This is a genomic window from Blautia sp. Marseille-P3087 (assembly GCF_900120195.1).
Lineage (GTDB): Bacteria > Bacillota > Clostridia > Lachnospirales > Lachnospiraceae > Blautia_A.
In genome coordinates, this window is the sequence record NZ_LT635539.1 from 2,967,097 (window position 1) to 3,024,767 (window position 57,671).

The window sequence follows — 57,671 nt, forward strand, 5'->3', positions numbered from 1 at the left end:
AGGGTATCAGAAGCAAATGGTCAAGCAGAAAGGGCACAGGGCGGATGCCTTGGCACTAAGGGCCGAAGAAAGACGTGATAAGCTGCGATAAGCTTCGGGGAGGAGCAAATATCCATTGATCCGGAGATCTCTGAATGGGGAAACCCACATGAGCAAACCTCATGTATCCATACGCCAATCCATAACGTATGGAGGGGAACCCGGGGAACTGAAACATCTAAGTACCCGGAGGAAAAGAAAGAAAACTCGATTCCGTAAGTAGCGGCGAGCGAACGCGGAAGAGCCTAAACCAGGTCGCGTGCGATCTGGGGTTACGGACTGCATTTAAGATTCTGTAATGTTAGTAGAACGGTTTTGGGAAAGCCGGCCAGAGAGGGTGAAAGCCCCGTACACGAAAACAGAGCAGACTGAGCAGGATCCAGAGTACCGCGGGACACGAGAAACCCTGCGGGAAGTAAGGGGGACCACCCCCTAAGGCTAAATACCACTTAGTGACCGATAGCGCATAGTACTGTGAAGGAAAGGTGAAAAGGACCCCGGGAGGGGAGTGAAAGAGAACCTGAAACCCTGTGTCTACAAGCTGTGGGAGTGCCATATGAGCACAACCGCGTACTTTTTGTAGAACGGTCCGGCGAGTTGCGCACACTGGCAAGGTTAAGGACTCAAGGTCCGGAGCCGTAGGGAAACCAAGTCTTAATAGGGCCAGAGTCAGTGTGGGCAGACCCGAAACCGGGTGATCTATCCATGTCCAGGTNTAGAGATACAAGGAAGTTCGGTTCACTAAATTCGATGACATCAAAGATGTCCTCTCATTAAGTTCCTCCGAACAAAGTTCGTACTAAATTCGTACGGCGGTAAACCTTGTACTCATTAAGTACTCTACTTTTCTGGTGGCGATGCGCTTGTGGGAAACACCCGTTCCCATCCCGAACACGACGGTTAAGACGCAAGCGGCCGATGGTACTGCACTGGAGACGGTGTGGGAGAGCAGGTGGCCGCCAGATTAAGAAAAAAACAACAGACAGGTGTCTGATGAATATAGAAGCTGGTTTTACCAGTGATATAAGAAGAAAAAGATTTTTCCTCTTATATGACTGATAAAAATTCAGTCAACATCGTACCTTGAAAACTGCATACATGTAAATTTGATTAACTAATCAAATATCCTTGATATACAAACGTAAGATAGGAAGACATCGATAAATTTATTTATCAAAAGCAACGAGAATCAAAGACCGCTGATACCTACGCTAGGGTATCAGAAGCAAATGGTCAAGCAGAAAGGGCACAGGGCGGATGCCTTGGCACTAAGGGCCGAAGAAAGACGTGATAAGCTGCGATAAGCTTCGGGGAGGAGCAAATATCCATTGATCCGGAGATCTCTGAATGGGGAAACCCACATGAGCAAACCTCATGTATCCATACGCCAATCCATAACGTATGGAGGGGAACCCGGGGAACTGAAACATCTAAGTACCCGGAGGAAAAGAAAGAAAACTCGATTCCGTAAGTAGCGGCGAGCGAACGCGGAAGAGCCTAAACCAGGTCGCGTGCGATCTGGGGNAAGCAACTGTTTAGCAAAAACACAGGTCTATGCGAAACCGTAAGGTGAGGTATATGGGCTGACGCCTGCCCGGTGCTGGAAGGTTAAGAGGAGAGGTTAGCGCAAGCGAAGCTTTGAATTTAAGCCCCAGTAAACGGCGGCCGTAACTATAACGGTCCTAAGGTAGCGAAATTCCTTGTCGGGTAAGTTCCGACCCGCACGAAAGGCGTAATGATTTGAGCGCTGTCTCGACAATGCATCCGGTGAAATTGAAGTACCAGTGAAGATGCTGGTTACCTGCGCCAGGACGGAAAGACCCCATGGAGCTTTACTCCAGTTTGGTACTGGGATCCGGTACTGCATGTACAGGATAGGTGGGAGGCTATGAAATGGTAACGCCAGTTGCCATGGAGCCGCTGTTGGGATACCACCCTTGCAGTATTGGGTTTCTAACCAGCCGCCGTGACCCGGCGGTGGGACAATGCCAGACGGGGAGTTTGACTGGGGCGGTCGCCTCCGAAAGGGTATCGGAGGCGCCCAAAGGTTCCCTCAGGATGGACGGAAACCATCCAAAGAGTGCAAAGGCAGAAGGGAGCTTGACTGCGACACCGACGGGTGGAGCAGGTACGAAAGTAGGGCTTAGTGATCCGGTGGTATTAAGTGGGAATGCCATCGCTCAACGGATAAAAGCTACCCTGGGGATAACAGGCTTATCACTCCCAAGAGTTCACATCGACGGAGTGGTTTGGCACCTCGATGTCGGCTCATCGCATCCTGGGGCTGTAGTAGGTCCCAAGGGTTGGGCTGTTCGCCCATTAAAGCGGTACGCGAGCTGGGTTCAGAACGTCGTGAGACAGTTCGGTCCCTATCCGGCGTGGGCGTAGGATATCTGAGAGGAGCTGTCCTTAGTACGAGAGGACCGGGATGGACGGGCCGCTGGTGCACCGGTTAGACTGCCAAGTCTATAGCCGGGTAGCCAAGCCCGGAAGGGATAAACGCTGAAGGCATCTAAGCGTGAAGCCCCCCTCAAGATGAGATATCCCATCCGAAAGGAGTAAACCCCCTTGAAGACGACGAGGTTGATAGGGCAGGGGTGGAAGTGTGGTAACACATGGAGCTGACTGCTACTAATAGGGTGAGGGCTTGACCAAAGTAAGCATGGTTAAGATAATCGATTGCTTAGTCGACATGTATGTGGTTTTGAAGATATGATATATCTTCTAAGTAATATAATCCTCCTTAGCTCAGTCGGTAGAGCATGCGGCTGTTAACCGCAGTGTCGTTGGTTCGAGTCCAACAGGGGGAGCTTTTTATATCTGGCTCCATGGTCAAGCGGTTAAGACACCGCCCTTTCACGGCGGTAACAGGGGTTCAAATCCCCTTGGAGTCATTTCCTTAAATGGAATAATTAAATATGGTGCCATAGCCAAGTGGTAAGGCAAAGGTCTGCAACACCTCTATCCCCGGTTCAAATCCGGGTGGCACCTCTACAAAATCCAGAATTCAGTATTCTGGATTTTTTTTTGCATTAAGGAAATCCAAAGGGGATCAAGGACTGGGATGATTTGATCAAAGAAGATGTCGGAGTTATCACACTGAATCCGAAAACGTCCGGCGGAGCAAGATGGAATTATCTGGCGGCATGGGCGTATGCGGATAAAAAGTTTGATGGCGACGAAGACAAGATCAAAGACTTTATCAAGAAACTTTATGCAAACGTACTTGTACTGGATTCCGGTGCAAGAGGCGCAACGACTTCTTTTGTAGAAAACGGACAGGGTGATGTTCTGATTGCATGGGAAAACGAAGCTTACCTTTCTGTAAAAGATTATCCGGATGATTACGAAATTGTGACACCGAGTATCAGTATTCTGGCACAGCCATCCGTAGCAATTGTAGATTCTGTAGTAGATAAAAAGGGAACTCGAGAGACGGCAACAGAATATCTGAATTATCTTTATTCCAATGAAGCTCAGAGAATCGCAGGAGATAACTATTATCGTCCGTCTAATGAAGATATTTTGAAAGAGTATGCAGACACATTTGATCTGAATGTAAATCTTGTGACGATTGACGATTTTGGAGGATGGACAAAAGCGCAGGAAACACATTTTGCGGATGGTGGTGTGTTTGACCAGATTTATGAAGAATAAGAAATAAAAATAAGAGCCCTCCCCGGCAGGACTATAAGATTACTGCGCTGGAGAGGGCTCTTTGCATTGCATATCGAGGAGGCGCTGATTTGTAAAGTTATACACACACTTTATCCGCGATAAATAATTTTTCCACCACAGATCGTGTAGTGGATCTTTCCGTAAAGCTCAGATCCCTTAAACGGGCTGTTGGAAGCCTTGGAAGCAAAATCAGTGACAGTCCATTTTTCGTTTGGATCAAAGATTACAAAATCAGCCGGAGCATTTAACTGGATAATTCCGCCTGGCAGACGATAGAGCATTGCAGGATTACAGGTCATTTTTTCCAGAAGTTCCATCAGGGTTAGATGCCCTTCTTTTACAAGGGAAGTAATACCGAGGCCGAGGGAGGTTTCAAGTCCTGTGATACCGCTCGGAGCTTCTGTAAGCGGTTTTGCTTTTTCTTCCATACTGTGAGGAGCATGATCAGTAGCAATCAGGTCAATCGTGCCATCTTTCAGTCCTTCAATGATCGCCAGACGATCTTTTTCTGCACGAAGCGGTGGATTCATTTTTGCAAGGGTGCCATGTTTTAGAAGTGCCTCTTCTGTTAAAGTAAAATGATGAGGCGTTGCTTCTGCGTGGATGTCAGCACCGAGTTTTTTTGCTGTACGGACAAGTTCAACGGAGTTTGCGGAGCTGATATGTTGAATCACGACAGCAGCGCCGCTTCGAAGCGCAAGCATACAATCACGTGCTACCATAACTTCTTCAGCAATGGCAGGAGAACCGATGACATCAAGTTTTTCAGCGGTTTTTCCGGCATTGATGCCGTTATTGGTGATAAAGGCTTTGTCCTCTTCGTGAAGGCTGATTGGCATATGAAGTGCAGCAGCCTTTTGCATTGCCTGATAACAGAATACCGCGTCGAGAAGCGGAATACCATCATCGGTGAATCCACAGGCGCCTGCATTGGCAAGTGCATCGAAATCAGTCATTTTTTCACCATTCAGACTGTAGGAGACAGAAGCAGTCTGATAGATATGTATATCTTCTTTCTGTGCGCGCTCCAGAATATCTTTCAGAGTATCAACAGAGTCTACGGTAGGCTTTGTATTTGCCATACAGATGACAGAGGTAAATCCACCCTTTGCAGCTGCAAGCGACCCGGTATGGATATCTTCTTTGTAAGTGAGTCCCGGATCACGAAAATGCACATGTGTATCGACTAATCCCGGAGCTACAGTCAGTCCTGAAAGGTCAAGAATTTCTTCTTCATTCTGCGGAGCAAGGTCTGGGGCAAGTTCAGTGATAATACCGTTTGTAATACGGATGTCCAGAGGTGCGGCGGTTCGAGTAGCAGGATCAATAAGATGACCATTTTTAAGAAGCATAGTTTTCTCCCTTCTGACAGTGCAAGAGGATATTTCCAGTTCTTTTGCTTACTGTCACTAAATTAAATTCAGTATAGAAGAAACCGGAGAACTTTGTCAAGCTGACAAAATCCTCCGGTTGTATATTCGCAGTAAAATAAGTAGTTTAATAGACAGAATATGAATTTATAAATCTACGCTGATATTCTGTTCTTTAATATTGTGTCTCTTGGCGTATCCGGTGAGGATAAGGGTGAGAGCACCATCTCCGGTAACGTTACATGCTGTACCAAAGCTGTCCTGAAGGGCAAAGATCGTCAGCATAAGAGCAGTACCTGTTTCGTTGAAACCGAGAACACCGGTAATAAGTCCGAGGGATGCCATAACAGTTCCTCCCGGAACACCAGGTGCTCCGAGTGCGAAGATTCCGAGCAGCAGGCAGAAAAGAATCATGGTGCCAGGTGCCGGGATAGAGCCATACAGGATCTTTGAAATAGTCATAACAAAAAATACTTCAGTAAGAACAGATCCGCAGAGATGGATGTTGGCAAAAAGAGGAATACCAAACTGTACCATATCTTTACGAAGTGGTTTTGCTTTGCCTGCACACTGAAGAGCGACTGCAAGAGTAGCAGCAGAGGACATGGTTCCTACTGCAGTCAGATAAGCCGGTCCATAGTGGCGAACAACTTCCATCGGGTTTTCATGTGAATATACGCCAGCAAGGAAATAGAGCAGTGCCATCCAGATAAAGTGACCAATCAGTACGATTACGATAACCTGAAGGAATACAGGAAGCTGTTTGGTAATAGATCCTTCGTAAGCAAGTCCGCAGAAAGTAAGTGCGATAAAGAACGGAAGAATCGGAATAATGATCTTGGATACGATGGAAAGCACGATTTTCTGGAATTCATCCAGTACACCGGTGATCAGCTTTGTCTGATTCCATGTAGCAGCCAGACCTACCATGATAGAAAATACCAGAGCACTCATAACGGACATGATCTGTGGAATGGAAAGTTCGAATACGACTTCCGGAAGTGTCTTAAGCCCTTCTACATCAGTAACAATGGAGAGATGTGGGATAAGTATATATCCTGCACCTGTGGAAAAAAGAGCTGCACCGATAGAAGATGCATAAGCAAGCACAAGAGCAACACCCAGCATACGGGAGGCGTTGTTGCCGAGCTTTGTGATAGATGGTGCAATAAATCCGATGATGATTAGTGGTACACAGAAGTTGATCAGCTGACCGAGAACATATTTCACTGTAACAACGATATTCAGAATTGCAACAGTCAGCGAAGCACCGTCTGTTTTGTTTAAAATGATACCTGCAATGATGCCGATGATAACACCGACTAACAGTTTAAAAGGTAGGCTTGTAAAGAAATTATTTTTTTTCATTTAAGTAGTCCCCCTGTAAAAAGATATAAATATAAGATCAACAGTCCTGATTGATATCAGCCTGGTCGATCATGACATTGAGAATTTCCGTATCGGTGAGGCGCATGCCGACGCGTCCGATATATCCCATACTTTTGATGGTTTCTTCGATATCGTCTTTGATGATTCCCTCGCCCGGAAGAAAGCTCTTGTTCTGAATGCTGAGCTGGAAAGCCATCAGAGCGGCATCGACAGAAGAGGCGATCTTTGCGGCGCAGGATGGTTTGGCACCGTCACATACAATTCCACCGACGTTTCCGAGGGTGTTTATGATCGTCAGGGATACCTGCTGGTAAGTACCGCCATACATATAGGTGATTCCTGCACCGGCACCGCACGCTGCACTGACGGCACCACAGTAAGCAGAAAGACTTCCTATATAATATTTCTGATGGATGGCGATCAGATTGCTGACAACGAGAGAACGACAGAGTTTCTCATGGGAAACTTCCCATTCTTCAGCAAAAACAATAACAGGGAGAGATACGGTCATTCCCTGATTTCCACTTCCGGAGTTGATTACAACCGGCATGGAACAGCCGCCCATACGGGCATCACTTCCGGCAGCAGCCCTTGCACATGCTCTGGTCGTTACACTTTTGCCCCAGACATGCATGAGCGTTTTTCCGATCTGCGCGCCATAGTTATTGTCCAGTCCCTCCTGAGAGATGGCGGAGTTCAGTTTGATCTGACGATCCAGAATCGGCTGTACATCTTCTATTTTTACCTGATCGGCAAAATCAAGGATGTCTTTGACTGCCAGTTTGGATTTATCCACAGTAGTAATATTGTCAGATCTGTATGGATTATCCAGAATTACTTCACCGTTTTTTTCGATATGGGTGACGTTGGTGTGTTGATGCTCGATTGTGACAGAAGCGTAATGTCCGCCTTTGATCACTTTGGCTGTGATGTAGAGGTTGTCTACATTCTGAACCAGAGAGCAGGAACAGACGTTCTTTGCAATCAGTTCTTTCGTGAGGGCAATGTCTTTGGGCGTTACTTCACTGAGTACTTCCAGAGCTTTGTCAGCATTTCCACCGACGATGCCGAGAATAGCTGCAACGTCAATTCCTTTAAGTCCGCCGGAATTCGGAACAGTAACACCTTTAACATTCTTAATGATGTTTCCACTCAGAAGCATTTCTACCGTATCAGGAAATTCTCCGAGAATCTGGCGAGCTTTTGCCGCTGCATAAGCAATGGCAATCGGTTCTGTACATCCGAGTGCAGGTACCAGCTCCTGTTTCAGGATGTTCAGATAGTTTTCATATAATGCAGAGTCCATTAGTGGGTCTCCTTTCCCTTTAATACGCAATTAGCGTTTGTGCAATCAGTATATCCTGTTTTGAAAAATATTACAATGTATTATGCAAAATAACAAAAAATAAATATGATTTAACAAGTATGTATTCAGGGAAAAGGACTATTTTCATAAAAAGTGAAATGTTCGACAAAAAGCACTTTACATTTGCAAATTCATATGTTAGAATAACCAACTGTGTGATATATTTTCATATCCTTGCTCTCTGTACAGGCAGAGGGCCATAAAGACCACAAGGAGGTAAGAAAGCATGAACAAGTACGAATTAGCATTAGTTGTGAGCGCAAAAGTTGAAGACGAAGTTCGTGATGCAGTAGTAGAGAAAGCAAAAGGCTACATCGCTCGTTACAACGGAAACGTCACAGAAGTAGAAGAATGGGGTAAGAAGAAATTAGCTTACGAAATTCAGAAAATGCATGAAGGCTTCTACTATTTCATTCAGTTTGAAGCAGACGCACAGTGTCCGGCCGAAGTAGAAAGACATGTACGTATCATGGACAACGTATTAAGATACTTAGTCGTTCGTAAAGACGCATAATCTTTTTACAGATGGATTTTAGAAAGCACCATTAAGAAACCCGTTCACTCACTAAGAAGAAAGAGGTATAACAATGAACAAAGTAATTTTAATGGGACGCTTAACAAGAGATCCTGAGGTAAGATATTCCGCAGGAGAAAATGCACTGGCAATTGCAAGATACACATTGGCAGTCGACAGAAGATTTCGCCGTGACGGAGAAGCTACTGCTGATTTTATCAGTTGTGTTGTTTTCGGACGTGGCGCGGAATTTGCAGAGAAATATTTCCATCAGGGAATCCGTATTGTAGTCAGCGGTCGTATTCAGACAGGTAGCTACACAAACAGAGAAGGTCAGAAAGTCTATACGACAGAAGTTGTCGTTGAGGAACAGGAATTTGCAGAAAGCAAAGCATCCAGTGACAGCTATGCAGCATCACATCCTCAGCAGAGTGCAGCACCGGCTCCGTCAATGCCGAGCCCGGGAGCAGCAAGCGCAGATGGCTTTATGAACATTCCGGATGGAATCGACGAGGAGCTTCCATTTAACTAAGCTCTTAATTTAAACTGAAAGAAAATATGAACAGGAGGAAACCATCATGGCTTACAATAGAGGCGAAAGACCGGACTCTCCAATGAAGAGAAGAGGCGGACGCAGAAGAAAAAAAGTTTGTGTATTCTGCGGTAAAGAAAACAATGAAATCGATTACAAGGATGTAGCAAAACTCAGAAAATATGTTTCTGAAAGAGGTAAAATCCTTCCGAGAAGAATTACAGGAAACTGTGCAAAACATCAGAGAGCTCTGACCGTTGCTGTTAAGAGAGCACGTCATCTGTCCATGATGCCATACGTTCAGGACTAATCTGATCGATATAGCGTATATGAGTTGCTGTCACCCAAAAGACGGAAATCTGTCTGGAGGGTGGCAGCGTTTTTTTTCTGAAAAAAGACACCGAAGCTGTTTTCTTTACAATTTTATGGTAAAGTCTCTGTGAATCTGCTATAATAGAAGGCAGCATCGTTGTAAAGAATAAGAAAAAGAATGGTAAAGAGTGTTATGAGTGGAAAATTAAAATTAAAAGGTCACCTGAAGCATTTAGCCCGCTGGCCATTGTATTTATCCGTTCTGCTGATTGCATTGAATATTCTGGTATACGTGATCAACATAAAAGCTGGTGTAGTTGTCACTATGGGCAATATCCTCTATCTTGTGGCAGCAGTTGCACTTTTGCTTTATCACAGACCACTGTTATTCAATGATCTGATTGCTTTTGCCAGCCAGTATGAGTTTCTTGAGAAACGTGTTCTTGAGGAACTGGCGCTTCCATATGCAGTGATGGATATACAGGGAAGGATGATCTGGTCTAACAGAATGTTTGCCCAGCTGACGGGGAAAGATTCCTTCTATCGTAAAAATGTCTGTACGATTTTTCCTGATATTACAGCAGACAAGCTTCCGGGAAAGGACGGTCAAGACATCACAGAGCTCAGTACACAGTTTGGAGACCGAATTTACCGGATCTCCATGCAGAAAGTGAAGCTCGGTGAATCCGTTGTTCCATCAAAACTTTTGATGGACATTCCGGATACAGCCAGTCTTATCGCGATGTATCTCTACGATGAGACAGAGTTGAAAGAGTATATTCAGGCAAATGAGGACAATAAGCTGGTAGTTGCGCTGGCTTACCTCGATAATTACGAAGAAGCACTGGAAAGTGTTGAAGATGTAAGGCGCTCTCTTTTGATCGCACTGATCGACCGTAAGATCACGAAATATTTTTCTAATTATGACGGACTTGTCCGCAAACTGGAAAAAGATAAATATTTCCTGATAATGAGACAGAGTTCGCTTGAAGCTCTGAAAGAACAGAAGTTCCATATCCTTGAAGAGGTAAAGACAGTGAATATCGGTAATGAAATGACGGTGACGTTAAGTATCGGTATCGGACTGAATGCCCCGACTTATCTTCAGGATTATGAGTATTCACGTATTGCGATCGAGATGGCACTTGGACGCGGTGGCGACCAGGTTGTTATCAAGAATGGTGAGAAGATTACTTATTACGGCGGTAAAGCACAGCAGATGGAAAAGACTACCAGAGTCAAAGCCAGAGTAAAGGCACAGGCACTCAAGGAATTTATGAGTACCAAAGAGCGTGTTGTGGTCATGGGGCACAAGATTACGGATGTTGATGCGCTCGGAGCTGCTATTGGTATTTACCGTGCTGGAAAGACACTTGGTAAACCGGTACACATAGTTGTCAATGATCCGTCTACTTCGATTCGTCCGTTGATGGCAGGATATATGAACAATCCGGACTATGAACCGTCCATGTTTATTGATCGTAATCAGGCAATTGATCTGGTCGATGACAATACGGTTGTTGTCGTTGTTGATACGAACAAACCGAGTTATACAGAGTGTGAAGATTTACTGTATCTGACAAAGACAATCGTTGTGCTGGATCATCATCGCAGGGGAAATGAAGTCATTCAGAATGCCGTACTTTCCTATGTGGAGCCGTATGCATCTTCTACGTGTGAGATGGTTGCTGAGATTCTGCAGTATTTTTCAGATGATCTCCGTCTGAGAAATATTGAAGCAGACTGTCTGTATGCGGGAATTATGATTGACACAAATAACTTTATCACAAGAGCAGGTGTGCGGACTTTTGAGGCGGCTGCTTTCCTGAGACGCTCCGGTGCGGATATGACACGTGTCCGTAAAATGCTACGTGATAATATTGATTCCTATAAAGCAAGAGCGGAGGCAGTACGTACTGCAGAAATCTACCGTGGATGTTTTGCTATCGCACAGTGCCCGAGCAAAGGTCTGGAAAGTCCTACGGTTGTCGGTGCACAGGCTGCCAATGAACTGCTGAATATTGCAGGAGTGAAGGCATCTTTTGTTCTGACCCCTTATAACAAAGAAGTCTACGTCAGTGCCCGTGCGATCGATGAAGTCAATGTGCAGGTTATGATGGAAAAGCTTGGCGGCGGCGGACATATCAATATTGCCGGTGCGCAGGTCAGACGCCCGATGGATGAAGTCGAAGATATGATCAAAGAAATTATAGATGAGATGTATCAGGAGGAAGAAACAAAGAAATGAAAGTAATTTTATTAGAAGACGTAAAAGCCCTGGGAAAAAAAGGACAGATTGTGAATGTCAGTGACGGATATGCAAGAAACATGATCTTACCGAAAAAACTTGGTGTGGAGGCTACTCCGAAGAACCTCAACGATCTGAAACTTCAGAAAGCCAATGCAGAAAAAGTTGCACAGGAAAACCTCGAAGCAGCTCAGGCATTTGCAAAAGACCTCGAAACAAAAGAAATCATTCTGACACTGAAAGTAGGAGAAGGTGGAAGAACCTTTGGTTCTGTTTCCTCCAAAGAAATCTCCGAAGCAGCCAAAACACAGCTTGGTCTCGATATCGACAAGAAGAAGCTGCAGCTTCCGAATCCGATCAGAAATCTTGGTGTGACACAGGTTCCGGTAAAACTTCATCCTAAGGTAACCGGAAGCCTTAAAGTCTGGATCAAAGAAGCATAAGAAATAAGGAGTGGGCACGATGGAAGAAGCACTGATAAAAAGAATACCACCTCACAGTCTGGAGGCCGAACAATCAGTAATTGGTGCCATGCTTCTTGACAGGGATGCCATTCTGGTTGCATCCGAAATTCTGACAAGTGATGATTTTTATCAGAATCAGTACGGAATTATTTTTGACGCGATGGTGGAGCTCTGTAATGAGGGAAAGCCGGTCGATCTGGTTACCCTGCAGAACCGCCTGAAAGAAAAAGATCTGCCACCGGATATCAGCAGTATGGAATATGTCCGTGAGCTGATCGAGGCAGTTCCGACTTCGGCAAACGTAAAATACTATGCCAATATCGTAAGCGAAAAAGCGCTTCTCCGTCGCCTGATCCGGGCAACAGAGGATGTGGCAAATACCTGCTATCTTGAGAAAGAGAGCACAGAGATGATTCTTGAAGAATCTGAGAAAAAGCTTTTCAATATTCTTCAGAGAAGTATCGGCGGAGACTACGTGCCGATTCAGCAGGTCGTCCTGAATGCGATCAATAACATTGAAAAAGCATCAAAATTAAAAGGAAGTGTAACCGGTATTCCAACTGGATTTATTGATCTGGATTACAAGACATCGGGAATGCATCCGTCGGATCTGGTACTGATAGCAGCACGTCCCTCTATGGGAAAGACGGCATTTGTTTTGAATATTGCACAGTATATGGCATTTCGTAAGAATGTCACGGTAGCAATCTTCAGTCTGGAAATGTCAAAGGAACAGCTGGTGAATCGTCTTCTGGCGATGGAATCCCATGTAGACTCTCAGAATATGCGTACCGGTAATCTGAAAGATGAGGACTGGACAAAGCTTGTAGAGGGTGCGGATATCATCGGACGTTCCAATCTGATCATAGATGACACACCGGGAATCAGTATCGCAGAGATGCGTTCGAAGTGTCGAAAATACAAGTTGGAACACAATCTCGGAATTATCATGATCGACTACCTTCAGCTGATGAGCGGAAGCGGAAAGAGTGATTCCCGTCAGCAGGAAATTTCTGATATTTCCCGTTCGCTTAAGGCACTTGCGAGAGAACTGAGCGTGCCGGTCATTGCGCTTTCGCAGCTGAGCCGTGCTGTAGAGCAGAGACCAGATCACCGTCCAATGCTTTCGGATCTCCGTGAGTCCGGAGCAATTGAGCAGGATGCCGACGTGGTAATGTTTCTGTATCGTGATGACTATTATCATAAAGATACCGAGAAGAAAGATATTGCGGAAGTGATTATCGCAAAGCAGAGAAATGGTCCGATTGGTACGATCGAACTGGTATGGCTGCCGCGGTATACGCAGTTTGTAAATATGAAAAAATAGATAATATGTGTTGAATACAGCTATATACCGTGGAATTATACAGTTCCGATGGTGTATGGCTGTTTTTTTGTCGGACTGTTTTCATTGAATTTGAGAAAAATCCTGTCTATAATAAATTGTAGCGAATTTCATAAGGAGGTGTGAAATGGAGACACGTTATACAGTCAGACAGACAGTTGAGATGACTGGCGTTAAGTCCTATGTTCTGCGGTACTGGGAGGAAGAACTGGAGCTTCAGATCCATAGAAATGAACTGGGACACCGTTATTACACTGGATATGATATTCAGCTTTTCCTGAATATAAAAGAACTGAAGAGGCGGGGGCTGCAGCTTCGTGCAATCAAAAAACTGATTCCTCAGATCACGGCATCCATGAGCGGGTTCGCAGAAAGTGGGGCAGTGTTGCTGGAAGGTATTACAGAGGATATATCGGAAGAGGGACAGAGCAGTGCAAAGGAAGGTGCAGATACAAAACAGAGTACAGATACCGCCAAAGCGGAAATATGCAATAATGAAAAAATACTGGAATTTCAAACGATTCTTGAGCGGTTGATCGCACAGGAATTACGTTCTCAGAACGAGGATGAGGAGCGGTGCCGTTCACTTGATTTTGCGATACGGAGGCAGCAGATGGCAAGGCGTGAAGCAGCGGCTGCATCCGAAAAAAAAGGAAAAAGCAAACATTGGGATGGCGTGGGGAGAAAATAAAAATGAACAGAAAAAAGCTACGGCAGATGCCGCAGCTTTTTCGTTACCATGAATGAAATTATTCAGCTGGATGGATTGCTTCTGTTGGACAGGCGTCAGCACAAGTTCCACAGTCAAGGCATGCATCAGCATCGATTTCGAAATGCTCTGCACCTTCAGAGATAGCTTCAGCTGGACATTCAGCTGCACAAGTTCCACAGCTTACACATTCGTCAGAAATTACATATGCCATTATTAATATCCTCCTTTTTTCTCGTTAGTACCTTTACAGGTTCTATATCGTTATTCTAATATATATCTATCGGGATTACAAGTATAAATTTGTGAACAAAATTCGATATTTAAGGTTGATTCCTACTAACTTTTATATTATAATGAGAAATATCGGAAAATTTAAGAAATATTTTTTCCGTAAGAAAAGGAGGAAATTATAATGGCAAAAGTTACAAAAGATATGCTGATTGGCCAGTTGATTACTTTAGATCCAAATATCGCACCGATTCTTATGAGAGCAGGTATGCACTGTCTCGGATGTCCGTCTTCACAGATGGAATCACTGGAAGAAGCTGCTATGGTTCATGGAATGGACGCCGATGTACTGGTTCAGCAGATCAATGACTTTCTTGGAGAATAATATTCAACCGATTTTCTAAATGAAAAAAGACTGGCGATTGCCAGTCTTTTTGTTGCATTGCATATCGAGGAGGCGCCGGTGGCGCGTCCTCCGCTTTGTCTTGTCTTGGTATTGCATCAATCAGAGCTGTGTAAGCTGCTGTAATGCATTTTCAGAAATCAGTTCTCCGTGTTCTTTAAGATGCGCTTCACCGGCAATCGAAAATGGCCTGCTCTTACCGTACTCGGAAAGAATGTTGCAGATTTTGTTGAACTCCTCAGGGGAGTGATCAGACTGATGGATAACAAGCTGATAACGAGCTTCCCTGCCTTCTTTGTACAGTGTGTTGAGACCGGTAAAGAAATTGTTAAGGCCATGAGCAGCAGCAATGACATCATCAAGCTGGTTAAAGCAGAAAAGACGTGTCAGATTGACATCCGGAGTATCAGAAGAAGCATCCGGAGATTCCTGGCTGTCTTTCTGTGTAGTGGGCTGCTTACGGGAAGAGCCGCCTTTCATTTTTGCTTCGCATATTTTCTGGAAAATATCGATGATGTTATCAGCACCGTCAAGCTGAAGCGGTTCAGCCGGTGAATTTTCTTTATATGGTGAAAACTTGGAAAAACGTGTATCCAGTTCATCAGGATCTTCGACTTTGGTTATGATGAGGATGATGCTGTCAAGATTGACCGGGATCGCCTCGATCATCAGCGGAATATTGTCAGCTTCAAAGCCAAACTGCATCTGTGCCTGCTGCATCATATCACGGAAAAGCTTCTTGGCCTTCTCGGAGCCGTAGGCAAGTTCTTTGAGATTGACCTGATGTGTTTCCAGATCCTCACGGGTTAAAGTACAACGGATTTGGTTTTCATTGATTTTTTCTATTTTCATTTTATCACATCCTATTCTTGTTCCCCTGTCTCTGCAATATTATATACCACAACCCTACAGAATGTAAAGAAATACAATTTGCCTGTTTATAAAATATTTAGAAAAAAAGTGGGAATTTTTTGATAAAATGACAAAAACGCTTGCATATATCAAAAATACAGGTATAATAAGCCGTAAGAAAAAATATTTGTGTAGAGGATAGTTGAAAAACATTTTTACAGCAAACCAACACTTACACAATAACACAATTCTTTTTTTACATAAAGTCATTGCCAGATACATGTCCTGCAGCATTCACGCTGTGGCAGCAAGCAATTTCCCTAAGATTAAGTTCAATTATCGTTCCGGTATTTTTTCTTAAACCTATCAGGTGTTTTCTAAAATCAAAATCACAAGGAAAGGAGGAAAGGACTAAGAAAATATGTCACATGACAAGAAACACAATGATCCCGTAAAGCCTCTGAAGTCAGAGCTGAAGCTTTACCGCAGACAAGGTGTGGAACTTTACCTGGACGGCAGTCCAAGTAAGCCGAAGACGATAGCGAGAGCCTGTATGATCGCAGAAGACGGATGTTATATGCGGGATTATACAGAAGATGAGAACGGACGGATCGCAAGAGTAGATTTTGACCGGATAAAAAACACCTAGGGCATATAGGAAGAGGGGATTTTCTGATTTGCCTGTAAGCAGCTTTCCCTACAATACTTAACCATACATCAGAAAATCCCTTCCTGAAATAGATTTACAGTTTTGCAGAAGTGTGAAATTTTAAATAAACGACACAAGCCATAAAAAACATGATATAATAAAAAAGTATATGTCAATTTTCAGAAGAAACTGTAGAAAACTCAGAGATTCTCTGAGTCAAAAGGGAGAAACAGATGAAACATGAGACAGAGAAACAAATGAAGAAACAGCAGAAGCCGATAGTGATTGTGTGTATATTGATTTTAGTACTGGCAGCTGTTGGGGTGGGAATGCACTTTATCAAAAAGTATATTCCTACGAAAGAACGAATGGACCTGACGGAATATTATGGACAGACGGGCGAGGATGAAATGACCGTTATTCTTGGTACAGATATTATGGAGACTAAGGCGGTAAAATCCGGAGACAGAGTTTATCTCCCTCTGGATATGGTAAATACATATCTGAATCAGAGATATTACTGGGATAGTGCGAATCAGCAGATTCTTTATGCTACACCTTCAGAACTTCAGTATTATCCGGCTTCAGAGAGTGGAGACAGTGAGGTCTGGTTAAAGGCCGGCTCTGTTTATTTGAATCTTGATTTTGTAAAGAAATTTACGGATCTGGATGCATATGTGTATGACAATCCTTCAAGAATTGCGATCCAGCATCAGTTTACATCAGTAAATACTGCAACAGTAAAGAAAGATACCAGTATTCGCTACCGTGGAGGAATCAAATCACCGATTCTGACAGACGTCAGTGAAGGTACGACGCTGATCTATATGGAAGCGTTGGAAGACTGGGTACAGGTAGCGACAACGGATGGTTATATCGGGTATATTCAGAAGGATAAGCTCTCCGATATGGAAAAAAAAGATTTTGAACGTGATTTCCAGAAAGAAGAATACACTTACCTTACTATGGAGGATAAAGTGAATTTAAGCTGGCACCAGGTGACGACACAGGAGGCAAATGCTTATCTTGCTGACAGTATTGCAAATATCAGTGGAGTCAATGTGATCTCTCCTACCTGGTTCTATATTCAGGACACAGCGGGAAATATCGGAAATATCGCGTCAGCGGATTATGTGTCACTGGCACATGAGAAAGGTCTGAAAGTCTGGGGACTGATTGACAACTTTACTGCAGATGTGAGCACGACAGACACACTTTCACAGCTGGCATCCAGACAGAATATCATTCAGCAGCTTGTACAGACAGCTTTATCGGTAGGTCTTGATGGAATTAATGTCGATTTTGAGTCGCTCAGTGAGGATGCAGGACCGCATTTCCTTGAATTTTTGAGAGAACTTTCTATTGAATGTCACAAAAATAATCTGGTGGTTTCCGTGGATAACCCGGTTCCGGAGGATTTTACCAGTCATTATGACAGAAAAGAACAGGGACTTGTAGTGGATTATGTCATCATTATGGGCTATGATGAGCATTATGTTGGCTCTGATGCGGGCTCCGTTGCATCTCTTCCGTGGGTTGAACAGGGTGTACAGGATACAATCGCTGAGGTTACACCGGAGAGAACTATCCTTGCTATTCCGTTTTATACGAGACTCTGGAAAACTACCGGAGGAGCTGTGACCAGTGAAGCAATCGGAATGGATGAGGCGCAGAATGTACTCAGTACAAATGGAGTAGAGGCTGTCTGGGATGGAAGTGTCGGACAGAATTATGCGACTTTCGAGCAGGATAATTCAACGTATCAAATCTGGCTGGAAGATGCACAGTCAATTGCCGAGAAGGTAAAACTGATCCAGAAATATAACCTGGCAGGTGTGGCACAGTGGAAACTCGGATTTGAGAACAGCAGTATCTGGCAGACGATCAGCGACAATCTTCAGGCAGCATCCTGAGAACATCCTGACAGATAAGAAATTTTACAGAAGATAACATACAGAAAAGCACTTTACTTAAAGAAAAAATCCTCAGCATAGATGGCTGGGAAATACTTGAGTAAAGTGCTTTTTGTTTTATAAAAAAATATTCATAAAATCTTTTCTTACACAGGACTGATAAAAAAGTCCCATAAATGGAAGGAGGCCGGTACTTTCGTACCGGCGCGTATGAAAAAGAAAAATATTTTATAGAAAGCTTTCGCTCTCTACAGTGACTACTATACTAGATAAGTGTGAAAAAAATGTGATGCGATTTTGAATAAATTGTGAAGAAATCAATTTTTTACATCAGAATTTTTTCCAGGTCCCTTTAAAGAAGAGAAGCAACAGTGGGAAAATCTCCAGTCGTCCGGCAAGCATGTCGAAAACCAGAACACATTTGGAGAAATAAGAGAAAGAACTGAAATTTCCCATAGGTCCGACAATCTCAAGTCCGGGACCGATGTTGTTAAGTGTTGCGGTGACTGCGGTAAAGTTGGTAGTCATATCAAAGTTATCCAGTGATATAAGCAGTATGGAAACTGCAAAGATCAGAAGATAAAGGGTCAGATAGATATTTGTGGATCTCAAAATATCATGAGTGATCGTTTTCTGATCCATTTTAATCTTTTTGACAGCATTTGGATGCAGATATAACTGGAACTCTTTTTTTGCAGCTTTACAGAGAATCAGAATACGTGAAACCTTGATTCCACCGCCGGTACTGCCGGCACATGCACCAACAAACATCAGTAGCACAAGAATTGTTTTTGACAGGGCGGGCCATTGATTAAAGTCAGCACTGGAAAAACCGGTTGTGGTGATAATGGATCCGACCTGAAATGCTGCCTGCTGTATGGAAACACCAAGATTCTGGAACAGGTGCATAGTATTAAGTCCGATCACAAGAATTGCAGCAGCAATGATTCCGAAGTAGTAACGGACTTCTTCAAATTTAAGTGCCTGTCGGATCTTTTTTGTAAGGATCAGATAATATGCGGAAAAGTTTACTCCGAATAAAATCATAAATATTGTTGTGACAATCTGACAATAGGTGCTGTAACTTCCCATACTGTCATTTCTGATACCGAATCCACCGGTACCTGCAGTGCCGAATGCAATACATAATGTATCGAATAAAGGAATATTTCCAATCAGAAGCAGAACGATCTGAAGGAGCGTCATTCCGATATAGATAGAATACAGAATTTTGGCTGTCTGCTGTACTTTGGGCACCAGTTTACTTACAGAAGGTCCCGGGCTCTCTGCCTTCATCAGATTCATATGATAACCGCCTGCAAGTGGCAGCAGGGAGAGCAGAAATACCAGAACGCCCATACCACCGATCCAGTGTGTGAAACTACGCCACATAAGAATACAGTGAGGAAGAACTTCTACATCCGTGAGGATACTGGAACCGGTCGTAGTAAAACCGGAAACAGTTTCAAAAAAAGCATCGATCGGATGCGGAATGGAGTTACTCAGTACAAATGGAACGGATCCAAAGATGCAGAGTGCCAGCCAGCTTAATGCAACAGCAACGCATCCGTCTTTTGTGTAAAATACTTTGTTTTTTGGTTTACGGGCTGTCAGAGGAATACCGACAATGAGGCAGAGTATCATGGAAATCAGGAAAGCAAAGAATTCATGCTCCTGATAAACAAGGGCTGTGATACAGGGAAGCACCATGAAGATTGCCTGAAAGTTACACACCCATCCTACAATATATGCAATTATACGAAAATTCATCGATACACCTCATTTTACGCAAGGATATCGCGAATATCGCGAAGTCCCTTGTGTGTAGTTACAATAATGACATTATCACCAATCTGGATAGAGTCCTGACCTCGTGGAATCCGGACAGTTCCTTCACGGGTAAGGCAGCATACGAGGAGATTTGGCTTGAGATTTAAGTCTGCAAGCGGTATGCCGACAACCGGGGATTCATCACGGATAATAAACTCCAATGCCTCTGCCTGATTATCAAGGACATGATAAAGTGTTTCCACATTACTGCCGATTGTATTCTGCATGGCGCGTACATAACGAAGAATAGAATCAGAGGTGATGTATTTAGGATAAATAACACTTCCGATATCAAGATCATCAATGACATCTTTATATGGAAGACGGTTGACTTTTGCGATCAGCTTTGCCTGTGTCAGGTTCTTGGCCGACAGGGAAAGGAAGATGTTTTCTTCATCCATATTGGTCAGTGTGACGAAAGATTCTACAGTGGAGAGTCCCTCTTCAAGAAGCAGGGAACGGTCAGTGCCATCTCCGCAGATAATCGTTGCATCCGGAAGCATTTCACTGAGTTCTTCACAGCGTTCTTTATTTTTGTCGATAATTTTGACGCTGATCTTCAGGTCGGACAAAGTCTTTGCAAGATAGTAGGAAATTGTACCGCCACCAATGATCAGAGTATTTTTGACCTGATGCGTTTTCAGGCCGATTTTTTTGAAAAACTGGGCAGTGTTTTTCGGAGTTGCGATGATAGAAACAAAATCACCATTATGAACCAGATGATCACCACCCGGAATACTTAAGGTCGTTTTGCTTTCGATTGCACAAAAAAGAATATCGCAGCGATACTTGTCTGTAATTTGAGAGATGGACATTCCATCCAGACCAAATTCCGGAAGAACCTTAAACTTCAGAAGCTCTACACGGCCTCTGGAAAATGGATCGATTTTGATTGCGGCCGGGAAACGGAGCAATCGTGAAATTTCTCTGGCAGTTGCCAGTTCAGGATTGATGATCATGGACAGTCCGAGACGCTCTTTGATGAAACTGATCTCTTTGCTGTAGATCGGATTACGTACACGGGCGATGGTCTGACAGTGACCGGTCTTCTGTGCAATAAGGCAGCAGAGCAGGTTCAGCTCATCAGAAGCAGTTACTGCAATCATGATATCGGCGGTCTTTACACCAGCCTCCATCAGTGTATTGATACTGGCACCGTTGCCGACGATTCCCATTGCATCGATATCCTCAGTAAGATCATTGATAACATCAGGATCAGTGTCGATCAGCGTCAGATCTGTATCTTCTTCCTGCAATTGATCCGCAAGGGTGCGTCCAACTTTTCCACACCCAACAATTATAATATGCATGGTTTCCTCCATAAAATAAAGTATATATCTATTATAAGCGTTTTCATTATATCACTCTATATGAGGATTTTAAACATATAAAATAGTTTTTGTGTAAAATTTGTGTTATATTAAAACTACAGTTTTGCAAACAAAAAGAGTATGCTGGTTGTATGCAAAAATAACGAAGGGAGCTTTTTATGAGCACAGTTGATGAAACAGTCAGTAAAGTTGATCAGGGACTGCAGGAAATGGGAATTGGCAGTGTAAAAGAAAGCATTAAAGATATTCTGGATTTTAAACAGTATCTGCAGGATCAGATTCCGGCGGTGACCGGATTTTGCATAAAAGTTGTATTATCGATCATTGTATTTTTTGTAGGAAGAAAAATTATCCACTGGCTTCTGAAAATCATGCGGCGTTCGCTGGAACGGGCAAATGTAGATGCAGGTGTTGTGCAGTTTGCATCTTCTGCGGGCAAAGCGATTCTGTATATCCTTCTAATCATCAACATTGCAGTGAGCCTTGGGGTAAAAGAGTCATCAGTAGCGGCTTTACTGGGAACTGCCGGTGTAACAGTTGGTCTGGCACTGCAGGGAGGGCTTGCAAACCTGGCAGGCGGTGTTCTCCTGCTTTTGTTTAAGCCGTTTGTAGTGGGAGATTATATTATTCAGGATCAGTCGAATGGCTGTGAAGGTACGGTTGCAAAGATTGAGATCTGTTATACGACACTTCTCAGTATTGATAACAAGAAAGTTGTAGTTCCGAATGGTACATTGTCCAATAGTACGATCATTAATGTGACGGCGAAAGAGAATCGTAAACTTGAGATCAAAGTAGGAATTTCTTATGAGGCAGATATTCAGAAGGCTAAGACCATTCTGGAAAAAATACTGAAAGACGATCCGGATACAAAGAGTGACAGCCGGGAGATGGTTGTCTTCGTAGATGAACTGGCGGAAAGTGCCGTGATTATGGGGTTGAGAGTGTGGGTTGCCACTGAATCTTACTGGGCAGTAAAATGGCGTCTGAACCAGAAAATAAAAGAAGAATTCGATGCAAATGGAATCGTGATTCCATATAATCAGATGGAAGTCTATGTACATCAGAAATAGAATGTAAACTATGATACGAGAAAATGTAAACCTTTTTGCGATGATAGGTTGACAATGTGGGCATGCTGTGTTAAATTGTTAAAATCAAAACAAAGATCAGATGACAGAAGTCTGTTATCGCGAGGAGGACAAAATGAGTACAGTAGCAGTAACCAGAAGTAAAACTTATGACATTGTATACATTGCCGTTTTTGCAGTGATTATGGCGATTTGTTCCTGGATTTCCATTCCGGCAGCAGTTCCGTTTACATTGCAGACATTTGGTGTTTTTATTGCCGTAGGGATTCTCGGAGGAAAAAGAGGAACACTTTCTGTTCTTGTATTTATCCTTCTCGGAGCCATCGGTGTGCCGGTATTTGCAGGATTTTCCGGTGGAATCGGTGTTCTTGCAGGAACGACCGGTGGGTATATCATCGGATTTCTTTTCTCTGCACTTGTAATGTGGGCAATGGAAAAACTTCCTGGCAAAAAAGCAGTGATGCAGATTGTTTCTATGATCGTAGGACTGATTGTCTGCTATGCATTTGGTACTGCATGGTTTATGATCGTTTACAGCAGAGCAAACGGAGCTGTTGGTCTGGCAACCGTTCTTGGATGGTGCGTGATTCCGTTCATCATTCCGGATATTATCAAAATCGTACTTGCTTATGGACTTTCCAGAAAGCTTCGTAAATTTGTAGCATGATCAGGCTGAGACCTCACCATGGGATGTGTCTGGCGTATTTCGAGGGAAAAGGATACAGTGATGGTTTTACCGGAAATATGCAGCATATGCTGGAACTTCTGGAGAAAGGCGCAGATGTGGAAATGGCAGTTTTCGGTGATGAAATCTGCAAAGCCTGTCCAAATCTTAAACATGGTGTATGCTTAAGTGCAGATCTCGTAGAACATTACGATCGGAAAGTGCTGGAGTATTGTGGATTAAAAGAAAGAGAAAATCTGAATTTCCGGGATTTTGTGGATAAAGTTCAGAAGAACATTATCGAGACCGGGAAACGTGTGGAAATCTGTGGCGGCTGTCAGTGGAATGAGATATGCAGCCGGAAAGAAAGCAGATGGAAATAAGTATGAAATTAGAAACGTGCCATACAGTCATAGTACTGTGTGGCACGTTTTTGGTTCGGCTTTAGCCTGTTCAAAATGTCTACGCAGCGTGTAGGCATGCCCTTTTAAGGGCGGCGACGAGTCAAGCGCAATGTGGCTGGAGCAAAGCGAAAGCCAGCGCTTTGAGACGCTGGCCTAGCATTAAAGGCTTATAGCCGTCCTACGAGCCACCCGTTTCACGGGTGGGGGCGACTGTTGCAGCATATTATCAGGATAACACACATGACAAGGATTGTGAAACCCAGACTTTTTATTCAGAAAATAAATGCGAGAAATGCACAATCAATATGCTTAGACTGCGCTTGTGTTAGGACAAGTCACCTTCAAAAGCCAACTAGAATGACCAACATGAAAGAAATCCTCGTTCAAGTCCACAAAAACACCAGTCTCTGATGACCTAACCAGCGGAAGCTGAGATTCTGGTCCATCAAATTTTGGAATTCAGATGACTTATATACATGTTACGAAAATCATAGGTAACTAAATTTTGAAATTCAGATGACTCTGACAGAATCTACTAATATTCAAGTCAACTTAATTAACAATTTAGGATGCCTCAGACGAGAGTTAGTGAAATCAAAGGTAACTAACTCCCTTTATTCACGCTGACAACTGATGGAGCACTGGATGACCAGGTAACTTTACGCGAAGTACCTTTGAGTTTCAGTTGCTTTGATGTCTTAGTATAAACTGATAATTTGATATTACTCAGTTTAGGCTTTTCTACTTTGATTTTGTAAGTCCATGTTACATCTGAGGTTTTTGCTGTAATAGTGGCATTTCCCTTTGCTTTTGTAGTAACTTTTCCAGTGGAGTTTACGGCAGCTACTTTGGGATTACTGCCTTTGAAGGTCATTTTTACAGGTGTTTTAATGGTTGTCTTTTGTCCGACTACCATCAAGAAGCAGGGAAAGTATCTTTGATTTCTTTTTCATAAAACATTCCTCCTTAGTGTATTTTCTTAATTATACTACGGATTCTCATTTATGCACACTGGCCTTTTTTATTTCATAAAATATAAGGAAACAACTTTTTCACCAGAAAGGATTGTTCATGGAAAATTATCAGATGCGCCGTGGCTGCGGTCGACCATATAATACAACCTGCGGCATGGGAAATCAAAGAGAAATGTCCTGTACCCGCCGGACCCTGACTGAGAAGCCGGCAGTTTCCGGAAAGGAAATGTATACACACGTTGATCATATGGAACCTGCAATGGCATATGTTCCTTATCAGGATTTTACGACGACGTATGATCTGAGTTATGCCCTGAAAGTGGGAACTGTTTTCCCGCAGTTGTGCAAACCGTTTTGTGGAAAGAGAGGTAAGCAGAAATGATGTATCGAAATCAGTGCACACCTCGTGAGAATCTGTTGAACCGGATTAATGAAGTCAGCTTTGCAGTCAACGACATTCTTCTGTATCTTGATACCCATCCGAAGTGCAAAGAAGGGCTTGCTTTTTATCAGGAATGTGATAAAGAACGACAGAAACTTATGAAAGAATATGCACAGTGTTATGGGCCTTTGACTGTAGATGACGCGTTGGAGTCCGACGGTGATACATGGAAATGGGCAGAACAGCCATTTCCGTGGGAAGTGGAAGGAGGTTGCAGATAGTCTATGTGGAATTATGAAAAAAGACTCCAATACCCGGTCAATATAAAGACACCTAATGCAAAAATTGCACAGTTTATCATGAGTCAGTATGGTGGCCCGGATGGCGAAATCGGAGCGTCCATGCGTTACCTCTCCCAGCGTTTTACGATGCCGAACCGAACCGCTATCGCAGTTCTGAATGATATCGGCACGGAAGAACTGGCTCATCTGGAAATGGTTTCCACGATCGTGCATCAGCTCACCCGAGGGCTTTCTATGGAAGAAATCGAAAAGAGCGGTTTCGGACCATACTATATTGACCATACAGTCGGTGTTTGGCCGCAGGCCGCCGGAGGAGTACCTTTTAATGCCTGTGAATTCCAGAGCAAAGGAGATCCTGTCACGGATTTGTTTGAAGATCTTGCCGCAGAACAAAAAGCACGTGCAACCTATGACAACATCCTTCGTGTAGTACGTGACATTCCGGAAGTTGCAGATCCTATCCGATTCCTGAGAGCTCGTGAAATCGTGCATTTCCAGCGTTTCGGTGAAGCACTCCGTTCTGTACAGGAACAGCTTGATGAAAAGAATTTCTACGCTTTCAATCCGAGTTTTGACTGCCCATGCGAAGCATCCTGTAAAAATCCCTGAATCAGAGAATATACTCATGGCACTGCTTCAATACACACGCAAAAAATTCAGCTCCCCAATGGCGGGGAGCTGTTTTCACGCTTATACAGATAATTTACTCAATTACATAAGCATTTACGATTTCACCATAATATGCCACATGTGTATCTTTGTTTGAACCGGTAAACAAACTGTCTACATCCTGCGGATAAAATTTTGCTTTGTTTTCTTCGGTCATTGCATTCATATCCTGTGCCTGTTTGTAGACAACTTTACATTCAAGTGTCAATGGAAGTTCTTTTACTCCCGGAACAGAAGTCATTTCCGGCTCTTCATAAGTCAGGCCAATTTCTTTTGCTTTATCAATGTCTCTTCCTGATTTGGAACCGCAGAAGCCGAGGATTTTTTTCGCACTGTCATCAATAGGAATGCTGACTGTAAATTCGCCAGTCTTTTCAATGAGACTTCTTGTGAAACGGTTTTCTCTGATAAAGGTAACAAAAATCGGTTTTCCCCATTCGATTCCAATCATTCCCCATGAGATAGTCATGGAATTTACTTTATCATCAGCTTTACCAGTAATGAGTACTCCTGATTTTACCCCTTTCAGAATTTCTCCCATATGTTCATAAACATCTATTGTTTTCTTCATTTTGGCTTTCCTCCTGTTTCATATCAATATTCTTCATCTTAAAATAAAAAAATGAAATTCGCAAGTATTTTATGCTTTATCCATTTCACAATCCAATGTATAATAGAAACAATACATATCAAAGGAGTCTTCATTATGTCTTCAGTAAAAACCAAAAATCTGACACCGCTTTATGCATTTATCCAGGGACTGTACTGGATGAATTTTGCGGCGATCATGGGATATTCCGGATTTTATCTTCTCGGAAGCGGATTTTCCAATACAGAGATCGGCATCATCATTGCGATTGCAGGTATCCTGTCAGCAGTTCTTCAGCCGGTGCTGGCCAGTTATGCAGACCGTCCGGAAAGCCCTTCCCTGAAAAAATTCCTGCAGTTACTGCTGGTGTTGCAGCTGATTCTCGGAATTTCCCTTCTTTTCTGCAAATCAATATTGCTGACCGGAGTTGTCTATGGTTGCGGTGTGACCCTGCTTCAGCTTCTGACCCCGTTTATCAATTCTCTTGGAATGGAAAGTATCAATCAGGGACATAATCTTAATTTTGGTATTGCCCGCGGGATGGGTTCGGTAGCTTATGCAGCACTTTCCTATGTCCTTGGAATTATTACATCACGCACCGGAATTACAGCAGTACCGGTATGCATCATGATTGTTACACTTGTACTAATGGGCTGTCTGGCACTGTTTCCATTTACAAAAAACAGCTCAGGGCCGACAGGGGACAACAGTAAGAAACAAACATCAAATCCGTTACAGTTTTTACGTAAATACAAACGCTTCACAATAGTACTTGTCGGATGTATCCTGATTTATCTCGGACATGTTCTTCTGAACAGTTTTACTTTCCAGATTGTTCAGAGTAAAGGCGGCGGCAGTTCAGAAATGGGAACCGCAACTGCAATTGCAGCAATGTCCGAACTTCCGACCTTATTTCTGTTTGGTTATATGCTGAAAAAAGCACGTTGTGATATCTGGTTCCGTCTGACAGGTATTTTCTTCACACTGAAATCACTTGGTTCACTGCTTGCACCAAATATGACAGTATTTTACGGTATCCAAATTTTCCAGATGCTGGGATGGGGGCTGATGGCAGCGGCATCGGTCTACTATGTAAATTCCATTATGGATGCAGAAGATGCAATCAAAGGACAGGCATATATCACGATGACTTACACACTTGGCAGTGTAATCGGAGCTTTCCTCGGCGGTGCGCTGATCGATTTCTCCGGTGTCAATACTATGCTCCTGTTTGCAACGATTTCTGCAGCAGTTGGAGCAGTGATTATTTTCTTTAGCGCAGAGAAGACAGCATAGGAAAGGACACCCCACATGGCAACTCTGACCCTAACTATATTCTGTATTTTGCTTATTATATGTATCGCAACCAATCATTTTATTTTATATGCGCTCTTTGCGGGGCTGGTTTTGTTTAGCTTCTACAGCCGAAAACAGGGCTATACATGGAAATCTATAGGGAAGATGATACTGCAGGGGATCAAAAAAGTCAGAAACATCCTGTTTACATTTATTCTGATCGGGATGCTGACGGCGCTCTGGCGTCAGGCAGGGACGATTCCTGCAATCATCTGTTATACGATTCATCTGATAAAACCATCTACTTTTCTTCTTATGACGTTTCTTTTGAATTGCCTTGTTTCTGTGCTGACGGGGACTTCTTTCGGAACCGCGGCAACGATGGGCGTTGTCTGTGCGACAATCGCATCAACACTTGGTATCCGTCCGTGGATGGCAGGCGGGGCAATCTTGTCCGGCATTTATTTTGGAGACCGCTGTTCACCGGTATCAACGAGCGCACTTCTTGTCTCTGAACTGACGGGAACCAGTGTTTACCGAAATATCAGAAATATGATACGAAGTGGGGCGGTACCGTTTATCGTGACAGCGCTTATTTATTTCTGTGTCAGCAGGAACCTTCATGGCACAGCAGAAGTGCCGGATCTTGTAAAAATTTTTGGAAACGAATTTCAGATTGGCTGGATCACATTGCTTCCGGCAGTTGTGATTCTGGTATTGTCGGTAATGCAGGCCGGAGTAAAAATTTCGATGATCGCGAGTATTCTTACAGCGATACCGATCTGCATCTGGTTTCAGGAAATTCCGGTAAAAAATCTTTCGATGCTGATTTTGACCGGCTTTCATTCCGCAGATTCTGCGGTGGCATCTATGCTGGATGGTGGAGGAATTTCTTCTATGGTAAAGGTAGGCGCGATAGTCTGCATTTCATCATCCTATTCCGGTATCTTCCAGGAAACCGGTATTCTGGATGGCATTCAAAAAATGGTCATCGCACTTGCAGACAAGACGAAACCATATCTGGCAGTATTTGTGACGGCAGTTCTGACCGGCGTTGTGGCATGTAACCAGACATTGTCGATTATTTTGACGGATCAGTTGTGCAGCAGAACCGAAGCAAATAAAGAAAAATTTGCCAACTATCTGGAGGACAGCGCAGTGGTCATAGCACCGCTTATACCATGGTCAATTGCAGGCGCTGTGCCACTGGCAGCAGTAGGCGCACCGGAGAGCAGCGTACTGTTTGCATTGTTTTTGTACCTGCTGCCTCTGTGGGACTTATTGATAAAAAAATAACCGGAACTATTGTAAAGTTGAAAAAATAGTGGTATTCTGTAAGAAATTGAATAATAAAACAACAGGTGCAGATGATTTTTATAAGAAATCACAAGTTAAAAGGGAAACAGGTGTAAGTCCTGTACGATCTCGTCACTGTAAACAGGGAATGTAAAGTCATGCGTGGATGCGCAGCCACTGGAGAACCGGGAAGGCGACTTTTTATGTGTTGATCTGTAAGTCAGGAAACCTGCCTGCTGTTGGTACGGGGATTTTTTAATTCCGGATCACGAGTAATTGGTTGTACCATAATCCAGAAACTCTTAGCCCGGTGCAGGAGTTTTTTTGTGTAAAAAATACATAAAACTATCCACCGGACTATCAGCCGTACTTTGTTATTCATTTTAATTTTCATGAAAACCACAAGTACAGGAGGAAACAAACATGAAAAACAAAACTGTAAAAGCACTGGCACTGGCTATGGCTGTAGCAACAGTCACAATGATGGGATCTGCAAGCATTTATGCTTCTGATGACACTGCAGAGGCAGCAACAGAGGAAACAGCAGATACAGAAGAAGACGCAGATGCTGCAGATACAGAAGAAGACGCAGATGCTGCTGACACAGAAGAAGCATCCGATGATGACCAGGCAGCAGCAGACGAAGTTGCAGCACTGATCGACAAGATCTACGTTCAGGAAAGAAACGATACAACTGACGAAGACTGCAAAGCTGCAAAAGAAGCATGGGACAAACTGACAGATGCTCAGAAAGAACTGGTTGAAGGCGAAGAAGCAAGCCCGGAATATTTCGGTGCAGATACAGGTGATGCATCCAAGGATGATCCACGTAATCAGGATGAAATCGGTGAGAATGAGCTTCTCGTTGTAAGTTTTGGTACTTCTTTCAATGACAGCCGTGCACAGGATATCAAAGGAATCGAAGACAAACTTCAGGAAGCATATCCGGACTGGTCTGTAAGACGTGCATTTACAGCACAGATCATCATCAACCATGTAGAGGCAAGAGATGATGAAGTGATTGATAACATGCAGCAGGCACTTGATCGTGCAGTTGCTAACGGAGTTAAAAATCTTGTTGTTCAGCCTACACATCTGATGCATGGTGCTGAATACGATGAAATGACCGAAGCAATCGATGGATACAAAGATAAATTCGAATCTGTAGCAATCGCAGAGCCAATGCTTGGTGAAGTAGGCGATGATGCGACTGTTATCAACGATGACAAGAAAGCAGTTGCACAGGCTATCACAGATGAAGCCTGCAAGATCGCAGGATATGACAGCATGGAAGCTGCAGCAGAAGACGGAACAGCATTCGTATTCATGGGACATGGTACTTCCCATACAGCAAATGTAACATACGACCAGATGCAGACACAGATGGATGACCTTGGATTCACAAACGCTTTCATCGGTACTGTAGAAGGTGAGCCGGAAGATACAGAATGCCAGGCTGTTATTGCAAAAGTTAAAGACGCAGGATTCAAGAAAGTTGTTCTTCGTCCGCTGATGGTTGTTGCCGGTGATCATGCAAACAATGATATGGCTGGTGATGATGAAGATTCCTGGAAATCCCAGTTCGAAGCATCAGGTGCTTTTGACAGCATTGACTGCCAGATTGAAGGACTTGGAAGAATTGAAGCAGTAGAAGATCTGTATGTAGAGCATACAAAAGCTGCAATTGATTCCCTTGGAGCAGATGCTGAAGCAGCAACAGATGATGCTGAAGCAGAAGCAACAGACGACACAGCAGCAGATGATGCAGCAGAAACAACAGAAGAAGCTGCAGAATAATAAAATAATACATGATTTGTATCTAAGATAACGGGGGCTGCCCGGGAGGATTCAGGTCCTTCCGGGCATTTCCTGTAAAACAGGAGGATTTTATATTATGAAACGTTCAGTGGCAATGATGGCATGTGTATTAAGTGGAGCACTTATGATCGGCAGTTACAGCCCGGTTTTGGCAGAAGGAGCGAAGGCAGTTTCTGCAAAATCCGCAGAGCAGGAAACTACAGAAGAGACAAAAACAGACGAATCATCAGAAAGTGCCAAAGCAGACGATACTGCAAAAGGTGATGTCCTGGAAGATGGTGTCTACACAGCAGAGTTTGATACCGACAGCTCCATGTTCCATGTAAATGAAGCAAACGACGGAAAAGGTGAACTGACTGTCAAAGATGGCAAAATGACCATTCATGTAAGTCTGAATTCCAAAAAAATCGTAAATCTCTTTGTTGGAACGGCAGAAGATGCTCAGAAAGACGGTGCAGAGATTCTTGAGCCAACGACAGATACGGTTACCTACAGTGACGGAATGACAGATGAAGTTTACGGATTTGACATTCCGGTACCTGCGATTGATGAAGAATTTGACGTTGCCCTGATCGGAACAAAAGATAAATGGTATGACCATAAAGTAAAAGTTACAAATCCGGAAAAAAAATCAGATGCTTCAGTTGAAACAACAGAGGATACAAAAAAAGTAACTGCTGAGGATCTGAAGCTGAAAGATGGCGACTATACCGCAGAAGTAAAGATGGAAGGTGGCTCCGGCAAAGCATCTGTAACATCACCGGCGAAATTTACTGTCAAAGATGGTGAGGTAACTGCATCTGTAGAGTGGAGCAGTCCGTACTACGATTATATGCTGATCGGTGATGAAAAATATGAGCCGGTTAATGAGGATGGCAATTCTGTATTTGAAATTCCGGTAGACGGATTTGACTATCCAATGGAAGTAGTTGCAGATACGGTTGCTATGAGCACTCCTCATGAAATCGAATATACGTTACAGTTTGATTCCGCAAGTATTAAAGAGGCAGATAAATAAAAATGAAAAATAAGTTACGTATGTTTTTATGTGCGGTTTTAAGTACTTCGCTTCTGTTGTCTGCACCTGTTCTGATACAGGCAGCAGATGCGCAGGAAACAACAGAAGATACAGAAACAAAACAGGACCTTGCAGGGCTGAAATATGACCACAGTCTGGAACTTCAGTATGCAGATCAGTTTTCAGTAGATTATTATGAAGACGGTTATGCGTTGATCACGATTGAAGGTGACGGGCAGTTTCTCCTCGTACCGGATGGGAAGGAAGCACCGGATGGGCTGGACAGTGACATTGCTGTGATCAGACAGCCGCTTCAGAATATTTATCTGGTGGCAACTTCAGCAATGGACCTTTTCTGTGCGCTGGACGGACTTGACAGCATCAGTCTTTCCGGAACAAATGCAGATGGCTGGTATATCGATGAGGCAAAGAAGGCTCTGGAAGATGGCAGTATTTCTTTTGCAGGAAAATACAGTGCACCGGATTATGAACTGATTTTATCAAAAGGCTGTGATCTTGCAATTGAGTCCACAATGATCTATCACAAACCGGAGGTAAAAGAAAAACTGGAGCAGTTTGGAATTCCTGTTCTGGTAGAGCATTCCAGTTATGAAAGTCACCCACTCGGAAGAACGGAATGGCTGAAATTATATGGTGTCCTTTTGGGAAAAGAAGATCTGGCGGATAAGCTTTTTCAGGAACAGGTAGATAAGCTGAAAGCAATCGAAGACAGCGAATCTACCGGAAAAACAGTGGCTTTCTTCTATATTAATTCTGTTGGTGCTGCCAATGTCCGTAAATCCGGCGATTATGTATCAAAAATGATCGAGCTTGCCGGTGGAAAATATATCTTTGATGATCTGGGGGCGGAGGAAGACAATTCCCTGTCCACGATGAATATGCAGATGGAAGAGTTTTATGCCGGTGCCAAAGATGCCGATTATATTATCTACAACAGTACCATTGACGGAGAGCTGACGGACATCAGCCAGCTCCTCGAAAAAAGCTCCCTGCTGGCGGATTTTAAGGCTGTCAAAGATGGGAATGTCTGGTGTACCAATCAGAATCTGTTTCAGGAGACGATGGAACTCGGTACTATGATCGAGGATATTCATACGATGCTGACATCAGATGATCCGGATCTGGATACGCTGACGTATATGCATAAGCTGAAATAAAGAGAGGAACGTAACATGCGGAAGAAATTACATTTCAGATACTGGCTGTCTTTTACAGTCTTGATCATTCTTTTGCTGGTCCTGGTATTCTGGAATATCAATTCGGGAAGCATTCCGATATCGTTAAAAGATGTTTTTCGGATTTTATTCCAAAAAGAAGGAAATCAGACCGCCTATAATATTGTATGGGAAATCCGGCTTCCGAGAATACTGGCAGCAGTCATACTTGGAGGTGCACTTTCTGTATCCGGTTTTCTTCTGCAGACCTTTTTTGGAAACCCGATTGCGGGACCTTTTGTACTTGGTATTTCTTCCGGGGCAAAACTGGTTGTTGCACTTACTATGATCTATCTTCTTGGAAAATCTATGGTTGCCACATCCGGAGTCATGATCATTGCGGCATTTATCGGTTCTTTGATTTCTATGGGATTTGTTCTTCTGATCTCAAGGAAAGTAAAGCAGATGTCCATGTTGGTAGTAAGTGGCATTATGATTGGATATATCTGTTCAGCTGTGACAGATTTTGCAGTCACTTTTGCAGACGATTCCAACATTGTAAATCTTCATAACTGGTCACTTGGAAGTTTTTCCGGTACAAGCTGGGATAATGTTTCTGTGATGGCAGTTGTGGTGTTTGTTGCATTGTTTATCACATTTCTGATGTCAAAACCAATCAGTGCTTATCAGTTGGGAGAAGGCTACGCACAGAATATGGGTGTCAATATTAAGGCCTTTCGCGTTGCACTGATTTTGTTATCCAGTGTTCTGTCAGCCTGTGTGACTGCTTTTGCAGGTCCGATTTCCTTTGTGGGTATTGCCGTACCGCATCTTGTAAAGAGTCTGATGAAAACATCAAGACCATTGTTGATCATACCGGGATGTTTCCTTGGCGGTGCCGTATTCTGTCTGTTCTGTGATCTGATCGCAAGGACAGCGTTTGCACCGACAGAACTCAGCATCAGTTCTGTGACCGCAGTGTTTGGTGCTCCGGTAGTTATTTATATTATGATACGAAGAAAGAGGATGGCCTGATGGGAGAATATTTTGTTCATTCTGAGCAGATGACAGTGGGATATGATGGAAAACCACTGATTAAAGATATAGAGATCCGGTTAAATCGTGGTGAGATCCTGACTCTGATCGGACCGAACGGTGCCGGAAAGTCTACGATTCTAAAGAGTCTGACGAGACAGTTAAAACTGATCAGCGGAACGGTTTATCTCGATCAGGAACTGATGAGCCATATGTCAGGAAAAGAGGTCGCACGTAAGCTTGCGGTTGTGACGACAGAGCGTATCCGTCCGGAGCTGATGACCTGTGAGGATATCGTGGCAACAGGGCGGTACCCATATACCGGAACACTTGGAATCCTTTCGAAGGAAGACTGGGAAAAAGTGCATAACGCAATGGAAATGGTGCATGCGCTTGAATTTAAAGACCGTGATTTCACTGCAATCAGCGACGGGCAGAGACAGCGAATTCTGCTTGCGAGAGCAATCTGTCAGGAACCGGAGATCATCGTTCTGGATGAGCCGACATCTTTTCTGGATATCCGTCATAAGCTGGAACTTCTTTCTATATTAAAGAAGATGGTTCTGGAGCATCATACGGCAGTATTGATGTCTCTTCATGAACTGGATCTGGCACAGAAGATTTCAGATTATGTGATCTGCGTGCATGGAGACCAGATTGAAAAATACGGAACACCGGAGGAGATTTTTACTTCAGAATATATCCATCATCTCTACGGAATTACGACAGGCAGTTATAATGCTTCATTCGGATGTCTGGAAATGGGCGCGCCGGAGGGGAAACCGCAGGTATTTGTAATCGGTGGAAATGGTATGGGAATACCGACATATCGCAGACTGCAGCGTGCAGGAATACCGTTTGTGGCAGGTATCATTCATAAAAATGATGTGGATTATGAAGTCGCGAAAGCGCTGGCGGCAGAAGTGATCTGTGAAGAAGCTTTTGAAAAGATTACAGAAGAAAATCTGGTGAAAGCGCAGAATCTCATGGATCTTTGTGGAGAAGTCATCTGCTGTGTGGATAAATTCGGTCCGATGAATGAAGGAAACCGAAAACTTGTGGAAAAAGCGCGGCAGGATGGAAAACTAAAGTCCCTTTGATTCAAAACTTGTCAGGATTGCATCAATTGTCCGGTGCAGATAAGGACGATATTCGGTCAGTGAAACCGGCTGCTGATAAAGAATGCAGCTGTAGCAGGTGGAGCTTGCAAGCTCAATAACAGAGAAAAGCATCAGATCAGGATGGTCGTAAGTACGGCCATCTTTTTTTATTAATTCAAGATACTGCTGATAAAACTGCTGATCACTGTCCGGCATTTTATCATCGAGAGCTGCCTGAAAAACGCCCCATGAAAGATTCTTGGAGATAAAAACAAGAAGGGCATAATCCTGCTCGAGACTGTCCAGAATAAAATCAACCATAAAATGAAGCTGGTTGTCAAATCCTGAAATCTTATGTTCAAGAACCGACTGATAGGCTTGGTAAAAAAGTTCTTTTGTTTTATAGGAAACTAATTTGTTCCTGATATCATATTTATCTTTAAAATACAGATAGAAGGTTCCTTTGGCGACACCGGCTTTATCTGCGATATCTGAGATCGTAGTTTTGTTTGTGCCCTTTGTGGTGAAAAGCTCAAATGCAGTGTTAAACAGAGCATCTTTTTTCTGTTTTTTATTTGATTCTACTTTTCCCATCAGAAAACCTCCCTCTAAATTACGAAAAACAACTTCGTTATTTATTATAGTCAAAACTGACCAAAAGTCAATATTACAAAAAATACAAAAGAATTTTTGGACACATTGGTCAAAACGTATATTGACTAATGGTCAGTTTTGGTATATAACTCTGTATGAATAAAAAGTGACTAACAGTCATAAATGAGAAAGAAAGTCAATAAGGAGGACAAGATGATTAAGGTTGGAAAATGGATTGCGAAGCATAAAGTCGTGATTGTCATAGTCAGTCTGCTTCTGCTGATACCATCATTCCTGGGAATGGCAGCAACGAGAGTCAACTACGATATCTTAAGCTATCTGCCGGATTCTCTGGAGACAGTAGAAGGTCAGGACATCATGGTGGATGAATTCGGAATGGGTGCATTCTCCATGGTAGTTGTCGAAAATATGGATCTGAAAGACGTAGCAGCATTAAAGGAAAAATTTCAGGATGTAGATCATGTGAAAGATGTGCTGTGGTATGACAGTGTAGCTGATTTAAGCATCCCAGTAAGCATGATCCCGGATAAATTCAAAGACGCATTCTTCAATGGAGATGCAACGATGATGATTGCATTGTTTGATAATACGACATCTTCCGATGCAGCAATGGAAGCAGTCACAGACATGCGTAAGATTGCAAATGAGCAGTGTTACATCAGTGGTATGTCAGGAGTCGTAACCGACATCAAGAACATTGCCCTGGAAGAGATGCCGATCTACGTTGTGATCGCTGCCTGCCTCTCCCTTCTGGTTCTGATTCTTGCGATGGACTCACTGGTAATTCCGGTTTTGTTCCTGATCAGTGTAGGACTTGCGGTTGTATACAACCTCGGAAGTAATATTTTCTTCGGTCAGGTGTGCTACATCACAAAATCACTGACAGCAGTGCTTCAGCTTGGTGTAACAATGGACTATTCCATTTTCCTTCTGAACTCCTTTGAAGCTTATAAGAAGAAATACGATGAAAAAGAACGTGCGATGGCACATGCGATAGGAGATACTTTTAAATCCGTAGCAGGAAGTTCCGTTACAACAATTGCCGGTTTCCTTGCACTTTGTGTTATGACATTTGCACTTGGACGTGACATGGGTATCGTTATGGCGAAGGGTGTTGTCATTGGTGTTATCTGTTGTGTTACCGTTCTTCCGGCAATGATCCTTGTATTTGACGGAGCAATCGAAAAGACAAAACACAAAGCTTTGATTCCGAGCCTTGATAAAGCATCCGGTTTTATTACAAAACATTATAAAGTATGGCTGATTGTTTTTCTGGTACTTTTGTATCCTGCAATTTACGGAAACAACCATACACAGATTTATTACAATATCGATAAATCTCTTCCGTCTACACTGGCAAGTAATGTTGCCAATGACAAACTGAAAGAAGACTTCGATATGAGTACCGTACATATGGTACTTTTGAAAAACGGACTGGACAGCAAACAGAAGACACAGATGCTGGATCAGATTGATAAAGTAGACGGTGTAAAATGGTCATTGGGTATGAACTCCCTGATCGGACCGACTTTCCCGGAATCCATGATTCCGTCAAATATCAGGGAAATGCTTGAATCCGATAATTATGAAGTGCAGTTTGTATGCTCTGAATATTCATCAGCAACAGATGAATGTAACGCACAGCTTGACAAGATTCAGGAGATCGTCAAATCTTACAGTCCAGAATCTATGGTCATCGGTGAAGCACCATTGATGAAAGACCTTCAGGATACGACAGACGTAGACCTCCAGAGAGTAAATATTCTCTCCATGGCAGCAATCTTTGTGATCATCCTGTTTGTATTCAAATCAATCTCACTGCCTTTCATCCTTCTGGCAGTTATTGAGTTTGCGATTTTTGTAAACATGGCAATTCCGTATTATCAGGGAGTAACACTTCCATTCGTGGCAAGTATCGTTATTGGCGCAATCCAGCTGGGAGCAACTGTTGACTATGCGATCCTGATGACAAGTAATTACCAGAAACAGAGGCACCTCGGGAAGACAAAGAAAGAATCGATTTCCATTGCACATAAATTCTCTATGAAGTCAATTATTGTCAGTGGATGCAGTTTCTTTGCCGCAACATTCGGTGTTGCCCTTTATTCACAGGTTGATATGATCGGTTCCATCTGTACCCTTCTTGCAAGAGGTGCGGTGATCAGTACGATCGTAGTATTGCTGATTCTGCCGGCAATGTTTATGGTATTTGACCCGATCATTGTTCATACATCCAAAGGATTTTTACCGGATAAGAAATAACAAAACACGTACATGATGATTGAAACATATAAATGAAGCCAATGGCTGGAAAAGGAGTCGTAGAACATGAACAGAAACAGAAAAAAAGTAGTGGCAGCTTCTGTGGCAGTAGGAATGACAATGGTAATGGGTGTGAGCCCGGTACTTGCGGCAGATACAGATATTTCAAAAGAAGAGACCGTATATGTAAATGCGGCAGCAGACGGAACACCGGAAGATATTACAGTATCCGACTGGCTGAAAAACTCTGCATCAGCAGGAGATTTAAGTGATGAATCTGATCTGAAAGATATCAAGAATGTCAAAGGTGATGAGACTTTTGAACAGGATGGTTCCAATCTGACATGGAATACAGAGGACAAAGATATCTATTATCAGGGAACTACGAATAAAGATCTTCCTGTATCTATGGAAATCAAGTATTATCTGGACGGTGTGCAGGTAAGTCCGAGTGATCTCGGCGGCAAGAGCGGTCACTTAAAGATTGAAGTAAACTACACAAATAAAGTTAAGAACAAAACAAAAGTAGGAAAGAAAACAACCGATGTATATGCGCCGTTTGTTATGGCAACAGCCATGATTCTTCCTACCGACAATTTTACAAATGTCACGATCGACAATGGTAAAGTCCTCTCCGATGGACAGAGAAACATCGCAATCGGCGTCGGAATGCCGGGACTGGCAGACAGCCTTGATCTCAAGAGTATAGACGAAGATATTGATCTGGATATTCCGGAAGGTTTTACAATGGAAGCAGATGTTACAGATTTCAGCATGAGTTCTACTTTTACATTTGCTCTGACAGACCTTCTTAATTCTCTTGATCTGAATGATGTAGACGGACTGGATGACCTGAAAGATTCTATGGATGATCTGACTGATGCAGCAACTAAGCTGGTTGATGGAAGCAAAGAACTTTCAGACGGTGCATCTACTCTCGATGAGAAATATCAGGAATTTGATTCCGGTATCGGAACGCTGTCAAGTGGGGTCAGCACACTTTCAAGTGGTGCGTCAACACTCAGCAGCGGAGTATCTTCTTATACAGCTGGAGCAGATACATTGACAAGTGGTGTCAGTCAGTATGTAGCAGGAGCGGATACCCTGACAAGTGGTGTCAGTCAGTATGTAGCAGGAAGCAATACCCTGACTTCCGGTGTGAAAACTTATGTAGATGGAGCTGCTACTCTTCAGAAAGGAATTCAGACATTAAAGAATGGTCTTGCTAAAGAGTTTACACCGGGAATTAATGATCTGGTAAAAGGCACGGATGAATTAAATACAAGGGTTTCCGGACTGGTCGAAAAATTGGCTGGAAGTTTAGAGACTTTACCGCAGGATTTAAGTGATATCATTACATTTGCACAGAGTACACAGAGCTTTGCAAAAAGTACAGGCGATTTGGCAAATGGATTACTTAATTCTTATATGCCGGGAGTAAAAAGGGCGAAAGATAATACAGATGCCCTGAAAAAGCTGGTTGACAGTATGGTTCCAGGTGGCAGCAGTTCTCCGGCAGCAGGTACACAGCAGATTGAAGATGGTCTTGCAACCGCACAGGCAGCAGCAAACTCTGTATCAGCTGTAGCAGGAACTTCTGCAGCAGATCAGTTAAATGCAGCAGCAAATGCAGTCAGTGCGGCAGCAGGAACCGGCGATGCTCTTCAGGGAGATGCAGGTACGATCTCAGCAGGTCTGGACAGTGCAAGCTCCGCAATTGATATCTTAAGCAGTATTGATACTTCTTCCATGGATGAAGCAACAGCAGCTGCTGTAAACAGTGCAGTACAGAGTGCAATCGGTGCAATTTCTGGTGGTGTGGCTACCGCACAGGGCGGTGTGGCAAGTCTGGAAGCACATGCTGGTCAGGTTTCCGGACTGAATGAGCAGGCAGCAGCCGTACAGGAGGCAGCAGGAGCAGTCAGCTCACAGAGTGAACAGGCTGCCGCAGTTGGTGATGCCGCAGCACAGCTTCAGAGCGGTTTGTCTCAGATTGAAAGCGGTCTTGCAACACTGAATGCGGATGATACACAGAAACAGGATGATGCACAGACAGCAGCAGGTCTTACTGCAATTAAGCAGTATGTAGATGGAATTGATGCAGGTCTTACCACGTTAGTTGAAGGTAAAGATGCACAGAAACTGGCAGCAGGAGCACAGACACTGCAGGCTATGGGAACAGTCGGAAGTAAGGAACAGCCATCTCTGGAGGCTGCGGCCGGTGCAGTAGCGACGAAGGTTGGAGCACTTGCAAAAGAGCTTCCGGACATTCTGGGAGAAAACAATAAGAATGTTACAGATCTCCAGACAGGTGTAAAAAAACTGGCAGACGGAGCAAAAGCTTTACAGACTGGTTATAAATCCACTCTCCTGAAAGGTATCGACCAGCTTCTTTCCGGTGCAAAACAGCTTACAAGGAACAACAGGACAATCAAGAGCGGTGCAACACAGCTTGAGACAAGTGGCAAGACACTGACAGGCGGAGCATCTCAGCTTTCAGCAAATAGCGGTACGCTGACAAGCGGAGCATCCCAGCTTTCAGCAAACAGCGGTACACTGACAAGTGGTGCGGCACAGCTTGCATCCGGTGCACAGCAGCTTGTAAGCGGAACTGCTACACTAAGCAGCGGAAGCACACAGGTTAAGGATGGTATCAAGAGTCTTTCTGATGGCGCAAAAGAGTTGGCAGACGGAACCAAGAAATTTGACGACGAAGGTATTAAGAAACTGTCTGATCTTGTAGAAGATGATCTTCAGGATCTTATGGACCGCTTCGATGCGATCCGTTCCGATGACAATGCTTACACTTCCTTCAGTGGAAAATCCACCGGCATGGATGGAAATGTCAAATTTGTGATCGAGACAGCAGCCATCGATAACGACAGCGACAAATAATCAAAAATGATGTGACAGACAGGGAAACGGATTGTGTGCCGTTTCCCTGTTTTTTCTTGCGGTTAGAAAAGGAGTCTGCTATACTGTACATTATGAGCAGAGAAAAAAAAGCAATTAAAAAACCAAAAACAAAAAAGAAAACAGATTACTATGATTACAGTCTTCTCGCTGTTATCATTCTTTTGACATGTTTTGGTCTGGTCATGCTTTACAGTACCAGTTCCTACATGGCAGAGCTGAATTACGGTGATGACATGTATTACTTCAAAAAACAGGCGGCAATCAGTTTTGGATGTATTATCATAGCACTTGGAATTTCGCAGATCGACTATCATATTCTGACAAAATTTACCGGGGTGCTGTACGGAATGGCAGCTATTTTGATGATGTTGGTTAAGACACCTCTCGGAAGAACGGCGAATGGTGCAAGGCGTTGGCTGAATCTCGGCCCTCTGTCCTTTCAGCCATCCGAGGTTGCAAAGATTGCAGTTATTGTGTGCCTGTCCTATATGATCGTCAATATGGGCAGGAATATTAAAACACTCAAGGCATTTATGATCCTCGCAGGAAGCGGAAGTGCACTTGCATTTCTGGCATATGCATGTACCGATAACTTAAGTACCGCGATCATCATTTTCTGCATCACGATGGGACTGATCTTCATTGCGCATCCGAAGGTGAAACCTTTTCTGATCGCGGCAGGAGTAGGTATTGTGCTGATCATTATTTTTGTTATGATCTTAAGCTCTTCTCTCGAGACGAGTTCCAGTTTTCGTCTGCGCCGTATTCTGGTATGGTTACATCCGGAGGATTTTGCATCGGGTGATGGTTATCAGACGATTCAGGCACTGTATGCGATCGGTTCCGGCGGATTTCTCGGTCGTGGTCTCGGAAACAGTATCCAGAAGCTCGGAAGCGTACCGGAAGCACAGAACGATATGATCTTTTCAATTGTATGTGAAGAACTTGGCATCCTTGGTGGAATTATTCTTTTACTGTTGTTTGCATACCTTCTGTATCGATTGTTTTTTATCGCACAGAATGCACCGGATCTGTTTGGATCGCTGATGGTCAGCGGTATTTTTATACATATTGCACTGCAGGTTATTTTTAACATTGCGGTTGTATTGAATCTGATGCCGAATACAGGTGTTACACTGCCGTTCGTCAGTTACGGAGGTACTTCAATCGTGTTCCTGATGTCGGAGATGGGACTTGCCTTAAGCGTGGCAAGACAGATTAAGTTTAAAGAGCCTGAAAGGCTTCTCTAAAATCTGGAAAATCTATTGACAAATACTTTTCCAGAATATATACTTTGCACATCAAAGCAGAGATAAGTTACTTGATAAAGGAGAAAAGCAATGTTAGAAGAAATGAGAAAAATGATTGCGCAGCAGTTAAACTGCGAAGAAAGTGAGATTACCGCAGACACTTCTTTTAAAGATGATCTTGGAGCAGATTCTCTCGACCTTTTTGAACTGGTAATGGCTCTTGAGGATGAGTACAATATAGAGATACCTGCCGAAGAACTTACAGAGCTGGCAACTGTGGGAGATGTGATCGAATATCTCAGAAGCAGAGGTATTGAAGCATAAGTTTTAAAGTATTCCCTGAGGCAGCAGTGTCTCAGGGGTTTTACATTTTGAAAGGAAGGAAAGAACGATGACAAAAATCAGAACCAGATTTGCACCGAGCCCGACAGGAAGAATGCACGTCGGCAATCTTCGTACAGCACTCTATGCATATCTTATTGCAAAACACGAGGACGGAGATTTTATCCTCCGTATTGAGGATACCGACCAGGAGCGTTATATGGAAGGTGCAGTCGATATTATCTACCGTACCATGAAAAGCACCGGACTTATTCATGATGAAGGACCGGACAAGGACGGTGGTGTCGGACCATATGTACAGAGTGAGAGACAGGCATCCGGCCTTTATCTGAAATATGCAAAACAGCTTATCGAGCAGGGGGATGCTTATTATTGCTTCTGCGGACCGGAAGAACTGGAATCCATGAAACGTGTCGTTGCTGGCAAAGAGATTTCTATCTATGACAAGAGATGTCTGCACCTGTCCAAAGAAGAAGTGCAGAAGCGTCTTGATGCAGGCGAACCGCATGTTATCCGTTTCAACATGCCGACAGAAGGAACCACCACTTTCCATGATGTTATCTATGGTGATATCACTGTAAATAACGAGGAGATGGAGGATCTGATCCTGATCAAATCCGACGGATACCCGACTTACAATTTTGCAAACGTTGTAGACGACCACCTTATGGGAATCACACATGTAGTCAGAGGAAATGAGTATCTTTCTTCCGCACCGAAATACAACCGTATTTACGAAGCATTCGGATGGGATATTCCGGTCTATGTACACTGTCCGCTGATCACAAACGAAGAGCATCAGAAGCTGTCCAAACGTTCCGGACATTCTTCCTATGAGGATCTTCTGGAGCAGGGATTTGTGACAGAAGCAATCGTAAACTTTGTTGCACTTCTCGGATGGAGCCCGCAGGACAACTGTGAGATCTTCTCCCTCCCGGAACTGGTCAAAGCTTTTGATTATCATCACATCAGCAAATCACCGGCTGTATTTGATATCACCAAGCTTCGCTGGATGAATGGCGAATACATCAAGAAAATGGATCCGGAAGAATTCTATGAGAGAGCACTTCCATACATGAAAGAAGTCCTCAAGAAAGATTACAACTTCCGCAAGATCGCAGGTATGGTTCAGACAAGAATCGAGACATTCCCGGATATCCCGGCGTTGATCGATTTCTTTGAGGAAGTACCGGAATACGATTCTGCAATGTACTGCCACAAGAAAATGAAAACAAACGAAGAAACTTCTCTTGCTGTCCTGAAAGAAGTACTTCCGGTTCTGGAAGCACAGGAAGATTATACCAATGATCCGCTGTTTGCATCCTTAAGCGCATTTGTAAAAGAAAAAGGCTACAAGAACGGCTATGTAATGTGGCCTCTGCGTACAGCAGTATCCGGCAAACAGATGACACCGGCAGGAGCTACAGAGATCATGGAGATCATCGGTAAAGAAGAAACACTGAAACGTGTAAAGGCAGCTATCGAAAAGCTCAGCTGATAAATATGAAACGAAATCCATCTCAATCAAGGGCAATCGCCCACCTGTCAGGACCGATGATGGTTCTGGCAGGCCCCGGTTCGGGGAAAACTTCCGTAATCGTAGAGAGAACTGCATATATGACAGGTGAGGGTCAGATTCCGCCGGAAAATATTCTGGTAGTGACTTTTTCCAGAGCCGCAGCAAAAGAAATGAAAGAACGCTTTCTTAAATTTACCGGACAGTCTGCAACAAGGGTGACGTTTGGTACATTTCATGGAGTGTTTTATGGAATCCTCAGGCAGGCATACGGATTTACTGCAGCCAATATTTTGTCCGAAGAAGAAAAGTCCGGCATTTTAAAAGAGCTGATTCTGAATTACGGTGGAGATCTGGCAGAAGAAGGGGACTTCCCGGAAGAAATCGCAAAAGAGATCAGTGTGGTCAAGGGAAATCGGATTTCTCTGGAATATTATTATTCTTCCTGCTGCCCGGACGAAGTATTCCGACAGATTTACAGTGGCTACTGTCAGACATGTCAGGCACGGCGCAAGCTGGACTTTGATGATATGCTTCTCTACTGCTATGAGCTTTTTGTTCAGAGGAAGGACATTCTGGCGGCATGGCAGAATAAATTTCAGTATATTCTGGTCGATGAGTTTCAGGATATCAATCATCTTCAGTATGATATTGTACGGATGCTGGCGAAACCGCAGGACAATCTTTTTATTGTCGGGGACGATGATCAGTCCATCTATCATTTCCGTGGGGCGAGGCCGGAGATCATGCTTAATTTTACGAAAGATTATCCGAAGGCGGAGACGGTTACGCTCGATGTAAATTACCGTTGCAGCGGCAGGATCCTTGCTTCGGCACTTCGGCTGATCGGATCAAATAAAAAGAGATTTCAGAAGAATCTTTCAACACCGAATCAGGAAGGAAATGAAGTGACCATAAGTGAATACCAGAATCCGCGGGAAGAATATCTGTCTGTGGTCGCGCGGCTTCGTGAGAGGATGGAAAAAGGAGATGATCTGAAAGATACGGCACTTCTTCTCCGTACCAATCAGGAGGCGGAAGGGCTGGTCGGAGCGCTGATGGAACGGCAGGTGCCATTCTATATGAAAGAAAAACTGCCGAATCTTTTTCATCACTGGATATGTCGGAATCTGCTTGCTTATATGCGTTTTGCAAACGGGGACAGAAGCAGGAAAAATTTTCTGGAATTTATGAACCGTCCGAACCGGTATATAGCGAGAGATGCCCTGTCGCTTTCACCGGAAATATCTTTTGATCAGCTAAAAGAATATTACAAGGATAAAGACTGGATGTGTGACCGTCTTACTACACTGGAGACGCACCTGCGGATTCTGAAAGGACTGGCACCATATGCGGCGATAAATTTTATCAGAAAAGGTATGGGATATGAAGAATACTTGCGTGAATATGCAGAGTATCGTAAAATAAAACCAGAAGAGTTGAGTGAAATTCTGGATCGGCTGACCGAGAGTACGAAGGGTATGGACAGCCTGAAAGAATGGGAAGATTACATAGAGGATTATACGCAGAAGCTGGAAGAACAGGCACGCAAACAGGAAAAAGAAAGGGAGGGCGTTCTGATTTCCACTCTTCACGGAGTTAAGGGACTGGAATACGACAGGGTGTACATCCTCAATGTAAATGAAGGGAGCATGCCATACAAAAAAGCTGTTCTTGAAGCGGCAATCGAGGAAGAACGGAGACTTTTTTATGTTGGCATGACACGCGCCAGAAAAGAGCTGACTCTGTGTTACGTAAGACAGCAGTATGAGAAGAAACGGGAACCGTCCCGGTTCCTAAAGGAGGCTGGAGTATGAAGGCGGTTATTTATTTTACAGAGGTTGCACAGCAGTACGAACACAAAAACATGGAGCATATGATCGGAGAAAAGCTTCTTGAGACAGGGCTTTTGCAGGAATACGGATTGAAACTTTCGAGAGAGCCAAGGGCGACGGGAGAGCACGGAAAACCATTTTTAAGCCTGCAGCCGAAGATTCATTATAACATTACCCATTCCGGTAAGTACGTAATGTGCATCCTTGCCGGTCAGGAAGTGGGAATTGATGTGCAGCAGCACCGTAAGGCAAATTATGAGCGGATGCTGGAACGGATGGTTCCACAGGATATGATCCGGGAGATCCTGGATGCAGATGAGCCGGAAAAAGCCTTTTTTACACAGTGGGTACTTCGGGAGGCCTACATCAAATGGACAGGAGAAGGACTTTCGAGAGATCTTCGAACCATCTCGCTGGATGAAGGCTCCTATATACTTTTAGATCTTGGGGAGGATTACAGTGGCGCCATATGGTCGCAGGATCCTCTTGAATTACGGTGGGAACATGTCGATGTACAGCTTCCGTAAATGAAACGCCTCGCAGCGAAAACTGAGAAGAAAGGTACGGTAACTGGTACGGTGAAAAAAACAAAAGTTCAGGTTTCCATAAATTCAGGAGAGTGTATATGGGAAATTGCTGAGAGGACAGAACCTACCTGCGTGAAAAACGGAAAACTGATAGAGAAATGTAAACTTCATCAAGACACCAGAGAAACTTCAATACCTGCAACAGGTAAACATACTTATAAATGGGTAACAGACAAGAACCCGACGTGCGGTGCGGCAGGAAGCAAACATCAGGAATGTACAGTCTGCAAGGCAAAGGGTAGCATCGAAAAAATTAAAGCAACCGGTAAACACAGCATGGGTGCATGGAAAGTTACCAAAGCTGCCACTGCAGTTGCAGCAGGTGTGAAAGAACGCACCTGTAAAGTATGCGGCGGTGCAAAAGAAAGGGCATCCATTGCAAAACTTAAAGCAACTCTGACTTTAAATGTTCCGGTAAACAGAACACTTCCGATGAAGATGAGACAGACTTTCCAGGCAAAAGTTTCAGGTCTTGCAAAAGGCGATAAGGTAGTGTCCTGGAGAAGCAGCAACAGAAGAGTTGCCGCAGTATCCGGAAATGGCAGGATTGTAGCACAGAGAATAGCTGGAAATGCAGTGATCACAGTAAAACTTGCAAGCGGAAAAACTGCGAAGTTTACGGTAAGAGTGCAGAGAACAGATGTTGCAACAACAGCAATCACTGTGACAAATAAGGCAACCAGAAGAAGATTAACAGGTACAGTCAATCTGAAATTACGGAAGAACCTTGCACTGGGTGTAGGTTTAACTCCGCTTACGAGTACACAGAGAGTAACGTATTCTACTTCGAACAGCAGAATTGCAAGTGTTAATTCGAGAGGCGTTGTTACAGCAAGAAGAACCGGTACAGTGACTATTACCGTGAGATCAGGCAGAAAGATTGCAAGAATCAGAGTAAGAGTTACAAGATAATAAGCAATAACACGAAGAAACCTTCCACGGTTAATGTGGGAGGTTTTTTCGTTGAAAGGAAAATTCCGGCAGAAGCTTTTGGTTGCCGTACTAAATTCGGATCCTTCACATATATTATGTGTAAGAGAGGTGAGGACAATCAGGGCGGAACAGGTACAGAATCTTTTTGCAGGGAATATCAGGAAGCTTCTTTTGGATGCAGCGCAGAATTATGAGCGGATCTATGAAATCCGCCTTAGGGTGGGACGACCGGTATTTCTCTGTTATGATGGCGGCGAAAAATTTCTCCGTACAAAAGATGCTCCCTATCTGGTGACCAGACAGGATCTTAAAGAAACACTGGAGTACATCAGTGGATATTCCCTGTATGCGTGTGAAGATGAACTGCGGCAGGGTTATATCAGTGTACAGGGCGGACACCGTGTGGGCGTGACCGGCAAGGTCATTCTCGATCAGGGAAACATCCGCAGCATCAAATATATTTCCTGTGTCAATGTCCGGCTTGCACACCAGATACTTGGGTGTGCGGATGCGGTGATGCCTTTTATCCGAAATAAAGAAAACATCTGTCATACACTTCTGATCTCACCGCCGGGCTGCGGCAAGACAACGCTTCTTCGGGATATGGTGCGCCAGATCAGCAACGGGAATGAGAAACTTCCGGGAATGACGGTCGGACTGGTTGATGAGAGGGGTGAACTGGCAGGATGTTATCAGGGAGTTCCGCAGAACGATGTGGGCATGCGCACCGATGTGCTGGACGGCTGTCCGAAAGCAGAGGGAATGCAGCTTCTGATCCGTTCAATGTCACCGACAGTCGTAGCGGTGGACGAGCTTGGTAAAGAGGAGGATTTCCGGGCAGTGGAGTCGGTGATTCACTGTGGCTGCACACTTCTTGCAACAGCACATGGAAATTCACTCGAAGACATCATGGAGCAGCCTTTTTTTCAGAAACTGAAAAGTATGCAGGTTTTTGAACGCTACATCATACTTGGCAGACAGAAACGAAACGGAAGGAGCGTACAGATTCTGGACGGGAAGGGGAAACCATGCTGAGGGCTGTCGGGGCATTCCTGGTATTTCTTGCATCTGCCGGAATGGGCTGTCAGGAGAGTCGGAAACTGTCCGAACATATACAGGCATTGGAGGATTATTTACAAGTGATCATCTGTCTGAAAGGTGAGATTCGCTATGGAGGAAGTTCCCTTCCGGATGCGTTTTGCGAAGCTGCGATGCATTGTTCGGAGAGATATGCTGTTTTTCTTAAAACAGTATCTGAAAAAATGGAAAACCGACAGGAAGAAGATCCGGGAAGGATTGTACGCCAATGTGCAATGGAATATCTCAGAGAAAATGCGTTGTCAGCAGAAGAAAAGGAACGGATAGCTCAGCTTGGAGAACGGCTTGGGTATCTTGACCGGGAGATGCAGCTTCGGCAGCTTTCACTTTATGAAAGTGAATTTGAACGGATGATACAGAATGCGAAGGAGGATGCTCCGGCAAAGAAAAAAATGTATCACAGTCTGGGCATTTTCGGCGGTGCAATGATTGCGATTCTGTTTTGGTAGGAGGAAATCCGGGGAAAGGGGGCGTGGAATGGAAGTCACGATAATATTCAAAATAGCGGCGGTCGGAATCCTGGTTTCCATTCTGTCACAGGTGCTGAAACACAGCGGAAGGGACGAGCAGGCATTTATGGTCAGTCTTGCCGGGCTTCTTATCGCTCTTTTCTGGATAGTCCCCTATATTTATGAACTGTTTCAGAGTATTCAGAAGCTGTTTGTGATCTGAGAAGGGAGGCAGTATGGATATCATCCGGGTTTCGATGCTTGGTATGTGCGGTGTGATCATGGGATTTTTCCTGAAAGGAACGCGTGCGGAGTATACAGCATTTATCACAATGGGAATCGGAATTATGATTCTCGGACTTGCCGTGGGAAAACTGGAATACCTTTTTCAGACACTGGGAAATCTGCAAAAAAGTGTTTCTGTCGATCAGGAGTATTTTTACACGCTGATCAAAATGGTGGGGATCACTTATATCGGACAGTTTTCAGCCGGAATCTGCAAAGATGCCGGACATCAGGCAACTGCGGCGCAGATTGAGCTTTTTTGTAAATTATCGGTCATGGTCTTGAGCATTCCGATTCTTCTGGCACTGCTTGAGACAATTCAGGAGTTTCTGGCATGAAAGTTATCTGGCTGCTTTTATTGCTGACTTTTACATGGACATTACCATCGGCTTGTGTACGTGCAGAGACAGGGCAGATTATTGCAAAAACAGAAACAAATCCGCAATCCGACAATATGGAAACAGACCTGCAATCGGAAATGGTTCAGACCAATACCATGCAACATCTCCTCGATGATCTGGAACTTACGCAGGTGCAAAAGATGCTGGATGACATGCTCGGAGAAAACAGTTTTTCACTTACGGATACGCTGGTCAGTCTGACAAGAGGCGAGAAGATTTTTTCCGGCAAAGATCTGCAGGGGATTTTTTACCGCATCTTTTTTGGACAGCTTGAAAAACAAAAAGGACTTTATATCAGGATACTGCTGCTGATTTTACTCGCGGCAGTTTTTTCGAATTTTGCAGCAGTTTTTGATAACGGACAGATCGGAGACACTTGTTTTTATGTGGTGTATTTATTGCTTTTTATGGTCTGTATGGATTCTTTTTCCGGCATGAGCCGGGCACTTCAAAATGTCCTTTCCTGGATGGCGGAATTTATGCGGGTGCTGGCTCCTGCCTATTTTCTGACAGTTTCTGTCTCAGCGGGGACGACCAGTGCGGCAGTTTTTTATGAAGGAGTGCTTTTGCTTGTCTGGCTGGTGCAGAGTCTTCTTCTTGGCATATTGCTTCCGGGAGTCGGAATGTATGTTTTGTTATCGCTTATTAACCATCTGTCAAAAGAAGAAATGCTGGATCGGATGGCAGAACTTTTAAAAACTGTCGTGAACTGGGGACTTAAGACTATGCTCGGGGCAGTTGTAGGACTTCAGGTGGTGCGTAATCTCGTGGCACCTGTTATCGACACTCTAAAACGAAGTATGGTCGGAAAGGCAGCCGGTGCGCTTCCGGGAATCGGGAACGCAGTCAATATGGTGACGGAACTTGTGCTGACAAGTGCGGTGCTGGTGCGCAACTGTCTGGGCGTTGTGATCCTTCTGGCATTTGTGGCGGTCGGTGTCGGACCGGTGATCCATTACGGACTGCAGTCACTTGTGTATCGCTTTCTTGCGGCAGTGGCGCAGCCTGTTTCAGATAAAAGAATCGTCGAGTCACTGGCAACCATGGGGGAAGGATGTGCGATGCTTCTGAAAGTGCTTTTTACTGCGGAGGTGCTTTGCATGCTGGATTTTGTGATCCTGATGACCAGTGTGGGAGGAGGCGCATAAGATATGAAAGAATCTTTTTATCAGTGGGTAAAAACGCTGGCAGTTTTTTATATTCTTTTTTCTGCCGTTCTGCATCTGATCCCGGACTCAAAATATGAGCGTTACATCCGTTCGTTTATGGGGCTGCTTCTGATTTATATTCTGTGTACACCTGTTTTTGCCGTTTTCGGGCGGGGGAGCGAACTGGCTGAAATTTTTTCCGACAGATATACACAGGAGATGCAGACGCTCGAAACGGAAGAAACAGAGAATCTTCAGGACTTTTATCTGCGTGAAGGTTATTGCCGGGAAATCGAAACAGAAATCGCGGCACTCTGCAAAAAAAGCGGAATAAAACTGACTGATACAGTCGTACATATAGAAGGAGAGACGGTATCGGCAGTGCTTTATATAGAAGAAAAAATGACGGTGGAGCAGGAAAGGGGGCTGAAGGATGCGCTCGGCAGGAACTTCGGAATCGAAGAAAAAAACTGTCAGATCATGGATTCAGGGAATGAACAGGCAGAGATGGGCAGTCGTATTGCTGGCGGGACTTCTTCTGATGGTGATCTCACTTCCGGTATCAAAGGCAAACAGTGACACAGCAGGCGAAAAGCATCTTACGGCTTCGCAGACAACACAGGAGCAGAAGTCAGAGCTTGAAGAAAAACTGGAGAATCTTCTTGAAAATGCAGAAGGAGTCGGTAAGGTAAAAGTGATGCTTATGGAGGAAGGCGGACAGGGCGTTTATAGTGCCGGAGAAACCGAAGTTACGGGAGTCCTGATCGTGGCGGAAGGGGCAGACAACGCAGTAACTGTCCAGAAGATTCAGCAGGCAGTGATGGCATTATTTCAGATAGATGCGCATAAAATTAGAATAATAAAAATGAAATGAGGAGTAAAAATTGAAAAAAGTGATAAGAAAAAATCAGGTCATTATCACCTCACTGGCGATATTGATCGCGATAGCCGGTTATCTGAACTTTGCAGATGTGGATCTGGGATTTGGTGAAAAAGAAGCAAGTACGGAGAGCAGCAGTATTCTTGATCAGGTGGATTATGATCTGAGCGATGAGTCGGCAGCAGCAGATGAAAACAGTGTCACAGAAACTGCGGAGGGGCCGGAAGACGGCAGTACACCGGGAGAAGCCGTACTGACGGGTGCATCGGATTTTGCGGCGCAGGCGAAGCTTTCGAGGGAACAGGTGCGTTCACAGAGCAAAGCAGATCTGCAGGCAATTCTGAACAACACAGAAGTAGGGGATGACCAGAAGCAGGAAGCGGTCAATACCATGGTGCAGATGACCGAGATCGCAGAAAAAGAGGCGGCAGCAGAAATGCTTCTTGAAGCAAAAGGGTTCGAAAATGCAGTTGTCAATCTGACCGGTGAGACCGCGGATGTGGTAGTACCGGAAGCAGATCTGGAAGATTCCAGACGTGCACAGATCGAGGATATCGTAAAACGTAAGACCGGCATCGCACCGGAGAATATAGTGATCACACCATTAAATGAAAGCGAAGACACCACTGTTTCGGAAGATACATCTGTTGCGGAAGATACGGCGGATGACGGAACGGCAGCAGAGGATCAGGCGGAAGAAACTGCTACATACGATGATCAGGAGACTTCAGGAGAGGAAATCGTGACAGAAGGGATCTACGATTAAATACAGGGAATTTTCTTGACATCAGGGTATTCTATATACTAGAATAAAAAGTTGTATAGAAATTGGAAAATGGATAATAGACAGGAGGCAAAACGTGTCTAAGTATGCGAAAGAAATAGAAAAAAGAAGAACCTTTGCCATTATCTCCCACCCGGATGCAGGTAAGACGACTCTGACAGAGAAGTTCCTGCTGTATGGAGGTGCCATTAATCTGGCAGGCAGCGTTAAGGGTAAAGCCACAGCCCGCCATGCAGTATCTGACTGGATGGAAATAGAGAAAGAGAGAGGTATTTCCGTAACCTCTTCCGTATTACAGTTTCATTATGATGGGTATTGCATCAACATTCTGGATACACCGGGACATCAGGATTTCTCAGAGGATACCTATCGTACACTGATGGCTGCCGATTCCGCAGTCATGGTTATTGACGGAAGCAAAGGTGTGGAGGCACAGACAAGAAAGTTATTCAAAGTCTGCGTTATGCGCCACATTCCTATTTTTACATTTATCAATAAAATGGACCGTGATGCAAATGACACGTTCGACCTTCTTGATGAAATAGAAAAAGAACTCGGAATTGCGACATGTCCAATCAACTGGCCGATCGGTTCCGGTAAGAAATTCCGCGGAGTTTATGACAGAAACACACACAAAGTCCTGACTTTCTCTGATACACAGAAGGGAACAAAGGAAGGCGTCATTGAGGAAATCAATATCGACGATGCACGTCTTGATGACATTGTAGATCCGGATCAGAGAGAACAGCTTATGGAAGAGATTGAGCTTCTGGATGGTGCAAGCGTTGATTTTGATCAGGAACAGGTAAGTAAAGGAAACATGACACCGGTATTTTTTGGTTCTGCGCTGACAAACTTTGGTGTTGAGACATTTCTGGAGCACTTCCTCAAAATGACGACTTCTCCGCTTCCGAGAATGTCGGATGAGGGCGAGATCGATCCGATGTCTGATGATTTTTCAGCGTTTGTATTTAAGATTCAGGCAAACATGAACAAAGCACACAGAGACAGAATCGCATTTATGCGTATCTGTTCAGGAAAATTTGATGCATCTCAGGAAGTTTACCATGTACAGGGCGAAAAGAAGATGAGACTTCTCCAGCCGCAGCAGATGATGGCAGAGTCCCGTCACGTAGTAGACGAGGCATATGCCGGTGACATTATTGGTGTATTCGATCCGGGCATCTTTTCCATCGGTGATACGATCTGTGCACCGGGTAAGAAATTTGCTTTTGAAGGAATACCGACTTTCGCACCGGAGCATTTTGCACGTGTACGCCAGATCGATACCATGAAACGTAAACAGTTCGTCAAAGGTATCAACCAGATCGCGCAGGAAGGTGCCATTCAGATTTTCCAGGAGTTTAATACCGGTATGGAAGAGATCATCGTCGGTGTTGTCGGTGTACTTCAGTTTGATGTTTTGAAATATCGTCTGGAAAATGAATACAACGTAGAAATCCGCCTGGAGAACCTTCCATATGAACACATCCGCTGGATCGCAAACAAAGAGCAGGTTGACGTGGCGAAGATTTCCGGAACTTCAGATATGAAGAAAGTCACGGATCTGAAAGGCAATCCGCTGCTTCTGTTTGTCAATGCATGGAGTGTGGGGATGGTTGAAGACAGAAATCCGGATCTGGTGCTTACAGAATTCAGTAAATAAACCTTTTAATTTGCAGCCAGATTTGATATACTAAAACCATCAATTATTCGATTCGAAATCCGCAGGAGGAATTGAAATGGCAGAAAAAAGAACAACTTATAAATTACAGGACGTAGGAGGAATCGGCGAAGTAAAGATCGCTGATGAAGTAGTTACCGTGATCGCCGGACTTGCAGCGACAGACGTAGACGGTGTTGCTTCCATGGAAGGCAATATCACAAACGAACTGGTAAGCAAACTTGGTGTCAAGAATCTTTCAAAAGGTGTTAAGGTAACCGTCCTTGAAGGTGTTGTTACCGTAGACCTGACACTGAACATCGAGTTTGGCAAGAATATCCTTGAAGTCAGCAAGAAAGTTCAGGACAAAGTAAAATCATCCATTGAAAATATGACAGGCCTTGAAGTTGCAGATGTAAACATCCGCATCGCAGGCGTTGATATGGAGAACGAAAAAGGAAAGTAAACCTTTCCTTTTTTCTTTACTGTGAGAGTACTGCACAGTTATGTTTTGATAATGAATGTCTGCGTGGGCAGACATTTCCCAGGAGGAAATATGCGAAGAAGCGAGCAGAGAGAACATATCTTTAAACTGTTGTTTATGACACAGTTCAATACAGAAAACGAGATGCCGGAACAGCTTTCCATCTATTTTGAAGGACTAGGTGAAGTCAGCGAGAAAGATCAGGAAGCTATCCAGCAGAAATACGACCACATTCTGGAACATCTGGAAGAAATCGACGGAATCCTGAATGATTACAGCCGTGGATGGAAGACTACACGTATGAACCGTGTGGATCTGACCGCTCTGCGTCTGGCAGTTTACGAAATGAAAATGGACGCGGACGTTCCGGTCGGAGTAGCAATCAACGAAGCCGTTGAGCTTGCCAAACTTTTTGGCGGTGAAGACTCAGGCTCGTTTGTAAACGGTGTCCTTGGCAAGATCGCCAGCGGCAGGAAAGATTCCGGTGAAGAACCGAAACATCCGCGTCGTCAGACACATTCTGCAAAGATCATTATCCGGTCTTCAAAGAAAGACCATAAGAAAGCGCCGGAAGAAAGCGCAGAATAAAATGAAAAATATTTTTTCAGTCGGACAGATCAACCGATACGTTAAAAATATGTTTACGCAGGACTTTATCCTGCAGAAGATCTATGTCAAGGGAGAAGTCTCCAACTGCAAATATCACACTAGCGGCCACATCTATTTTTCGCTGAAGGATGAGACTGGTGTGCTTTCCTGCGTCATGTTTGCAGGACACAGGAGGGGACTTGCGTTCCGTATGAAAGACGGCGACCGTGTCGTTGTCGGCGGAGCGGTGGATGTTTACGAAAGAGACGGCAGATATCAGCTTTATGCAAAAGAGATCACACTCGAAGGTGCAGGCGCACTTTACGAGCGTTTTCTTGCATTAAAGGCAGAACTCGAAGAAATGGGGATGTTTGCCGAAGAATATAAGCAGCCCATTCCGCACTATATTCACAGACTTGGTGTGGTTACGGCACCTACCGGTGCTGCTGTTCAGGATATCCGTAACATTTCATTGCGCAGGAATCCGTATCTTCAGATTATTCTGTATCCGGCACTGGTTCAGGGCGAGGGTGCGGCAGACAGTATCGTGCACGGAATCCATATGCTGGATCAGGCAGGCGTGGATACGATTATCGTAGGACGTGGCGGTGGCTCGATCGAGGATCTGTGGGCTTTTAACGAAGAGAAGGTTGCCCGTGCAATCTTTGAATGCAGGACACCGATCATCTCCGCGGTGGGACATGAGACGGATTTTACAATCGCTGATTTTGTATCTGATCTGCGTGCACCGACACCATCGGCAGCAGCAGAACTGGCCGTTGATGATTTCAGGCAGATCATGCAGGAAATCCGAAACGGGCGTGAACGCCTTGAGCGTGGAATGAATGGAAAGCTTGAACTGTACCGCATGAAACTTGCAAAATATCAGATGCGGATGCAGTATTTAAACCCGGAAAGTAAGTTCCGTGACAGCCGGCAGCGCCTGATTGATACCGAAAACAGGATACGTAAGGCAATGCAGGATAAGGTACTCGGATATCGACATCAGCTTGGTATCTATCTGGAACGCTACCGGGGACTTTCACCTCTGGAAAAGCTGAATCAGGGATATGCGTTTGTAGCTGATGAGCAGGGACGAGGAATTTATTCTGTAGAGCAGGTACAGCCGGGAGATATCGTAAAAGTAAATGTGACAGACGGTGTACTCGAAGCAGAGATACGGCATATCAGAAGGGAAGACTGGGAAAATGGCACAGCAGACAACAGATAACGAAAAAAATATCGAAGACGTCTTTCAGGAGCTTGACGTCATTGCAGAAAAACTGGAAAGCAGTGACACTTCACTGGAAGACTCTTTTCGTTTATACAAAAAAGGAATGGAGCTTCTGAAATACTGCAGCGGCAAACTCGACACAGTAGAGAAAAAGATGCTCCAGATGGATGAGGATGGAACATTACGTGAATTTTAAAGAAGAATTACAGCAGAGAACCGCTTATGCGGAAGATGTGATACGTAGATGGCTGCCAGAGGAAGAAGGTTTTGCCCTGACCATGGCACAGGCAATGAATTACAGTATGTGCGCGGGCGGAAAGAGACTTCGTCCGATTCTTCTTCTGGAAACATTCTGTCTGTTCGGAGGAGAAGGAGAAGTTGTGGAGCCTTTTATGGCAGGTATCGAGATGATCCACACGCATTCACTGATCCATGATGACCTTCCGGCAATCGACAATGACGATTACCGCAGAGGACGTCTTACCACACACAAGGTTTACGGAGAAGCCATGGGCGTTTTAAGCGGCGTGAGTCTTTTAAACTATGCCTATGAGACGATGCTGCGTGCTTTTTCCATGACGGAGGACAGTGCGCGTGTGATCCGTGCTCTCCGGATCATGGCAGACAGGACAGGCATTCACGGTATGCTTGGCGGTCAGAGTGTCGATGTGGAAAATGATGGCAAACCGATTGATAAGGCAACGCTTGATTATATCTATGAACATAAGACTTCTGCGCTGCTTGAAGCATCCATGATGACCGGTGCCGTACTTGCAGGAGCTGATGAAGAACAGACGAAACTGATCGGTGAGGCTGCGTCTGCGATCGGTCTTGCCTTCCAGATTCAGGATGATATTCTGGATGTGACCTGTACCAGCGAAGAACTTGGCAAACCGGCACACAGCGATGAAAAAAACAACAAAGTTACGTATGTGACATTATTTGGAATCGAAGAAGCGTCTGCACAGGTTAAGAAACTTTCTGAAAAAGCAGTCGGAATTCTGGACAGACTGAATAATAAAAATGAATTTCTGGAGGCTCTGGTCAGAGAGATGGCAGAGCGCAGGAAATGAAAGAGGGATACGAAGGATGTTGGAAAAGATCAATAAGCCAAATGATATACACAAAATTGCGCTGGCGGATTTTCCACAGCTTGCAGAAGAAATCAGAGAGTTTCTGATAGAATCCGTAAGTCACACAGGAGGCCATCTGGCATCCAACTTAGGTGTCGTGGAGTTGACTATGGCACTTCATAATGTACTGGAATTTCCAGAAGATAAGATCGTATGGGACGTAGGACATCAGGCATATACACACAAGATCCTGACAGGGAGAAAAGACGGGTTCAGGAACCTCCGCAAAGAGGGCGGTATGAGTGGTTTCCCGAAGCGTTGCGAGAGTGACTGCGATGCT

Annotated in this window: 55 protein-coding genes, 3 tRNA genes, 1 rRNA gene, 2 pseudogenes, 1 riboswitch and 1 other annotated feature (1 of these 63 running past the window's edge); of the genes and pseudogenes, 51 read left to right on the top strand and 10 right to left on the bottom strand. The window is 44.1% G+C overall.

Annotated features, from left to right (window positions below; all coding sequences use genetic code 11):
• Positions 1-17 precede the first annotated feature (17 nt).
• Positions 18-2,695: a sequence feature (mutual gap in cmsearch alignment for this rRNA model is longer than 100), on the top strand.
• The 5 genes and pseudogenes from rrf to BQ7344_RS14145 all read left to right on the top strand — a co-directional run.
• Positions 887-1,004: ribosomal RNA gene (rrf, locus tag BQ7344_RS16995) — 5S ribosomal RNA — on the top strand. (Overlaps the previous feature by 118 nt.)
• Before the next feature lie 81 nt (positions 2,696-2,776).
• A tRNA-Asn gene (locus BQ7344_RS14130) sits at positions 2,777-2,849 on the top strand.
• Between the two features lie 12 nt (positions 2,850-2,861).
• Positions 2,862-2,933, top strand: a tRNA-Glu gene (locus BQ7344_RS14135).
• Positions 2,934-2,959: 26 nt separating this feature from the next.
• Positions 2,960-3,030 (top strand) — tRNA-Cys (locus BQ7344_RS14140).
• A gap of 45 nt (positions 3,031-3,075) precedes the next feature.
• A pseudogene (locus tag BQ7344_RS14145) lies at positions 3,076-3,696 on the top strand (sulfate ABC transporter substrate-binding protein); the annotation flags it as partial.
• Positions 3,697-3,806: 110 nt separating this feature from the next.
• Here BQ7344_RS14145 and BQ7344_RS14150 read toward each other — a convergent pair.
• The 3 genes from BQ7344_RS14150 to BQ7344_RS14160 form a co-directional block, all read right to left on the bottom strand.
• Positions 3,807-5,069 carry a dihydroorotase gene (locus BQ7344_RS14150; RefSeq protein WP_072523055.1) on the bottom strand — a complete coding sequence of 421 codons (1,263 nt, stop codon included), beginning with the start codon at positions 5,067-5,069 and terminating at the stop codon, positions 3,807-3,809.
• A gap of 165 nt (positions 5,070-5,234) precedes the next feature.
• A complete protein-coding gene (locus BQ7344_RS14155) occupies positions 5,235-6,455 on the bottom strand; it encodes a cation:dicarboxylate symporter family transporter (RefSeq protein ID WP_072523056.1) in 1,221 nt (406 codons plus the stop codon).
• Between the two features lie 37 nt (positions 6,456-6,492).
• The gene (locus BQ7344_RS14160; RefSeq protein WP_072523057.1) at positions 6,493-7,782 is read right to left on the bottom strand and encodes an L-cysteine desulfidase family protein; all 1,290 of its coding nucleotides are present in this window, start codon (positions 7,780-7,782) and stop codon (positions 6,493-6,495) included.
• Between the two features lie 286 nt (positions 7,783-8,068).
• On the opposite strand from BQ7344_RS14160, the gene rpsF reads away from it, so the two are divergent.
• From rpsF to BQ7344_RS14195, 7 genes are all read left to right on the top strand, one after another.
• Entirely contained in the window at positions 8,069-8,356 is a 288-nt protein-coding gene (rpsF, locus tag BQ7344_RS14165) for a 30S ribosomal protein S6 (RefSeq protein ID WP_015541063.1), read from the top strand.
• 73 nt (positions 8,357-8,429) lie between these two features.
• Positions 8,430-8,888 (top strand): single-stranded DNA-binding protein, encoded by a 459-nt coding sequence (locus BQ7344_RS14170; protein ID WP_072523058.1) that lies wholly within the window; start codon positions 8,430-8,432, stop codon positions 8,886-8,888.
• A 46-nt stretch (positions 8,889-8,934) separates the two neighbouring features.
• On the top strand, positions 8,935-9,198 hold the full coding sequence (gene rpsR, locus BQ7344_RS14175; protein ID WP_005427218.1) for a 30S ribosomal protein S18: 264 nt from the start codon (positions 8,935-8,937) through the stop codon (positions 9,196-9,198).
• Positions 9,199-9,393: 195 nt separating this feature from the next.
• Positions 9,394-11,448: a DHH family phosphoesterase gene (locus BQ7344_RS14180; RefSeq protein WP_072523465.1), complete on the top strand. Its 2,055-nt coding sequence runs from the start codon at positions 9,394-9,396 to the stop codon at positions 11,446-11,448.
• Positions 11,445-11,891 carry a 50S ribosomal protein L9 gene (rplI, locus tag BQ7344_RS14185; protein WP_072523059.1) on the top strand — a complete coding sequence of 149 codons (447 nt, stop codon included), beginning with the start codon at positions 11,445-11,447 and terminating at the stop codon, positions 11,889-11,891. The genes BQ7344_RS14180 and rplI overlap by 4 nt, the downstream gene beginning before the upstream one ends.
• A gap of 19 nt (positions 11,892-11,910) precedes the next feature.
• Positions 11,911-13,239: a replicative DNA helicase gene (gene dnaB, locus BQ7344_RS14190; RefSeq protein ID WP_072523060.1), complete on the top strand. Its 1,329-nt coding sequence runs from the start codon at positions 11,911-11,913 to the stop codon at positions 13,237-13,239.
• Positions 13,240-13,384: 145 nt separating this feature from the next.
• Positions 13,385-13,948, top strand: coding sequence for a MerR family transcriptional regulator (locus tag BQ7344_RS14195; RefSeq protein WP_072523061.1), 564 nt, complete (start codon positions 13,385-13,387; stop codon positions 13,946-13,948).
• A gap of 58 nt (positions 13,949-14,006) precedes the next feature.
• On the opposite strand, the gene BQ7344_RS14200 is transcribed toward BQ7344_RS14195, so the two are convergent.
• The gene (locus BQ7344_RS14200; protein ID WP_005427212.1) at positions 14,007-14,180 is read right to left on the bottom strand and encodes a DUF362 domain-containing protein; all 174 of its coding nucleotides are present in this window, start codon (positions 14,178-14,180) and stop codon (positions 14,007-14,009) included.
• A gap of 201 nt (positions 14,181-14,381) precedes the next feature.
• Between BQ7344_RS14200 and BQ7344_RS14205 the strand changes: the two genes are divergently transcribed.
• Complete coding sequence (locus BQ7344_RS14205) at positions 14,382-14,582, top strand: DUF1858 domain-containing protein (protein ID WP_005427210.1); 201 nt, start codon at positions 14,382-14,384, stop codon at positions 14,580-14,582.
• Between the two features lie 120 nt (positions 14,583-14,702).
• On the opposite strand, the gene BQ7344_RS14210 is transcribed toward BQ7344_RS14205, so the two are convergent.
• The gene (locus BQ7344_RS14210; protein WP_072523062.1) at positions 14,703-15,452 is read right to left on the bottom strand and encodes an adaptor protein MecA; all 750 of its coding nucleotides are present in this window, start codon (positions 15,450-15,452) and stop codon (positions 14,703-14,705) included.
• 421 nt (positions 15,453-15,873) lie between these two features.
• Between BQ7344_RS14210 and BQ7344_RS14215 the strand changes: the two genes are divergently transcribed.
• Complete coding sequence (locus tag BQ7344_RS14215) at positions 15,874-16,101, top strand: hypothetical protein (RefSeq protein ID WP_072523063.1); 228 nt, start codon at positions 15,874-15,876, stop codon at positions 16,099-16,101.
• Between the two features lie 233 nt (positions 16,102-16,334).
• Entirely contained in the window at positions 16,335-18,014 is a 1,680-nt protein-coding gene (locus BQ7344_RS14220) for a glycosyl hydrolase family 18 protein (protein ID WP_072523064.1), read from the top strand.
• Between the two features lie 330 nt (positions 18,015-18,344).
• On the opposite strand, the gene BQ7344_RS14225 is transcribed toward BQ7344_RS14220, so the two are convergent.
• A complete protein-coding gene (locus BQ7344_RS14225; protein WP_072523065.1) occupies positions 18,345-19,784 on the bottom strand; it encodes a TrkH family potassium uptake protein in 1,440 nt (479 codons plus the stop codon).
• A 14-nt stretch (positions 19,785-19,798) separates the two neighbouring features.
• On the bottom strand, positions 19,799-21,154 hold the full coding sequence (trkA, locus tag BQ7344_RS14230; protein WP_072523066.1) for a Trk system potassium transporter TrkA: 1,356 nt from the start codon (positions 21,152-21,154) through the stop codon (positions 19,799-19,801).
• 179 nt (positions 21,155-21,333) lie between these two features.
• Between trkA and BQ7344_RS14235 the strand changes: the two genes are divergently transcribed.
• The 3 genes from BQ7344_RS14235 to BQ7344_RS14245 all read left to right on the top strand — a co-directional run bounded on the left by BQ7344_RS14235 (position 21,334) and on the right by BQ7344_RS14245 (position 23,313).
• The gene (locus BQ7344_RS14235) at positions 21,334-22,248 is read left to right on the top strand and encodes a mechanosensitive ion channel family protein (RefSeq protein WP_083585558.1); all 915 of its coding nucleotides are present in this window, start codon (positions 21,334-21,336) and stop codon (positions 22,246-22,248) included.
• Between the two features lie 133 nt (positions 22,249-22,381).
• Entirely contained in the window at positions 22,382-22,933 is a 552-nt protein-coding gene (locus BQ7344_RS14240; RefSeq protein ID WP_072523067.1) for a biotin transporter BioY, read from the top strand.
• Positions 22,930-23,313, top strand: a complete 384-nt coding sequence (locus tag BQ7344_RS14245) for a DUF1284 domain-containing protein (protein WP_072523068.1) — start codon at positions 22,930-22,932, stop codon at positions 23,311-23,313. Before BQ7344_RS14240 ends, BQ7344_RS14245 begins: the two co-directional genes overlap by 4 nt.
• Positions 23,314-23,938: 625 nt before the next feature.
• Here the strand turns inward: BQ7344_RS14245 and BQ7344_RS14250 are convergent.
• Complete coding sequence (locus BQ7344_RS14250) at positions 23,939-24,250, bottom strand: Ig-like domain-containing protein (protein WP_072523069.1); 312 nt, start codon at positions 24,248-24,250, stop codon at positions 23,939-23,941.
• Between the two features lie 155 nt (positions 24,251-24,405).
• Here BQ7344_RS14250 and BQ7344_RS14255 point away from each other — a divergent pair, with 155 nt between their 5' ends.
• Genes BQ7344_RS14255 through BQ7344_RS14265 form a run of 3 tightly spaced genes read left to right on the top strand, consistent with a single transcriptional unit; the run spans position 24,406 to position 25,601 of the window.
• Positions 24,406-24,690 (top strand): spore coat associated protein CotJA, encoded by a 285-nt coding sequence (locus BQ7344_RS14255; RefSeq protein ID WP_083585559.1) that lies wholly within the window; start codon positions 24,406-24,408, stop codon positions 24,688-24,690.
• On the top strand, positions 24,687-24,971 hold the full coding sequence (locus BQ7344_RS14260) for a spore coat protein CotJB (RefSeq protein WP_143143570.1): 285 nt from the start codon (positions 24,687-24,689) through the stop codon (positions 24,969-24,971). The genes BQ7344_RS14255 and BQ7344_RS14260 overlap by 4 nt, the downstream gene beginning before the upstream one ends.
• Before the next feature lie 3 nt (positions 24,972-24,974).
• On the top strand, positions 24,975-25,601 hold the full coding sequence (locus BQ7344_RS14265; RefSeq protein WP_072523071.1) for a manganese catalase family protein: 627 nt from the start codon (positions 24,975-24,977) through the stop codon (positions 25,599-25,601).
• Positions 25,602-25,695: 94 nt separating this feature from the next.
• On the opposite strand, the gene BQ7344_RS14270 is transcribed toward BQ7344_RS14265, so the two are convergent.
• A complete protein-coding gene (locus BQ7344_RS14270; RefSeq protein ID WP_072523072.1) occupies positions 25,696-26,232 on the bottom strand; it encodes a flavin reductase family protein in 537 nt (178 codons plus the stop codon).
• Positions 26,233-26,367: 135 nt separating this feature from the next.
• On the opposite strand from BQ7344_RS14270, the gene BQ7344_RS14275 reads away from it, so the two are divergent.
• The 7 genes from BQ7344_RS14275 (at position 26,368) to BQ7344_RS14305 (ending at position 34,988) form a co-directional block, all read left to right on the top strand.
• Positions 26,368-27,546, top strand: coding sequence for an MFS transporter (locus BQ7344_RS14275; protein ID WP_072523073.1), 1,179 nt, complete (start codon positions 26,368-26,370; stop codon positions 27,544-27,546).
• A 15-nt stretch (positions 27,547-27,561) separates the two neighbouring features.
• Positions 27,562-28,842 (top strand): Na+/H+ antiporter NhaC family protein, encoded by a 1,281-nt coding sequence (locus BQ7344_RS14280; protein ID WP_072523074.1) that lies wholly within the window; start codon positions 27,562-27,564, stop codon positions 28,840-28,842.
• Between the two features lie 46 nt (positions 28,843-28,888).
• A riboswitch (cobalamin riboswitch) is annotated at positions 28,889-29,093 on the top strand.
• A 172-nt stretch (positions 29,094-29,265) separates the two neighbouring features.
• Positions 29,266-30,639 carry a sirohydrochlorin cobaltochelatase gene (locus BQ7344_RS14285; protein WP_072523075.1) on the top strand — a complete coding sequence of 458 codons (1,374 nt, stop codon included), beginning with the start codon at positions 29,266-29,268 and terminating at the stop codon, positions 30,637-30,639.
• Between the two features lie 97 nt (positions 30,640-30,736).
• A complete protein-coding gene (locus BQ7344_RS14290; RefSeq protein WP_072523076.1) occupies positions 30,737-31,678 on the top strand; it encodes a hypothetical protein in 942 nt (313 codons plus the stop codon).
• A gap of 2 nt (positions 31,679-31,680) precedes the next feature.
• Complete coding sequence (locus tag BQ7344_RS14295; protein ID WP_072523077.1) at positions 31,681-32,856, top strand: ABC transporter substrate-binding protein; 1,176 nt, start codon at positions 31,681-31,683, stop codon at positions 32,854-32,856.
• A gap of 15 nt (positions 32,857-32,871) precedes the next feature.
• Positions 32,872-33,888 (top strand): FecCD family ABC transporter permease, encoded by a 1,017-nt coding sequence (locus tag BQ7344_RS14300; RefSeq protein ID WP_072523078.1) that lies wholly within the window; start codon positions 32,872-32,874, stop codon positions 33,886-33,888.
• Positions 33,888-34,988: an ABC transporter ATP-binding protein gene (locus BQ7344_RS14305; RefSeq protein ID WP_072523079.1), complete on the top strand. Its 1,101-nt coding sequence runs from the start codon at positions 33,888-33,890 to the stop codon at positions 34,986-34,988. The genes BQ7344_RS14300 and BQ7344_RS14305 overlap by 1 nt, the downstream gene beginning before the upstream one ends.
• On the opposite strand, the gene BQ7344_RS14310 is transcribed toward BQ7344_RS14305, so the two are convergent.
• Positions 34,974-35,582 (bottom strand): TetR/AcrR family transcriptional regulator, encoded by a 609-nt coding sequence (locus BQ7344_RS14310; protein ID WP_072523080.1) that lies wholly within the window; start codon positions 35,580-35,582, stop codon positions 34,974-34,976. The two genes, BQ7344_RS14305 and BQ7344_RS14310, sit on opposite strands and share 15 nt — an antisense overlap.
• A 213-nt stretch (positions 35,583-35,795) precedes the next feature.
• Here BQ7344_RS14310 and BQ7344_RS14315 point away from each other — a divergent pair, with 213 nt between their 5' ends.
• From BQ7344_RS14315 to dxs, 23 genes and pseudogenes are all read left to right on the top strand, one after another.
• Positions 35,796-37,865 (top strand): efflux RND transporter permease subunit, encoded by a 2,070-nt coding sequence (locus BQ7344_RS14315; RefSeq protein WP_072523081.1) that lies wholly within the window; start codon positions 35,796-35,798, stop codon positions 37,863-37,865.
• A gap of 66 nt (positions 37,866-37,931) precedes the next feature.
• On the top strand, positions 37,932-40,760 hold the full coding sequence (locus tag BQ7344_RS14320) for a methyl-accepting chemotaxis protein (RefSeq protein ID WP_072523082.1): 2,829 nt from the start codon (positions 37,932-37,934) through the stop codon (positions 40,758-40,760).
• A gap of 92 nt (positions 40,761-40,852) precedes the next feature.
• Positions 40,853-42,031, top strand: coding sequence for an FtsW/RodA/SpoVE family cell cycle protein (locus tag BQ7344_RS14325; RefSeq protein WP_072523083.1), 1,179 nt, complete (start codon positions 40,853-40,855; stop codon positions 42,029-42,031).
• Positions 42,032-42,121: 90 nt separating this feature from the next.
• Complete coding sequence (gene acpP / locus BQ7344_RS14330; RefSeq protein ID WP_072523084.1) at positions 42,122-42,355, top strand: acyl carrier protein; 234 nt, start codon at positions 42,122-42,124, stop codon at positions 42,353-42,355.
• Between the two features lie 67 nt (positions 42,356-42,422).
• A complete protein-coding gene (gltX, locus tag BQ7344_RS14335; protein ID WP_072523085.1) occupies positions 42,423-43,871 on the top strand; it encodes a glutamate--tRNA ligase in 1,449 nt (482 codons plus the stop codon).
• A 5-nt stretch (positions 43,872-43,876) separates the two neighbouring features.
• Complete coding sequence (locus BQ7344_RS14340; protein ID WP_072523086.1) at positions 43,877-45,706, top strand: ATP-dependent helicase; 1,830 nt, start codon at positions 43,877-43,879, stop codon at positions 45,704-45,706.
• Complete coding sequence (locus BQ7344_RS14345) at positions 45,703-46,251, top strand: 4'-phosphopantetheinyl transferase family protein (protein ID WP_072523087.1); 549 nt, start codon at positions 45,703-45,705, stop codon at positions 46,249-46,251. The genes BQ7344_RS14340 and BQ7344_RS14345 overlap by 4 nt, the downstream gene beginning before the upstream one ends.
• 51 nt (positions 46,252-46,302) lie before the next feature.
• A complete protein-coding gene (locus BQ7344_RS14350; protein ID WP_159431382.1) occupies positions 46,303-47,223 on the top strand; it encodes an Ig-like domain-containing protein in 921 nt (306 codons plus the stop codon).
• Positions 47,224-47,274: 51 nt separating this feature from the next.
• Complete coding sequence (gene spoIIIAA / locus BQ7344_RS14355) at positions 47,275-48,279, top strand: stage III sporulation protein AA (protein WP_330392881.1); 1,005 nt, start codon at positions 47,275-47,277, stop codon at positions 48,277-48,279.
• Positions 48,273-48,791 carry a stage III sporulation protein AB gene (locus BQ7344_RS14360; protein ID WP_072523089.1) on the top strand — a complete coding sequence of 173 codons (519 nt, stop codon included), beginning with the start codon at positions 48,273-48,275 and terminating at the stop codon, positions 48,789-48,791. Before spoIIIAA ends, BQ7344_RS14360 begins: the two co-directional genes overlap by 7 nt.
• Before the next feature lie 28 nt (positions 48,792-48,819).
• The gene (gene spoIIIAC / locus BQ7344_RS14365; protein ID WP_072523090.1) at positions 48,820-49,014 is read left to right on the top strand and encodes a stage III sporulation protein AC; all 195 of its coding nucleotides are present in this window, start codon (positions 48,820-48,822) and stop codon (positions 49,012-49,014) included.
• A gap of 13 nt (positions 49,015-49,027) precedes the next feature.
• Complete coding sequence (locus BQ7344_RS14370; protein ID WP_072523091.1) at positions 49,028-49,414, top strand: SpoIIIAC/SpoIIIAD family protein; 387 nt, start codon at positions 49,028-49,030, stop codon at positions 49,412-49,414.
• The gene (locus tag BQ7344_RS14375; protein WP_072523092.1) at positions 49,411-50,625 is read left to right on the top strand and encodes a stage III sporulation protein AE; all 1,215 of its coding nucleotides are present in this window, start codon (positions 49,411-49,413) and stop codon (positions 50,623-50,625) included. Before BQ7344_RS14370 ends, BQ7344_RS14375 begins: the two co-directional genes overlap by 4 nt.
• Before the next feature lie 3 nt (positions 50,626-50,628).
• Positions 50,629-51,204, top strand: coding sequence for a stage III sporulation protein AF (locus tag BQ7344_RS14380; RefSeq protein ID WP_072523093.1), 576 nt, complete (start codon positions 50,629-50,631; stop codon positions 51,202-51,204).
• Positions 51,119-51,499 (top strand): hypothetical protein, encoded by a 381-nt coding sequence (locus BQ7344_RS14385; RefSeq protein ID WP_227196503.1) that lies wholly within the window; start codon positions 51,119-51,121, stop codon positions 51,497-51,499. Before BQ7344_RS14380 ends, BQ7344_RS14385 begins: the two co-directional genes overlap by 86 nt.
• A 19-nt stretch (positions 51,500-51,518) precedes the next feature.
• Positions 51,519-52,271: a SpoIIIAH-like family protein gene (locus BQ7344_RS14390; protein WP_330392907.1), complete on the top strand. Its 753-nt coding sequence runs from the start codon at positions 51,519-51,521 to the stop codon at positions 52,269-52,271.
• A gap of 94 nt (positions 52,272-52,365) precedes the next feature.
• Positions 52,366-53,955, top strand: a complete 1,590-nt coding sequence (locus BQ7344_RS14395; protein WP_072523096.1) for a peptide chain release factor 3 — start codon at positions 52,366-52,368, stop codon at positions 53,953-53,955.
• A 76-nt stretch (positions 53,956-54,031) separates the two neighbouring features.
• Complete coding sequence (locus BQ7344_RS14400) at positions 54,032-54,418, top strand: Asp23/Gls24 family envelope stress response protein (protein ID WP_072523097.1); 387 nt, start codon at positions 54,032-54,034, stop codon at positions 54,416-54,418.
• A gap of 90 nt (positions 54,419-54,508) precedes the next feature.
• Positions 54,509-54,901 (top strand): annotated as a pseudogene (gene nusB / locus BQ7344_RS14405) (transcription antitermination factor NusB); the annotation flags it as partial.
• Between the two features lie 124 nt (positions 54,902-55,025).
• A complete protein-coding gene (gene xseA, locus BQ7344_RS14410) occupies positions 55,026-56,255 on the top strand; it encodes an exodeoxyribonuclease VII large subunit (RefSeq protein ID WP_072523099.1) in 1,230 nt (409 codons plus the stop codon).
• A complete protein-coding gene (gene xseB / locus BQ7344_RS14415) occupies positions 56,233-56,454 on the top strand; it encodes an exodeoxyribonuclease VII small subunit (RefSeq protein WP_015541126.1) in 222 nt (73 codons plus the stop codon). The genes xseA and xseB overlap by 23 nt, the downstream gene beginning before the upstream one ends.
• Positions 56,444-57,331 carry a polyprenyl synthetase family protein gene (locus BQ7344_RS14420; RefSeq protein WP_072523100.1) on the top strand — a complete coding sequence of 296 codons (888 nt, stop codon included), beginning with the start codon at positions 56,444-56,446 and terminating at the stop codon, positions 57,329-57,331. The genes xseB and BQ7344_RS14420 overlap by 11 nt, the downstream gene beginning before the upstream one ends.
• A 16-nt stretch (positions 57,332-57,347) precedes the next feature.
• Positions 57,348-57,671, top strand: partial view of a 1-deoxy-D-xylulose-5-phosphate synthase gene (gene dxs, locus BQ7344_RS14425; protein WP_072523101.1) — the 5' end (the start) only. It continues 1,539 nt past the right edge of the window; 324 of the gene's 1,863 nt are visible here — the first part of the coding sequence; it begins with the start codon at positions 57,348-57,350; the stop codon falls past the right edge of the window.

Excerpts from the sequence above, each read along its gene's own strand:
- BQ7344_RS14345 (WP_072523087.1), top strand. The coding sequence starts at position 45,703 with ATGAAGGCGGTTATTTATTTTACAGAGGTTGCACAGCAGTACGAACAC.
- trkA (WP_072523066.1), bottom strand. The coding sequence starts at position 21,154 with ATGCATATTATAATTGTTGGGTGTGGAAAAGTTGGACGCACCCTTGCG.
- BQ7344_RS14305 (WP_072523079.1), top strand. The coding sequence starts at position 33,888 with ATGGGAGAATATTTTGTTCATTCTGAGCAGATGACAGTGGGATATGAT.
- BQ7344_RS14400 (WP_072523097.1), top strand. The coding sequence starts at position 54,032 with ATGGCAGAAAAAAGAACAACTTATAAATTACAGGACGTAGGAGGAATC.
- BQ7344_RS14255 (WP_083585559.1), top strand. The coding sequence starts at position 24,406 with ATGGAAAATTATCAGATGCGCCGTGGCTGCGGTCGACCATATAATACA.
- rpsR (WP_005427218.1), top strand. The coding sequence starts at position 8,935 with ATGGCTTACAATAGAGGCGAAAGACCGGACTCTCCAATGAAGAGAAGA.
- BQ7344_RS14380 (WP_072523093.1), top strand. The coding sequence starts at position 50,629 with ATGAAAGAATCTTTTTATCAGTGGGTAAAAACGCTGGCAGTTTTTTAT.
- spoIIIAC (WP_072523090.1), top strand. The coding sequence starts at position 48,820 with ATGGAAGTCACGATAATATTCAAAATAGCGGCGGTCGGAATCCTGGTT.
- BQ7344_RS14315 (WP_072523081.1), top strand. The coding sequence starts at position 35,796 with ATGATTAAGGTTGGAAAATGGATTGCGAAGCATAAAGTCGTGATTGTC.
- BQ7344_RS14215 (WP_072523063.1), top strand. The coding sequence starts at position 15,874 with ATGTCACATGACAAGAAACACAATGATCCCGTAAAGCCTCTGAAGTCA.
- BQ7344_RS14375 (WP_072523092.1), top strand. The coding sequence starts at position 49,411 with ATGAAAGTTATCTGGCTGCTTTTATTGCTGACTTTTACATGGACATTA.
- BQ7344_RS14385 (WP_227196503.1), top strand. The coding sequence starts at position 51,119 with ATGAACAGGCAGAGATGGGCAGTCGTATTGCTGGCGGGACTTCTTCTG.
- rplI (WP_072523059.1), top strand. The coding sequence starts at position 11,445 with ATGAAAGTAATTTTATTAGAAGACGTAAAAGCCCTGGGAAAAAAAGGA.
- BQ7344_RS14155 (WP_072523056.1), bottom strand. The coding sequence starts at position 6,455 with ATGAAAAAAAATAATTTCTTTACAAGCCTACCTTTTAAACTGTTAGTC.
- BQ7344_RS14240 (WP_072523067.1), top strand. The coding sequence starts at position 22,382 with ATGAGTACAGTAGCAGTAACCAGAAGTAAAACTTATGACATTGTATAC.
- BQ7344_RS14295 (WP_072523077.1), top strand. The coding sequence starts at position 31,681 with ATGAAAAATAAGTTACGTATGTTTTTATGTGCGGTTTTAAGTACTTCG.
- BQ7344_RS14150 (WP_072523055.1), bottom strand. The coding sequence starts at position 5,069 with ATGCTTCTTAAAAATGGTCATCTTATTGATCCTGCTACTCGAACCGCC.
- BQ7344_RS14250 (WP_072523069.1), bottom strand. The coding sequence starts at position 24,250 with ATGGTAGTCGGACAAAAGACAACCATTAAAACACCTGTAAAAATGACC.
- BQ7344_RS14260 (WP_143143570.1), top strand. The coding sequence starts at position 24,687 with ATGATGTATCGAAATCAGTGCACACCTCGTGAGAATCTGTTGAACCGG.
- BQ7344_RS14265 (WP_072523071.1), top strand. The coding sequence starts at position 24,975 with ATGTGGAATTATGAAAAAAGACTCCAATACCCGGTCAATATAAAGACA.
- BQ7344_RS14205 (WP_005427210.1), top strand. The coding sequence starts at position 14,382 with ATGGCAAAAGTTACAAAAGATATGCTGATTGGCCAGTTGATTACTTTA.
- BQ7344_RS14195 (WP_072523061.1), top strand. The coding sequence starts at position 13,385 with ATGGAGACACGTTATACAGTCAGACAGACAGTTGAGATGACTGGCGTT.
- BQ7344_RS14200 (WP_005427212.1), bottom strand. The coding sequence starts at position 14,180 with ATGGCATATGTAATTTCTGACGAATGTGTAAGCTGTGGAACTTGTGCA.
- BQ7344_RS14210 (WP_072523062.1), bottom strand. The coding sequence starts at position 15,452 with ATGAAAATAGAAAAAATCAATGAAAACCAAATCCGTTGTACTTTAACC.
- BQ7344_RS14160 (WP_072523057.1), bottom strand. The coding sequence starts at position 7,782 with ATGGACTCTGCATTATATGAAAACTATCTGAACATCCTGAAACAGGAG.
- BQ7344_RS14325 (WP_072523083.1), top strand. The coding sequence starts at position 40,853 with ATGAGCAGAGAAAAAAAAGCAATTAAAAAACCAAAAACAAAAAAGAAA.
- dnaB (WP_072523060.1), top strand. The coding sequence starts at position 11,911 with ATGGAAGAAGCACTGATAAAAAGAATACCACCTCACAGTCTGGAGGCC.
- BQ7344_RS14370 (WP_072523091.1), top strand. The coding sequence starts at position 49,028 with ATGGATATCATCCGGGTTTCGATGCTTGGTATGTGCGGTGTGATCATG.
- BQ7344_RS14360 (WP_072523089.1), top strand. The coding sequence starts at position 48,273 with ATGCTGAGGGCTGTCGGGGCATTCCTGGTATTTCTTGCATCTGCCGGA.
- BQ7344_RS14275 (WP_072523073.1), top strand. The coding sequence starts at position 26,368 with ATGTCTTCAGTAAAAACCAAAAATCTGACACCGCTTTATGCATTTATC.
- BQ7344_RS14270 (WP_072523072.1), bottom strand. The coding sequence starts at position 26,232 with ATGAAGAAAACAATAGATGTTTATGAACATATGGGAGAAATTCTGAAA.
- BQ7344_RS14180 (WP_072523465.1), top strand. The coding sequence starts at position 9,394 with ATGAGTGGAAAATTAAAATTAAAAGGTCACCTGAAGCATTTAGCCCGC.
- BQ7344_RS14340 (WP_072523086.1), top strand. The coding sequence starts at position 43,877 with ATGAAACGAAATCCATCTCAATCAAGGGCAATCGCCCACCTGTCAGGA.
- BQ7344_RS14290 (WP_072523076.1), top strand. The coding sequence starts at position 30,737 with ATGAAACGTTCAGTGGCAATGATGGCATGTGTATTAAGTGGAGCACTT.
- xseB (WP_015541126.1), top strand. The coding sequence starts at position 56,233 with ATGGCACAGCAGACAACAGATAACGAAAAAAATATCGAAGACGTCTTT.
- BQ7344_RS14245 (WP_072523068.1), top strand. The coding sequence starts at position 22,930 with ATGATCAGGCTGAGACCTCACCATGGGATGTGTCTGGCGTATTTCGAG.
- BQ7344_RS14280 (WP_072523074.1), top strand. The coding sequence starts at position 27,562 with ATGGCAACTCTGACCCTAACTATATTCTGTATTTTGCTTATTATATGT.
- xseA (WP_072523099.1), top strand. The coding sequence starts at position 55,026 with ATGAAAAATATTTTTTCAGTCGGACAGATCAACCGATACGTTAAAAAT.
- BQ7344_RS14225 (WP_072523065.1), bottom strand. The coding sequence starts at position 19,784 with ATGAATTTTCGTATAATTGCATATATTGTAGGATGGGTGTGTAACTTT.
- rpsF (WP_015541063.1), top strand. The coding sequence starts at position 8,069 with ATGAACAAGTACGAATTAGCATTAGTTGTGAGCGCAAAAGTTGAAGAC.
- BQ7344_RS14170 (WP_072523058.1), top strand. The coding sequence starts at position 8,430 with ATGAACAAAGTAATTTTAATGGGACGCTTAACAAGAGATCCTGAGGTA.
- BQ7344_RS14285 (WP_072523075.1), top strand. The coding sequence starts at position 29,266 with ATGAAAAACAAAACTGTAAAAGCACTGGCACTGGCTATGGCTGTAGCA.
- BQ7344_RS14320 (WP_072523082.1), top strand. The coding sequence starts at position 37,932 with ATGAACAGAAACAGAAAAAAAGTAGTGGCAGCTTCTGTGGCAGTAGGA.
- BQ7344_RS14300 (WP_072523078.1), top strand. The coding sequence starts at position 32,872 with ATGCGGAAGAAATTACATTTCAGATACTGGCTGTCTTTTACAGTCTTG.
- BQ7344_RS14310 (WP_072523080.1), bottom strand. The coding sequence starts at position 35,582 with ATGGGAAAAGTAGAATCAAATAAAAAACAGAAAAAAGATGCTCTGTTT.
- BQ7344_RS14235 (WP_083585558.1), top strand. The coding sequence starts at position 21,334 with ATGAGCACAGTTGATGAAACAGTCAGTAAAGTTGATCAGGGACTGCAG.
- acpP (WP_072523084.1), top strand. The coding sequence starts at position 42,122 with ATGTTAGAAGAAATGAGAAAAATGATTGCGCAGCAGTTAAACTGCGAA.
- BQ7344_RS14220 (WP_072523064.1), top strand. The coding sequence starts at position 16,335 with ATGAAACATGAGACAGAGAAACAAATGAAGAAACAGCAGAAGCCGATA.
- gltX (WP_072523085.1), top strand. The coding sequence starts at position 42,423 with ATGACAAAAATCAGAACCAGATTTGCACCGAGCCCGACAGGAAGAATG.